This is a genomic window from Streptomyces sp. NPDC057543, assembly GCF_042801895.1.
GTDB lineage: Bacteria > Actinomycetota > Actinomycetes > Streptomycetales > Streptomycetaceae > Streptomyces.
Genome location: NZ_JBHVFF010000038.1, coordinates 1 through 40,963, shown reverse-complemented (window position 1 = coordinate 40,963; position 40,963 = coordinate 1). Strand labels below are relative to the sequence as shown.

The window sequence follows — 40,963 nt, the reverse complement described above, 5'->3', positions numbered from 1 at the left end:
GCCATGCCCGCCCCCGGCCGAAACCGACAGCGGCAGGTTGTTTCCAGAGAGACAAGCAACCGCTTAGTATGCGCCGGAGCAGTGGTAATGCCGACAATGTTGTGGAGGCCCCCTCATGCAGGCATGGCGAGTGCACCGGAACGGCGAGCCGAACGAGGTGATGCGGCTCGAAGAGACCGACCGGCCCGCGCCGGGCGACGGGCAGGTGCTCATCGAAGTGCTCGCGGCGGACATCAACTTCCCCGACGCACTGCTCTGCCGGGGCCAGTACCAGGTGCGGCCCCCGCTGCCGTTCACTCCCGGGGTGGAGATCTGCGGCCGGACGCCGGACGGCCGCAGGGTGCTCGCCACGCCCGCCCTGCCGAACGGCGGATTCGCCGAGTACGTCGTCGCGGACGAGGCGTCCCTGCTGCCCGCCCCGGAATCCCTGGACGACGCCGAGGCCGCCGCCCTCCACATCGGCTACCAGACCGGCTGGTTCGGTCTGCACCGCAGGGCGCGTCTCCGGGCGGGCGAGACGCTCCTGGTCCATGCGGCGGCCGGTGGGGTCGGCAGCGCGGCCGTCCAGCTCGGCAAGGCCGCCGGAGCGACCGTCATCGGCGTCGTGGGAGGCCCCGAGAAGGCGAAGACCGCCGGCGAGCTCGGCTGCGACCTGGTCATCGACCGCCGGAGCGAGGACATCGTCACCGCCGTGAAGGAAGCCACCGGCGGGCGCGGCGCCGACGTGGTGTACGACCCGGTCGGCGGCGACGCGTACGCCAAGTCCGTGAAGTGCGTCGCCTTCGAGGGCCGGGTGATCGTCGTCGGCTTCGCGAGCGGAGTCATCCCCACCCCCGCGCTGAATCACGCCCTCGTCAAGAACTACTCGATCGTCGGACTCCACTGGGGTCTGTACAACACCCAGGATCCGGCCGCCGTCCGCGCCTGCCACGACGAACTCACCCGTCTCGCGGCCGAGGGGGTCATCAAGCCGCTGATCAGCGAGCGCGTCGGGCTCGACCAGGCCGCGGCCGCTGTCCAGCGGGTCGCGGACGGTGCCGGCACCGGCCGGATCGTCGTCCTCCCGTCAGGAGCCGCCCGATGACCGCACCCGACGCGGCCGAACTCCGCCGCCGTACCCAGGAGCTGCTCGCCGCATACCCTCCGGCCACCACCGACCGCACCGACTTCCTCAAGGCCCGCTTCGACGCCGGACTCGCCTGGGTGCACTACCCGGCCGGCTTCGGCGGCCTTGACGCGCCGCGCTCCCTGCAGTCCGTCGTCGACGCCGAACTCGCCGCCGCGGGCGCCCCCGACAACGACCCACGCCGGATCGGTATCGGCCTCGGCATGGCCGCGCCCACCATCCTCGGCTACGGCACCGACGAGCAGAAGCAGCGCTTCCTGCGACCGCTGTGGGTCGGCGAGGAGGTCTGGTGCCAGCTCTTCAGCGAACCGGGCGCCGGCTCCGACCTCGCCGCGCTCGGCACCCGCGCCGTCCGTGACGGTGAGGACTGGGTGGTCGACGGACAGAAGGTCTGGACGTCCAGCGCCCATCTGGCCCGCTGGGCGATCCTCATCGCCCGCACCGACCCGGACCGGCCCAAGCACCGCGGCATCAGCTACTTCATCTGCGACATGACGGACCCCGGCGTCGAGGTGCGGCCGCTGCGCCAGATCACCGGCGAAGCCGAGTTCAACGAGGTCTTCCTGACCGGCGTACGCATCCCGGACAGCAGGCGCCTCGGCCCGGTCGGCGAGGGCTGGAAGGTCGCGCAGACCACGCTGATGAACGAGCGGGTCTCCATCGGCGGGGCACGCATCCCCCGCGAGGGCGGCATGATCGGCCCGGTCGCCCGCACCTGGCGCGCCCGCCCCGAACTGCGCACCCACGACCTGCACCAGCGCCTGCTGAGCCTCTGGGTCGAGGCCGAGGTCGCCAGGCTCACCGGCACCCGGCTGCGCCAGCAGCTCGTCGCCGGGCAGCCCGGCCCCGAGGGCTCCGGCATGAAGCTCGCCTTCGCCCGGCTCAACCAGGAGATCAGCGGACTGGAAGTCGAACTCCTCGGCGAGGAAGGCCTGTTGTACAGCGGCTGGACCATGCGCCGCCCGGAACTCGTCGACTTCACCGGACGCGACGCCGGATACCGCTATCTCCGCTCCAAGGGCAACTCCATCGAGGGCGGCACCAGCGAAGTACTGCTCAACATCATTGCCGAACGCCTCCTCGGCCTGCCGGCCGAACCGCGCAACGACAAGGACGTCCCCTGGAAGGACCTGGCTCGATGACCGCACCGACCGAAGAGACCCGGGCGCCCGATCTGCTGTACTCGCAGGCCGAGGACGATCTGCGGGCAGCGGTGCGTTCGCTGCTCGCCGACCGGTGCGACGCGCCGGCGGTGCTCGCCCGCATCGAGTCCGACACGCCCTACGACCAGCGGCTCTGGAAGGCCCTCGCCGCCGGCATCGGCGCCGCCGGACTGCTGGTGCCGGAGGAGCTGGGCGGGCAGGGTGCCGGCCACCGCGAGGCCGCGGTGGTGCTGGAGGAGCTGGGGCGCGCTGTCGCCCCCGTGCCGTATCTGACCAGCGCGGTCGTCGCCACCGAGATCCTTCTCGCGCTGGGGGCGCTGGACGGCCCCGTCACCCAACTGCTCCGCGACCTCGCCGCCGGGCGCAAGGTCGCGGTCCTCGCCGTACCGTTCTCCGCCCCGTCGCCCGGCGCCGCGCAGCCGGCCGGTGTCGTCGCCGACGCGCTGGAGGGGACCGTGACCGGCGTCGCCGACGCGCCCGCGGCCGATGTGCTGCTGGTCCCCACGACCGACGGTCTGTACGCGGTGGAGACCGGCGCCGCAGGCGTCACCGTCGAGCCCCTCGTCCCGCTCGACCTGACCCGCCCGCTCGCCACCGTCACCCTCGCCAAGGCCCCCGGAACCCGCCTGGCCAACGGCGCGTCCGCGGTCTTCGCCGTGCGCCGTGGCCTGCTGGCGGGCGCCGGACTGCTCGCCTCCGAGCAGCTCGGACTCGCCGAGTGGTGCCTGACCGAGACCGTCCGCCATACCCGCGAACGGCACCAGTTCAACCGGCCCGTCGGCTCTTTCCAGGCCCTCAAGCACCGTATGGCGCAGCTCTGGCTGGAGGTCGTGTCGGCCCGCGCCGCCGCGCGGAACGCCGCGGACGCCCTTGCGACCGGCAGCCCCGACACGCCGTTGGCGGTGGCCGTCGCGCAGGCGTACTGCGCGAAGGTCGCGGTGCACGCGGCGGAGGAGTGCATTCAGCTGCACGGCGGCATCGGCATGACCTGGGAGCACCCGGCGCACCTGTATCTCAAGCGCGCCAAGGCCGACTCGATCGCGTACGGCACGGCCGGACACCATCGCGAGGCCATTGCCGAGCTGGTCAATCTGCCCGCGCCGTAAGGAACACCTCGCGGTGCGGGGGCAGTTGGGAGCGGAGGTGCGTGTCGGCGCACCTCCGCTCCGTCGTTCCGGCATCCGGTGGGGTACCGCGCATCCCTTTACCTGTTGTTTAATTGCGACCGAGTCGCAATAACAGTCGATCTTCAATAAGGGATGTGCAGAGTATGACGGGCCGATCGATACGGGGAGCGGTCGCCGCGACACTGGCGACCGTACTGTCGTTGACCGCGGCAGCCTGCTCACAACCGGGCGGCTCGGACGGCAGCCGATCCGGTTCGGGTGCGGGGGAGTCGGCGGTGGTCGGAATCGCCTACGAGCCCGACAGTCTCAGCCCGCTGCTGGGCTACGGCAAGGACGGCAACTCCAAGATCTTCGACGGGCTGCTCGCGCTCGACGCGCACATGAAGCTGCGGCCCGCTCTCGCCGCCGCGCTGCCCGAGGTGAGCGACGACGGACTGACGTACACGTACAAGCTCCGCCAAGGCGTGAAGTTCAGTGACGGGAAGCCGTTCGGCGCCAAGGACGTCGTCTTCACCTACCGCACCATCCTGGACGAGAAGACCAACAACGCGTCCCGGACCGAACTCGACGCGGTGAAGAGCGTCGCGGCGACCGGCGACGAAACCGTGGTCTTCACACTCAAGTACCCCTACGCGCCCTTCGCCCAGCGCACCGTCCTGCCCATCGCCCCCGAACACGTCGCGGGCAGGCAGGACGTCAACACCGGCGCCTTCACCACCCACCCCATCGGCACCGGACCGTACGTCCTCACCAAGTGGTCCAAGGGCGAGAAGCTGAGCTTCAGGGCCAACCCCGATTACTGGGGCGGCGCACCGAAGGTGAAGCAGTTCACCATGGCGATCATCAAGGACGACGACATACGCGCCACCCGGCTGCGCTCCGGTGAGCTCGACGGCGCGGTCCTGCCGCCCAATCTGGCCAAGGGCTTCGCCCGTGGCAACGGCATGCGGACGTACGCCGCCACGACGTACGACTACCGCACAGTGACCCTGCCCACCCACAACAAGGTCGCGGGCGACACCGCGATCCGGCGCGCCCTCGATGTCGCCGTCGACCGCAAGGCCATGGTCGACTCCATCCTCAACGGCGAGGGCAGGCCCGCCTACGGCCCCGTCCCCACGGACAGCGAGTGGTTCGCCAAGGGCACCGAACGTACCCACGACCTGCCCGCCGCGAAGAAGATCCTCGACGACGCCGGGTGGAAGCCCGGCGAGGACGGCATCCGCACCAAGGACGGCGTACGCGCCGCGTTCCCGCTCTGGTACCTCACCGGCGACAAGCTCCGCCAGGACCACGCACTGGCCTACGCCTCCGACGCCAAGAAGGCCGGCATCGACATCACCACCGAGGCCGGCACCTGGGAGGTCATCGAGCCCCGGATGAAGCAGGACGCGGTCCTCGCGGGGGGCGGATCGCCCGCCGACCCCGACTTCGACCAGTACACCCTGCTGAAGTCCTCGCTCGCGGGCGACGGCTTCAACAACATGGCCTGGTACGACAACGACGCCGTCGACCAGGCCCTCGAAGCGGGCCGCAGGAGCGGCGACACGGCCGCACGCAAGGCCGCCTACGACACCGTCCAGCGCGAACTGGTGAAGAACCCCGGCTACACCTTCCTCACCCACATCGACCACCTCTACGTCGTGAAGGACCGTTTCGGCGCCCTCACCACCCAGGTCGAACCGCACGACCACGGCCTGGCTTCCGGCCCGTGGTGGAACGTCGAGGACTGGACGCCGAAGAAGTGAACCACCGCCTCCCGTGGGGGCAGATGGGCAGGATGGCGGGACGACGGGTGCTGCTCGCCGTCCCCGTCCTGGCCGCCGTGACGTTCGGCGTCTTCGCCGTCGCCGCCGCCTCCCCCTTCGACCCCGTCAAGGCGTACGCGGGCACCGCCGGTCTCACCGCCTCGCAGGAGAACCTCGATCAACTGCGGGCCAACCTCGGCGTCGACCAGCCCCTCGTGACCCGCTGGTGGGACTGGCTGACCTCCGCGCTCAGCGGTGACCTCGGCGACTCCAGCGTGATGCGCCAACCCGTCGCCGACGTCATCGGCGAGCGCCTGGGCTGGTCCGTGCTGCTCGCCGCGACCGCCTTCCTCGTCGCCGTCGTCCTGGGCACGGGCCTCGGCGTACTGGCCGCGCGCCGACCGGGCGGCCTCCTCGACCGGTGCGTCAGCTCCGCCGCGTACACGCTCGAAGCCGCCCCGGCCTTCTGGCTCGGCCTGCTCGCCATCTGGTTCTTCGCCCTGAAACTCGATGTGCTCCCGGCCGGCGGCCTCACCGACGCGGCCAGCGATACCGTCACCTTCGGCCAGGTCGCCACCCATCTGGTACTCCCCGCGGCCGTGCTCGGGATCTCCCAGCTCCCGTGGTTCTTCCTCTACGTACGCCAGGGTGTCGCCGACGCGCTCGACGAGGATCCGGTCCGCGGCGCCCGCGCCCGCGGACTGCGCGAACGCACTGTGCTGCTCGGCCACGCACTGCGCTCCGGCATGCTGCCGATGCTCACCCTCATCGGCTCCCGCGTCCCCGAACTCATCACCGGCGCCCTGCTCGTCGAGACTGTCTTCAGCTGGCCCGGCATCGCCGCCGCCACCGTCCAGGCCGCCACCTCCGTCGACTTCCCGTTGCTCGCGGCGCTCACCGTGCTCGCCACCGCGGCGGTCGTCCTCGGTAATCTCCTCTCCGATCTGCTGTACGCGATCGCCGACCCGAGAGTGGGCTTCGATGGCTGAACTCGTCCTCGGATCCGCCCGCCGCACGTCCCGCCGCATCCGGCTGGCCGGCTCCGCCGGGATCGTCGCCGCGGTGCTGCTCGCGGTCCTGTTCGTACCGCCGCTGGTCCAGCTCGACCAGCAGGCCGTCGACCTCGCGGCCAGACTCCGACCACCGTCCTGGGAGCACCCGTTCGGCACCGACGACGTCGGCCGCGATCTGCTGCTGCGCTGCGTGTACGGGCTCCGCGTGTCGCTGCTCGTCGGCATCGTCGCCGGGCTCACCGCCACCGTCATCGGGACCGCCGTCGGTGCGCTCGCCGCCGCGTTCGGGGGCTGGACCGACCGGATCGTCATGCGGCTCGTGGACACCTTCTCGTCCGTACCGCACCTGCTGCTCGGCATCTTCGTCGTCGCCATGTTCCGACCCGGCGTCGGCCCGGTGATCGTGTCCGTCGCCCTCACCCACTGGCTCTCGACGGCGCGGATCGTCCGCTCCGAAGTGCTGTCGCTGCGCTCGCGCCCGTTCATCGACGCGGCGATCTCCGGCGGGGCCTCACGAGGCCGGGTCATCGTCCGGCATCTGCTGCCCGCGGTGCTCCCGCAGGCGGGCCTCGCCGCGGTGCTCATGGTGCCGCACGCCATGTGGCACGAGTCCGCACTCTCCTTCCTGGGGCTCGGACTCCCCACCCACCAGGCCAGCCTCGGCAACCTCGTGCAGACGGCGCGAGGTTCGCTGCTCGCCGGCGCCTGGTGGCCGACGCTCTTCCCCGGCCTGTTCCTGATCATTCCGACCCTCGCCCTGGCGGGCCTCGCGGGTGCCTGGCGAGAACGGATCAACCCGCGCCGCCGATCGGAGCTGATGCTGTGAACACCGTCCCGGAAGCGCAGAACCCGGAAGCGCGGAACCCGGAAGCGCGGAACCTGGAAGCGCGGAACCCGGACGCGCGGAACCCGGACCCGCAGACGCAGGCACCTCGGACCCCGGTCCTTTCCGTACGCGGGCTCTCCGTCCGCTTCAGGATGCGCGGCGGGCGGCACATCGCGGCCGTCAGCGACGCGCGCTTCGACCTCGCGGCGGGGGAGTGCCTCGCCCTGGTCGGCGAGAGCGGCTGCGGCAAGTCCGTGCTCGCCTCCGCGCTGCTGGGCCTGCTCCCCGGCAACGCGCGGACCGCGGGCTCGGCGCTGCTCCACGACGGCACCGATCTCCTCACCGCCGATGAACGGACCCTCGCCCGCACGGTACGGGGCCGCCGCATCGGACTCGTACCGCAGAGCCCCGCGGCCCATCTCACCCCGGTCCGCACGGTGCGCGCCCAGCTGGAGGAGACCCTCCGCGAACTGGCCGGCACCCGAAGGCCCGCACTGCGCGCCGCCGCTGAACAGGCCGCCGCGCGCGCCGCGTTCCCGGCCGACCACCTGGACCGGTACCCGCACGAACTCTCCGGCGGCCTCGCCCAGCGCGCCGCCACCGCGCTGGCCCTGATCGGCGACGCACCCCTGCTCCTGGCCGACGAACCGACCACCGGACTCGACCGCGACCTGGTCGAGCGGACCGTCGACGAACTGCGCCGCCACACCGACGGCGGCAGGGCGCTCCTGATCATCACCCACGACCTGGCGGCGGCCGAGCGGATCGCCGACCGGGTCGCCGTGATGTACGCGGGTCGCATCGTCGAACTCGCCGACGCCGAAAGGTTCTTCGGGGAGCCGGGACCGCGCCACCCGTACGCCCGCGGTCTGCTCGACGCCCTCCCGGAGCGCGCCTTCGCCCCCATCCCCGGAATGCCGCCGGAACTCGGCGCGCTCCCCGACGGCTGCGCGTTCGCAGCCCGCTGCGGCCGCGCCGACGACCGGTGCTCCGTCCCGCCCCCGTTCGACGGCCGTCTCGCCTGCCACCACGGTGTGCGGACAGCCGCGGAGGAGTCCGCCCATGCTTGAACTCACCCGTATCACCGCCGGATACGACCCCCGCGACCCCGTGGTCCGCGACGCCTCACTGACGGTTGGACCCGGCGAGTCCATCGGACTGCTGGGCCCGAGCGGTTGCGGCAAGTCGACCCTGGCCAGAGTCGCAGCGCTGCTGCACCGCCCGGATTCGGGCACGGTCGCACTGGACGGCCGACCGGTACGGGGCTGGCGGCACCGCGCCCCGAGGGTGCAGCGCACCGCTGTGGGCGTCGTCTTCCAACAGCCCCGGCTCTCGGCCGACCCCCGGCTCAGCCTCCGCGAACTCATCGCCCAGCCCCTGCGCGCGACCGGCCGGCGCTCGGCGGTGACGGACCGGGTGGCCGAACTGGCACCGGTTGTCGGTCTCACCGCCGAACTGCTGAACCGGCGCCCGCACGAGGTGAGCGACGGCCAGTTGCAGCGTGCCTGCCTCGCCAGGGCACTGGTCCTGCGGCCGCGCTGGCTGATCTGCGACGAGATGACGGCGATGCTCGACGCGTCGACGACCGCCGCGCTGGTCGCGGTCGTCGAGTCCTACCGACGCGAGACCGGGGCCGGTCTGCTGGCCGTCGGCCACGACCGGGTGCTGCTGGAACGCTGGTGCGACCGCACGGTCGGCTGGCAGGAAATCGCCGGGCACGGCGCACCGGAGGAGGCCATGAGCCCGGCCCGATGAGGGTGTGGCCCTCGCGCATACGACAAGGAAGATGCCGGACGGGGTCGTATCCGGCAGACTCCGGTCGAGCGGAAGCACAGCGGCAGCCCCCACCGCCGCCGGACGGCCCCGGCCGGGGGGAACGACAGTCGACGAGCGGGCGACGGCCCGGTCAACTTCCGTGCATCGCTTGCCATTTACAGGGATCCCGGTCGCATACTCGGTCGCGTCCGACCATCCGATCCATCCCTCGCCCCCGGGAGAATCCATGGCGTTCCCTACCCGTCGAAGCGTCGTCACCACCGCGCTCGCCACCGTCGCCGCAGGCGCGGTGCTGTCCCCGCGGACAGCCGCCGCGTCCGAGGCCTCCGCCGCGAGCCCGGCCGCAGGCCGGCCCCGCCGGCGCCCGCTGCGCCGGGCCCACGCACACAACGACTACCTGCACACGCGCCCCCTCCACGATGCGCTGGACCACGGATTCACCAGCGTCGAGGCGGACATCTTCCTCGTAGACGGTGAACTGCTCGTCGCCCACGAGGCCACCGACCTCGACCCCGGCCGGACCCTCGCCTCGCTCTACCTGGACCCGCTGCTGGCCAGGGTCCGGACCAACCACGGAACGGTCCACCCCGGCTATCGCGAACCCGTCCAGCTGCTGATCGACATCAAGACCGACGGGGCGGCCGCCTACCTCGAACTCGACAGGCAGCTCCGGCGGTACCGGCAGATGTTGACGGTGTACCAGCACGGCGGGGTCCGGCCCGGCGCGATCACGCCCGTCATCTCCGGAGACCGCGCCGCCCGCGTCCCGATGGAGGCCCAGCGCACCCGCTATGCCTTCTACGACGGTCGGCCCGACGACCTCGGGACCGCGGCCACCGCGTCGTTCATTCCACTCATCAGCAGCAGCTGGAGCGACAACTTCGGCTGGCTGGGTGCGGGTGCCTTCCCCGTGGCCGAACGGGACAAACTGCGCTCGCTCGTCACCACCGCCCACCGAAGCGGCCAACGCGTCCGCTTCTGGGCCACTCCCGACGTCGCCGGACCGGAGCGGGACGCCGTATGGACCGAGCTGCTGGCTGCCGGTGTCGACCACCTCAACACCGACGACCTGGCGGGGCTCGAACACTTCCTGCGTACCCATGACAGGGACGCCGGAGCCGAGGCCGCCGCACTCGGCGGCTGACCGAACACGGGCGCGCCGTCGGCAGCGTGACAGCCAGTCAACACCCGTATGGCGGACACGCCAGTCCGCCGGATGGCCTCCCCGCTACGCCACACTGGCGGCCGAATGCCGCATTCCGGCGCGGCGGAGGAGGTTGGCCATGGCCATTTCGATCTCACTGGTGCTGCTTCTGCTGATCCTTGCGGTGATCTTTCTCCGCAACGGGGGGCTGAAGATCTCGCATGCGCTGGTCTGCGCCATGCTCGGGTTCTTCCTCGCGGGTACGAGCATGGGGCCGACCATTCAGAACGGCCTGACGGCCACGGCCGACGTCGTCAGCAGCCTCAAGCCCTGACTTCGGCGGCCCGTTCGGTGACCGGGGCCCCGAGGGCACGGTCACCGGACACCGCGTGCAGTGCCGCCGCCGGCGGTCCCCCGGCGCCACATCTGGACCGGCTCGACGGCGGTCTCTGTCTCGACTGCCTCGGCCTGTGCGGCCGTTGCCGCGAACAGCTGCCGCCCGAGGGCGACTGTCCGTGCCGGAAGACGCGGGAGAGGGCGGGGAGCGACCCGGTCGGCGCGATCGGGGATGCCTTGCCGGAACGGTCTCGGCAGCGTGCGACACCGGTGCTCGTCGATGTGCTCTGCCGCTACCCGCCCGCGACAGGCGGCAGCAGTCGTGTCGCCCGGCTGATGAGCACTCTGGACAATTTCCTGCGCCAGCCGGCTTGCTGTTTCCCACCGCGCCGGTGTGAGGCCGCGATCGGCCGAAGTCCCACGGACGACTCATGCCTCATGGGCGAGCGCCCGCTGTAGATGGAAGTCCGCGACGCCGAGCATCCACTCCCGGTTCGGGAAGTCGCCCTCGGCGATGCGAAGCGGGCCGCCGACCAGGTCCAGGTGCATGACGTACTGGTAGTACTTGACGCGTTGCGGGTCGAGGTCCGGGTTGCGGAGTGCCTCGTAGTGCGGGCCGAAGCGCATCCGCATCCAGCAGTGCTCCACTTCGATGTCGCTGTACATCAGGCCCTCGATGTCGATGATGACGGGCTCCCCGTCCGGCCCGACGAGCGTGTGTTCCGCGCAGAGCTCGCCGTGGACCACGCCGAGCTCTGCGCGCGGTTCGAGTGCGGCGTGCAGGGTGCGGAGCTTCTCCTCCAGCATGGCCTCGCCTTCGGCCGCGCGGGCGTCGCGGGGCACGGCGGTGGCGATGTTCACCAGTGCGCGCTCCAGGTATGCCTGCTCGCAGGTCGTGTCCGGCGGCGCGCCCCCGCCGTCGATCCACGCCACCCGCCCGAACGTCGGCGCGCGGTAGGCATGCATGCGCCGAAGCATGTCCGAGAGCTGCGCGAGCGTTTGCCGGCCGGCGTCCGGATCGCGTTCCAGCAGCGCCTCCAGCGTTCCGCCGCGGACGTCCTCCGCGACGGCGATGTCGGCCGGGTACATATTCTTGCTGCGGTCAGCGAGTAACAGCCGCGGCGAACGAGCTCCGACCGCTTCCAGCCGACGGGTGGCGGCCTCGAAGAATTCGATACCGGAGGCGTGGGCGAACGGGTTCGACGGGTCGTCGTGGCCATCCGGAAGCAGCCCGTCCCAGTAGTCCTCGTCGGCGTTCCAGACATAGACGATCGTGCTCGTGGCGTCGTCCAGCGTGACGCGGTAGACGCCCTTCTTGGTGCCGTTGAGCAGGCGGTCGACGGCGGCGATGCGGCGGTCGGTGCCAAAGGCCTCCCGCATCACCGGGGTCAGGGTTTCGGCGTCGGCGAATTTTCGTTCAGTGGTCATTTCTGGTGCCCCTCTGGAGCGCCTGCGTCGATCCGCCGCGAGCGGTTGCCAGCCTCCGCAGACATAGACGCACCAGCATAGATGTCAGCCTGATGACGCGATCGGAGCAAGCGGAAGGGGGCCTCGTGGCGGCGTCGCTCTCCGCGCGATCAGTAGGGGGACCGGGGCGGACACGATGGTGTCCTGTCCCCCTGGAGTTTCACACGCAGCTCAGCGTCGGCTGTCGCCAGGGGCGAGCAGGCTGGTGAGTTCGGCGATCGCCTCGGGGGGACGGCTTGAAGCAGCGGCGGACGTTCTCCGGCTTCTTGTGCCGGGACTTCGCCATCAGCATCATCAGCAAGGCGCCCTGTTCGCCGAGATGGGTCAGGGAGGAGTGGCGGTATTCGTGCAGGTCCCAGCCCGTGCCCGGTCCGCGCAGGGCGGTGTCCTCGTCGAGCAGGGTGCGGGCCTGACCGTACGACAGCCGGGCCAGCCCGGTGTCTGGGCACAGGTCACGGGAGCTGACAACCTTGCCCGGCCCCGGACGGCGGTGGGTGACGAAAACCGGCCCGCGGGCGCGTCCCTTGAGCAGCGGGGGCAGAAGCCGGGAGGTGCCGGCATCCCCGTACACGGGCTCCAGCACGTGGTCCTCGCGCGCCTGGCCCCGGGGGCGGGCCCTGGTCCGGGCACCCTTCGCCTCGACCGGGCAACGGCGCCCCGCGAAGTCCAGCTCCTCGACGAGCGATGGACGGCATGTGCTTCTCCTCGCTGACGTGACCGGCTGCGCTCCGGTGGCCGTCGGTCGGCGCGGGCTCACCCCGTCGGGAGAGCCCCGCCCGCCGCTACCACCGGTGCCACGATCATTGGGCCGTCGCCACCGCACCCTCACGGAATCCTGCCGTTCGGCAAACCGCGGCTTTGCGACACCTCCGTGACGATCGGCAAACCGCGGCTTTGCGACACCTCCGTGACGATCGGCAAACCGCGGCTTTGCGACGCCTCCGTCACGTTCGGCAAATCGCGGCTTTGCGACGCCCCCGTCACGAGCCGACGAGCCGGGACCGGATCAGGAACCGCACCCCCTCCGGCGCCTCCAGGGAGAATCCGCTGCCCCGCCCCGCCACCACGTCGACGATCAGCCGGGTGTGCGCCCACGCCCCGTACTGACTCCTCGACATCCAGAACGGGACGCTCTCCGCCACCCCGTCGACATCGAGTGAGGCCAGCAGCACGTCCGAGCCGCCGGTACGGAATTCACCGGCCTGGTAACACATGGGCGCGCTGCCGTCGCAGCAGCCGCCCGACTGGTGGAACATCAGCGGACCGTGGGCCGCGCGCAGCCGGCGCACCAGATCGGCGGCTGCGTCGGTGAGCTCCACGGCCGCGGCCCCGGACGGGCTCATCGCCGCCGTCCGGAACGGGAGTTCTCCGCCGTGCGGCGGACCTGCGCCCGGGTCTTCGTACCGAGTCGGTTCATGGATCGGTCCCTTCGGCCTGGTGCGTGAGATTGTGTGCCGGCGCTGCGGCCGGGCCTGTACGGCACCGTACGCCGCTCAGTTCGCCTTCGCCCACGCGTAACGGTGTTCGGGCCGGCCGGTGTCGCCGTACTTGAGACTGAGGCTGATCCGGCCCGCCCCCTCCAGATACTTGAGGTATCGCTGGGCGGTGGAGCGGCTCAGCCCGGCCCGGGTGGCGACCTCATGCGCGGACAACGGCTCGTCGGCCGCCGACAGGACATGGCGTATCACATCGGCCGTGGGCGCCGAGTGGCCCTTGGGCAGGGCCGCCGCAGGGCCGGACTCCGCGGTGCGAAGCGCGGCGAAGATCTGGTCGACCTGCTCCTGTCCCGCCTCGCCCCGACTGCCACCCACGCCTTCGAGGGTGCGGCGCAGGGCCGCGTAACTCTCCAGCTTCGACCGCAGACCGGTGAAACTGAACGGCTTGACCAGGTACTGCAGGGCGCCGTACCGCATCGCGGTCCGGACGGTCGACACATCACGGGCCGCGGTCACCATGATCACATCGGCCGGGTGACCGAGCTGGCGCAGCCGCCGTACCAGGGTCAGCCCCGTCTCGTCCGGAAGATAGTGGTCGAGCAGGACCAGATCGACACGTTCGCGCTCCAGGAAGGCCAGCGCCTGCGCGGCGGTGTGCGCACGCGAGACGACGCGGAAGCCGGGAACCCTGGCCACATACTCGGCGTTGATCTCGGCGACACGGAAATCGTCGTCCACCACCAGGACATCGATCATCGCAACTCTCCCACTTCGGTCGGCGGCCGGACGCCGAGTGCCTCGGGCAGAACGACGGTGAACACCGCGCCACCGCCGGCCCTGGCCGTGACGCGAGCCGCGCCACCGTAGCGCTCGGCCAGCCGACGCACCAGTGCCAGGCCCAGACCGCGGCCGCGGTGCGCGGGGGACTCCTTGGTGGACCAGCCTTCGGTGAAGATGTGCTCGCGCATGCCGGGAGGTATTCCGGGACCGTTGTCGCTGACCCGCAGGACCGCGGTCGTCCCCTCGGCGAGCAGCTCGACCTCGATGAGCGAGGCGACGTCCAGCGCGTTGTCGATGAGGTTGCCGAGGACCGTCACCAGATCGCGCGGGTCCACCACCACGTCCGGGAGCCGGGTGCCCGGCGAGACGCGCAGGGACGCGCCCCGCTCCGCCGCGATGGCCGACTTGCCCACCAACAGCGCCGACAACAGCGGATCGTTGACGCGCTCGGAGACCTGTTCCGCCGACGCCCGGTGACCGCTGGTCACCTCCGCGACGAACTCCACCGCGGCTTCGTGCCTCCCGAGTTCAAGGAGCCCGAGCAGGGTGTGCAGCCGGTTGGCGTGCTCGTGGTCCTGGGCGCGCAGCGCGTCCAGCAGGCCGTGCGTGGAGTCCAGTTCACGGCCGAGGAGTTCCAGCTCGGTGCGGTCGCGCAGGGTGACGACGGCTCCGCCGTCACCGGTGGGCATGCGGTTGGCGATCAGCACGCGCCCGTTGCAGACGGTGATCAGGTTGGCTCCCTCGACCCGTCCCGCCAGCACCTCCGTCGTACGGCCGGGCGGCAGCACCTCGCCGAGCGCCCGGCCGACGGCGTCCTGGCCCAGCTCCAGCAGGCGCCGCGCCTCGTCGTTGAGCAACCGGATCCGGCCCCGGGCGTCGAGGGCGAGAACGGCCTCGCGGATGCTGTGCAGCATGGCCTCCCGCTCGTCCAGCAACGCGGAGATGTCGGCGAACGCGAGCCCGTGCGTGCTGCGCTGCAGCCGCCGCGAGACGGCCAGGGCGGCCAGTACACCCACGGCGAGCGCCGCTCCGGAATAGAGCAGCAGACCGGGAATGGCCCCGAGAAGCCGCTCATGGACGCTGTCGTAGGCGATGCCGACCGAGACGGCGCCCACGATGGTCCCGTTCCCGTCGCGCAGGGGGACTTTCGCGCGTGCCGAGCGGCCCAGGGTTCCGTTGTCGATCTGCATGATCTCCTGGCCGCCCAGAGCCGTGCTGGGGTCGGTCGAGACGTGCCGGCTGATCTGCGCGGTGTCGGTGTGCGACCAGCGCACTCCGCGGGTGTCCATGACCACGATGTAGAGCGCCCCGGTGGCCCGCCGGATCCGTTCCGCCTCGGCCTGCACGGGTCCGGAGGGGCTGGGGTCGGTGCTCGTCAGGTTGCGCACCAGACCGGGTTCGGCGGCGGTGGTCTGGGCGATGGACAGCGCCTGGTGCATCGCCTGGTTGTCGAGCTGGTTGCTGAGGGGCGCGAGGAAGAGTCCGGTGACGAGCATGATCACGCCGGTGGTGATGGCCACCTGGGTGAGCAGGACCTGGGCGAAGACACGGCGGGGCCAGTGAATCCGCATGTGCTTCGACCTCTGCCTTCCGCCGGCCAGGAACCTGATGCTCCGTTTCGTCCTTGTGTGAACGCAACGTAAACGTCGCCGACGCCGATGACCAGTCTTCGTGTCGCATTCGTTGTCGCAGCGCGAGCAAAACGAGCAGAACCGCGGGTTATGAGCAGAAGCAGGAGTTGTGAGCGCAAGGGTGCCCAGGTCCGCGCGGCGCACTTAGCGTCCCGCTCCATGAACAGCGATACGAGCCCCGCCATCGAGCTGCGGGGGGCGAGCAAAGCGTTCCGGACTCCGTCGGGGACGCTCCACACCGCCGTACGGGATCTGGACCTCACGATCGGACGCGGCGAATTCGTCGCCGTGGTCGGCCCCACCGGATGCGGCAAGTCGACCACGCTGACCCTGGTCAGCGGTCTGGAAGAGCCCACCGAGGGGGAGGTGCTGGTCGGCGGCGAGCCGGTGCGCGGCATCGGCGACAAGGTCGGCTTCGTCTTCCAGCAGGACGCGGTCTTCCCCTGGCGGACCGTGCTTTCCAACGTGATGGCTGGGCCCCGCTTCCGTGGCGTGCCGAAGCCCGAGGCGAAGGAGCGGGCCAGGGAATGGCTCGCCCGGGTCGGTCTTTCCTCCTTCGAGGACCGTTATCCCCACCAGTTGTCCGGCGGTCAGCGCAAGCGGGTCGCCCTCGCGGCCACCTTCGTCAACGACCCCGAGATCCTGCTCATGGACGAACCCTTCTCCGCGCTCGACGTGCAGACCAGGGCCCTGATGTCGGACGAACTGCTGGAGCTGTGGGCCGGTACCGGCGCCTCCGTCGTCTTCGTCACCCATGACCTGGAGGAGTCCATCGCGCTGGCCGACAAGGTCGTGGTCATGACCGCGGGACCGGCCACGATCAAGGAGGTCTTCGAGATCGACCTGCCCCGCCCCCGCAAGGTCGAGCAGGTGCGTCTGGAACCCCGGTTCGTCGAGATCTACCGGGAGATCTGGTCCTCACTCGGTGAAGAGGTCCGCATCACCCGCGAGAGGGGTGCCTTCAATGTCGCCTGAAACCATCACCGCGAGCGCCCCCGTCACCAAGACCGAGCGGACCCAAGCCAGGGCGCGGGCCGCCCGGAACCGTAAGTTCCTCGTGCTCGGGAGCCGGGTCGCGGTGCTCATCGCGGTCATCGGACTCTGGGAGTGGCTGGCCCGGACCGCGGTCATCGACCCGTTCAACTTCTCCATGCCGTCGAAGATCTGGGACCAGATCGGCACCTGGGTCGTCGACGGCACCGCCCAGGGCTCCCTGTGGGAGCAGATCTGGTACACGCTCTACGAGGCGCTGCTCGGCTGGGTCATCGGTGTGATCGCCGGTGTGCTGCTCGGAATCGCGCTGGGCCGCGTCCGGTTCGCCGCCGATGTGCTCGGTCCGTACATCAAGGTGCTCAACGCCCTGCCGCGTATCGTGCTCGCACCGATCTTCCTCATCTGGTTCGGTCTCGGACCGGCCTCGAAGGTCGCCTCCGCGGTCGTCCTCGTGTTCTTCCCCGTCTTCTTCAACGCCTTCCAGGGAGCCAGGGAGGTCGACCGCAACCTCGTCGCCAACTCCCGCATCCTGGGCGCCAGCAACCGGCAGGTCACCCTTCAGGTGGTCATCCCCTCGGCCACGTCATGGATCTTCACCAGCCTGCACGTGAGCTTCGGCTTCGCGCTCATCGGCGCCATCGTCGGTGAGTACATCGGTGCCACCAAGGGGCTCGGACTGCTGGTCGCCGCCTCCCAGGGCACGTTCAACGCCGCCGGTGTCTACGCCGCGATGGTCATCCTCGCGATCGTCGCGCTGCTGGCCGAAGGCCTGCTGACCTTCCTCGAAAAACGGCTCTTCCGCTGGAAGCCGGCCGAGGCCGACACCGCCCGCTGACGCCCGCCGCACACCCGTACACCCGATTTCTTTCTTCACAAGGACGTGAATCAGATGCGCACATCCACCCGGATCTCGGCCGTCGCTGTCGCAGGGGCGCTCGCCCTGACCACCCTGACCGCCTGTGGCGGCGACTCCACCTCGGCCTCCGGTGGCAAGGACGACAAGGTCAAGATCATGGTCGGGGGCCTGGACAAGGTCATCTACCTGCCCGCGATGCTGACCGAGCGGCTCGGCTACTTCAAGGAGGAGGGAGTGTCGGTCCAGCTCCTGACCGAGCCCGCGGGAGTCCAGGCCGAGACGGCCCTGGTCTCCGGCGATGTCCAGGGCACGGTGGGCTTCTACGACCACACCCTCGACCTTCAGGTGAAGGGCAAGCAGGTCGAGTCGGTCGTCCAGTTCTCCCATGCTCCCGGCGAGGTCGAGATCGTCTCGAACCAGGCGGCGGGTGACATCAAGTCGGCGAAGGACTTCAAGGGCAAGAAGCTCGGAGTGACGGGTCTCGGCTCCTCGACCGACTTCCTGACGAAGTACCTCGCCGTGAGCAACGACGTGAAGACCAGCGAATTCACGCCCGTGGCCGTCGGAGCGGGGCAGACGTTCATCTCCGCACTTCAGCAGGGTTCCATCCAGGGCGGCATGACCACCGACCCGACCGTCGCCACCATCCTGGACAAGAAGCTCGGCAAGGTCCTCATCGACATGCGGACCCCCGAGGGCTCCCAGCAGGCGCTCGGCGGCCCTTACCCGTCCTCCAGCCTCTACATGCAGACCGAGTGGGTCAACAGCCACAAGGAAACCGTCCAGAAGCTGGCCAACGCCTTCGTCAAGACGCTGAAGTGGATGTCCACGCACAGCGCCGACGAGATCGCCGCGAAGATGCCCGCCGACTACGCGCAGGGCGGTGGAAAGGCGCTCTACGCAGAGGCCATCAAGAGCACCCTGCCCATGTTCACCACGGACGGCGTCATGCCCGCGGACGGCCCCGCAACCGTGGAGCGTGTGCTGAAGGCCTTCAACCCGAACCTGAAGAACGCGAAGGTGGACCTCTCCAAGACGTACACCACGGAGTTCGTCAAGAAGGCGAACTGACCCAGGGCGTCGACGACGCCCGCGAATTCCCGACCGCGGAGCCCCGGCCCTGAACGACTCCTCACTCCTGCGAGTTGTTCCAGGCCAGGGCTTCGCGGTCCGCGTTCATCGGCCTATTGCTTCCAGTTCGGCGGCTGGGCGGGGTCGAGCGTCCGCCACTGGGCGAGGACCTCGGGGTCCTGCGCGTCGAGCCAGTCGGTCAGTTCGCGGAAGGACACACAGCGCACCTCCTTGCGCGGGCAGACCTCGCGCATGGTCTCCTCCGCGGCATCCATGTAGATCCCGCCGTTCCAGTCCTCGAAGTGATTCCCGATGAACAGCGGCGCGCGGCTGCCGTGGAACTCCCGCTCGAACCCGGCGACGTATGCGTTCCGTGCCTCCTTGCGCCACTTCTCGTACTGCGCGGGTCGCCCTCGCTGCTGCCTTCCGCTTGTGATGCGGCTTCGGTTTGGGAAACGTGGTGGTCGATCCGCCCCGGGTCTCCCCGTCGCTGACCGTGCGCCACAGCGCGCGGTGATTCCCTGCGTCGATATGCCGTGGTCCGAGTAGAAGTCGGCGTTCTCGGCCGCCAGCACGGCCCATCGGACGTCGTCGGGGATCTTCGACAGGGGCATTTCCTGGCGGCTCACCCAGCCCGTACGGGCCATGGGAGTGCCGTCCGCCCAGTAGTAGACGGTGTCCTGCTGCGTGGCGAAGGCGTTGAGGTTCTCGGGGATGTCCGTACGCGCGTAGGCGATGCCCACCACGGCCACGAGCGTTGCGGTGACCATCAGGAACGAGCCCGTGACCAGCCATAACGAGGGCACCCATCTTCGCCAGCCGCGTCGGCCCGTGCGCGGATGGTCCGGCTTGCGAGGCAGACGCAGACACCGTCGGTCCGCCGGTCTCCTGCTCCTCTTCCCGGGGGCTAACACGGCCCGAGCGGCATGTGCCGTTCTGCTGAATATCTTGTGCTGTGTCATTCCGTCCAGCCATGACAGGCCGGTCCGGCCGCAGACTACGACCGTGCCCGTACACGTGTAGTGGTCATTGCTCGTGCGCCGCCACGCGCCCTTTCGGCCGGCCCTCCCGTGGTCCCGCGGACGCCTGCCGGCGCTCCGCGAGCGGCAGGGTCATGCGTTCCGGCCGGTGTATGGCATGTGCATCCCCAAGTTCAGTTCAGGCCGTGCGGCTGCTGATCGGTCCGAAACGCCCAGAGGGCGGCCACACGCTCCCCCTTGCCGACTCCGCCACAGCAAAGGCCAAAGCGTGACCGAGAGTTGCGTCGCGAAGTCACGTAAAGATGACAGGCCGCCCGGGCGGGCCATGCAGGCCGGCGTCGACCGGCCGCGGCGGGTGCGTAGTTGGGCTCGGAGTGAACGCTCGGTCCCGTGTCATGCCGTCGTCCGGTTCATTCCGATCCGCTGAGCGCGGGGCTCGGTTTACGGGTTCCACTGAGCGGTCGCCGAAACGTTCGCTTTCGGGTGACTTCGCGGCCGGTTGCCGCTGGAGCCCCGACCGCGGTACCCCACCATCGCTACCAGCCGGATCTGCCCGGCGTTGGGAGATTGCCATGCACATTCTGATCGTGGCGAGCGCGTTCAACAGTCTCACTCAGCGTGTCCATGCCGAGCTGAGGGATCGCGGTCACGCCGTGGCCGTGGAACTCGCAACTCCGGACGCGTCCGCTCGCGACGCGTCGCTGCGGCGAGCCGTCCAGGAGTTCGCGCCCGACCTCATTCTGGCCCCGTTGCTGAAGACCGCCATCCCTCGGGACGTGTGGGCGGCGCACACCTGCCTCGTCGTCCACCCCGGCCCGCCCGGCGATCGCGGGCCGTCGTCCCTCGACTGGGCCATCCACGAGGACGCGGACACCTGGGGTGTGACGGTCCTGCAGGCCGACGAGGAGATGGATGCCGGAGACATCTGGGCATCGGCTCCCTTCGCGGTGCCTTTGGTGGGCAAGAGCGACCTGTACCGCAACGAAGTCTCCGACGCCGCGTTGCGGGCCGTGCACCTCGCCGTCGAGCGCTTCGCGTCCGGTACGTACGTCCCTCGCCCGCAGACCGGCGGGGACGAGGAGCCGCGCATCCGCACGCGGCCGTACTTCCGCCAGGAGCACCGTCGCATCGACTGGGAGTCGGACTCCACGGAAGCGGTCCTGCGCAAGCTGCGGGCCGCCGACTCGTTCCCCGGAGTGCTCGACGAACTGCTCGGGGACGAATGGTTTCTGCACGGGGGGCACCCGGAGCACGAACTGCGCGGCAGGCCGGGCGAGCTGGTGGCCGTACGGGCAGGGGCCGTCTGCCGGGCGACGACCGACGGCGCGGTGTGGATCCCCGAACTCCGCCCCCGGCGCACGCCGGGCGGGCCCGCCACGTTCAAACTGCCCGCTGTGACGGCGCTCGCCGGGCGTCTGCCCGCACTGCCCGAGCATCCCGCGCCGCTGTACGAGCAAGGGGGCCGGCCCGGCTGGAGCGACATCCGCTACCGGGAGGTGGGGCAGGCCGGATTCCTCTCGTTCTCCTTCCCCGGCGGTGCGATGAGCACGGCGCAGTGCCGACGCCTGCACGACGCCTACCTGGTGGCGTGCCGGCGGCCCACCTCGGTGCTGGTGCTGGGAGGCGACCGGGACTTCTTCTCCAACGGCATCCACCTCAACGTCATCGAGGCCGCCGCCGACCCGGGCGAGGAGTCCTGGGCCAACATCAACGCCATGGACGACCTCGTGGAGGCCGTACTGACCACCACCGACCGGCTGGTGGTCTCCGCCGTGGGCGGCAACGCGGCCGCGGGCGGGGTGATGCTCGCCCTGGCCGCCGACGAGATCTGGTGCAGGTCGGGCGCGGTGCTGAACCCGCACTACCGACTGATGGGGCTGTACGGCTCCGAGTACTGGACGTACACGCTGCCGCGCCGGGTGGGGTCCGCCGTCGCGGATCGCCTCACCGGCGATGCACTACCGGTGAGCGCCGAAGCCGCGGTGCGGCTCGGACTGGCCGACCGGACGGTCGACTGCGCTGCGCAGTCGTTCGCCGAGGAGGTCACCCGGCTGGCGGCCCGCCTGGCCGCGTCGCCCGCGGTACAGGCGCGGATCGCGGCGAAGAAGACCGAACGGGACCGGGACGAGGCGCACAGACCCCTGGCCGACTACCGCGAGCAGGAGCTGGCGGCGATGCGGCGGACCTTCTTCGACCCACGCTCGTCCTACCACGCGCTGCGGCGCGCGTTCGTCCACAAGGATCCCCCCTCGGCCCGCCCCTCGCACCTCGCCGCGGCCGCCGGATCCGCAGGGGAACGGCCTGCTTTTGAGCCCGGCGTCACCGCACTGGCGGCGCACGATGGTGTACCCGCGCCGAAGGCCTGTTACCAACGACAGTGAAGGCCGATATGTCGGCCTTCACTGTTGTCTCTTTCCAGGGAGGCATCCTCATGGATGCAACAACGTCGAACACCGTGGACGCACCCGCTGCGGCCACCGGAGAAGAGTCCCCGATCCATATCCTCTGGATCAACGCGGGGCTGAGCTGTGACGGCGACTCAGTGGCCCTGACCGCCGCGATGCAGCCCAGCATCGAAGAAATCGTGACCGGTGCGCTGCCCGGTCTGCCCAAGATCCAGGTCCACTGGCCGCTGATCGACTTCGAAAGCGGCCCCGTGGGCGGTGCGGACACGTTCATCGAGTGGTTCTTCAAGGGCGAGCGCGGCGAGATCGATCCCTTCGTCCTGGTCGTGGAGGGTTCCATCCCGAACGAGACGATCAAGCCGGAGGGCTACTGGTGCGGATTCGGTGACGACCCGGAGACCGGCCAGCCGGTCACCACCAGCGAATGGATCGATCGCCTGGCGCCCAAGGCCCTGGCCGTCGTCGCCATCGGGACCTGCGCCACGTACGGCGGAATCCACGCGATGGCCGGCAACCCGACCGGTGCCATGGGCCTGCCCGACTATCTCGGCTGGGGCTGGAAGTCGAAGGCCGGGATCCCGATCGTGTGCGTGCCCGGCTGCCCGATCCAGCCGGACAACTTCTCGGAGACCCTGACCTACCTGCTGTACCAGGCGGCGGGATCCGCTCCGATGATTCCGCTGGACGACAAGCTCCGACCGACCTGGCTGTTCGGCGCCACCGTGCACGAGGGGTGCGACCGGGCCGGGTACTACGAACAGGGTGAGTTCGCCGAGACCTACGACTCGCCCAAGTGCCTGGTCAAGCTCGGCTGCTGGGGCCCCGTCGTCAAGTGCAACGTACCCAAACGCGGCTGGATGAACGGCATCGGAGGCTGCCCGAACGTGGGCGGCATCTGCATCGCCTGCACCATGCCGGGCTTCCCCGACAAGTTCATGCCGTTCATGGACGAACCGCCCGGCGCCAAGGCCTCCGTCACCGCCAGCGGCGCGTACGGCGCGGTCATCCGCAGGCTCCGGTCGATCACCGCGAAAACGGTGGACAAGGAGCCGAAGTGGCGGCACAAGAGGGACCGGCTGACCACGGGCTACCGGCCTCCGTGGTGATCCCGTCCAGGACACCGACAGAACTGCGCACCTTCCGGTGACGACCCCACCTCACGCTTCTCAGAAGGGCTACGGCACACACGATGGCACCGACAACGAAGGCGGCCGGCGACGGCAGCGGCCTGGTGGAGATGGCCTGGGATCCGATCACCCGGATCGTGGGCAGTCTCGGCATCCACACGAAGATCGACTTCAAGCAGAAGCGGGTCGCGGAGTGCTACAGCACGTCGTCGGTCTTCCGTGGCTACAGCGTCTTCATGCGGGGCAAGGACCCCAGGGACGCGCACTTCATCACCAGCCGCATCTGCGGGATCTGCGGCGACAACCACGCCACGTGTTCCGTGTACACGCAGAACATGGCGTACGGGGTGAAGCCGCCGCACCTCGGTGAGTGGATCATCAATCTCGGCGAGTCCGCGGAGTACATGTTCGACCACAACATCTTCCAGGAGAACCTGGTCGGGGTCGACTACTGCGAAAAGATGGTCCGCGAGACCAATCCCGGGGTCCTGGAACTGGCCGAGCGCACCGAGGCGCCGCACGCCGGGGAGCACGGATACCGCACGATCGCCGACATCATGCGGTCGCTGAACCCCATCGAGGGCGAGTTCTACCGCGAGGCCCTCCAGGTGAGCCGCTACACGCGGGAGATGTTCTGCCTGATGGAGGGGCGTCATGTGCACCCCTCCACGCTCTACCCGGGCGGTGTGGGCACCGTTGCCTCCGTCCAGCTCTTCACGGACTACCTCACCCGCCTCATGCGCTATGTGGAGTTCATGAAGCGGGTCGTGCCCCTGCACGACGACTTGTTCGACTTCTTCTACGAGGCCCTGCCCGGGTACGAAGAGGTCGGGCGCCGACGGGTGCTGCTCGGCTGCTGGGGAGCACTCAACGACCCCGAGCACTGCGACTTCACCTACGCCAACATGAGCGACTGGGGACGGAGGATGTTCGTCACCCCGGGTGTGATCGTGGACGGCAAGCTGGTCACCAACGACCTGACCGAGATCAACCTCGGCATCCGGATCCTGCTGGGCAGTTCGTACTACGACGACTGGCAGGGCAAGGAGCAGTTCGTCACCCACGACCCGCTCGGCAACCCGGTCGACCCACGCCACCCGTGGAACCAGCACACGATCCCCGCGCCGCAGAAACGGAACTTCGACGACAAGTACAGCTGGGTGATGTCGCCGCGCTGGTTCGACGGCAAGGACCACCTGGCCCTGGACACCGGCGGCGGTCCCATCGCCAGGTTGTGGTCCACCGCCCTGTCCGGGCTCGTCGACGTCGGCTACGTCAAGGCCACCGGACACAGCGTCGTCATCAACCTGCCCCGCACCATGACCAAGCCCGAGACCACCTTCGAGTGGCAGATCCCGAAGTGGAGCAACGCGCTGGAGCGCAACCGGGCCCGCACGTACTTCCAGGCTTATGCGGCCGCGATCGCGCTGCACTGCGCCGAAAAGGGGCTTGAGGAGGTCCGCGCCGGACGCACCCAGACCTGGGAGAAGTTCGACGTCCCCGACGAGAGCATCGGCGTCGGATTCACCGAGGCCGTGCGGGGGGTGCTGTCCCACCACATGGTGATCAGGGACGGCAAGATCGCCAACTACCACCCCTACCCTCCGACGCCGTGGAACGCCAGCACCAGGGACACCTACGGAACTCCCGGGCCTTACGAGGACGCCGTGCAGAACACTCCGATCTTCGAGGAGAACGCGCCGGAGAACTTCAAGGGCATCGACATCATGCGCACCGTGCGCAGCTTCGACCCGTGCCTCCCGTGCGGCGTCCACATGTACGTCGGCGGAGGCCGAACCGTGCAGAAGATGCATGTGCCCACCGGTCTGAGCGGACTCGGCGGATGAGCGCGACCACACATACCGCGGCAGCGAAGATGCCCGACGCGGAGCAGGCCGGGCGCCGCATCGAAGAGGTGCTCGAACAACTGACGGCAGCAGGCGACCGGCAGACCTCCGCGACGGCCGAGGAACTGGTGCGGGCCCTGATGGACTTCTACGGGGCAGGGCTGGCCCGGATCATCGACGGGCTCCTGGCCGCACCGGGCCGCGATACCGGCGAAACCCTGGACGCGCTCCTGGGCGACGGCCTCGTGTCGAGCCTGCTGGTCCTGCACGACCTGCACCCCGAGGACACCGGCATGCGCATCGGACGGGCCCTCGAAGCCGTCCGTGATCCCGTCGAGGTGGTGAGCTTCGACGACAGTACGGGGACTCTGCGCCTGCGGACCGCCGGCACGGGCGGCTGCGGCTGCGGCGGTGCGCCCGCCGCACCGCTGTCCGTCGAGAATTCCCTGGCCTGCTTCGCACCGGAAGTCACCACGGTCGAGATGGAGCCCGCCTCCACCGGCCGGGAGCCGGCACTCCTTCAGATCGGAACTCGCTCGCCACAAGGCGCGCCGACCGCCCGCCCGGCCCCGGCCGGGACGTCATGAGCGCGCCTGGGACGTGGACCGGGCGGTCCGCGCCCGCATCGGGCGTACACACCCTGCGGCGGTTCGCGGTACCACGCGAGCCGCGGCAGGAGCGGTGCGAACTGTGCGGAGTACTGGTCACCGAGGACGACCACCGGCATCTGGTGGACACCGAACAACGGTCGCTGGCGTGCGCCTGCACTCCGTGCGCCCTGCTCTTCGAGCGGCCCGGCGCCGCCCACGGCCGGTTCCTGAGCGTCCCGGACCGCTACCTCGCCGACCCCGACCACCGCCTCGACGACAACGCGTGGGAACTCCTGCAGATCCCGGTCAGCGTCGCCTTCTTCTTCCGCAATGCCGCACTGGACCGGCTGGTGGCGCTCTACCCGAGCCCTGCCGGGGCCACCGAGAGCGAACTGGATCCTTCGACCTGGCAGACGGTCCTCGGCGGCAGCCGTCTCTCCGAGCTGCTCGAACCCGACGTGGAAGCCCTGCTGTTGCGCCGCTCCGAGGGCCGGGCCCAGTGCTATCTGGTACCGATCGACATCTGCTACGAGTTGGTGGGACGCATGCGCCTGCTGTGGCAGGGATTCGACGGCGGAGCCGAGGCCCGGGCCGATCTGCAGGCCTTCTTCGAACGCGTCGAACGCCGAGCCGGGGCAATGGTGGGGGAGTGTCGGCCATGACGGACTTCACCTTCACCTGCACCGGCGTACGCGCCGACCCGTACGCCGCCGGCCCCACCCTCGTCTTCCGGCTGCGCATCACCGCGTCCGAGGAAGCGCGGGTCCACGCGCTCGCGCTGCGCTGCCAGATCCGCATCGAACCGGCCCGGCGCGGCTACGAAAAGACGGAGGCCGAAGGTCTGACGGACCTGTTCGGAGAGCGTTCACGCTGGGGCAGCACACTCCAGCCCGTGCAGTTCGCCCAGGTCCCGGTCATGGTTCCCGCGTTCACCGGGGAATCCGAGACGGACGTCGTCGTGCCCTGCACGTACGACCTGGAGATCGCCGCGACGCGGTACATGAACGCGCTGACGGATGGTGAGGCGCCGCTCCTGATGCTCTTCTCCGGCACCGCCTTCACCGGTTCCGGCGGCTTCCGGGTCGAGCCGGTGCCATGGGACCTGGAGGCGCCGTTCCGGATGCCGGTGGCGGTGTGGCAGGAGATGGTCGATCAGCACTTTCCAGGGTGCGGCTGGATCCGTCTTCCCCGCGACGCCATGGACGCGCTGCTCGAATTCCGTTCCCGGCACGCACTGCCGTCCTGGGAGGCGACCGTCCGGGCGCTTCTGGACGCGGCCGGAACCACGACCATCCCGCCGGACGGAAGACTTGCCGACGCCGGACTCGCCGAGAGGACGGCGCAATGACCACATCCGCGTTCACCCCCGCGCTCGAAGCCCGTTTCGCCGCTGCCCGGGGCGTGGCCGACGCGGTCCTCTTCGAGGGCTACGTCCTGTACCCGTACCGCGCGTCCGCGGCCAAGAACCGGCTCCGCTGGCAGTTCGGGGTGCTTGTGCCACCGGCCTGGGCGGCCACCGCCGAGGAGCACGACTTCCAGCACACCGAATGCCTGATGGAACCGAAGGCGGACGCGACGCTGGCGGCCGAGGTGCGCTTCCTGCACGCCCAGCGCCGCACCGTGGAGCAGATCCGCGAGGACGGCACCTTCCGGACCGTCCCCGAACTCCACCTCACCGACCGGGTCCTGGTTCCCTGGGACGAGGGCGCGGAGGAACGGGTCGAAGTGCTCACCACCGTGGCCGAGCTCACCGGCGACGGCGTCGTCGTCCACTTCACGCGCCCGGCACGCGAGGAGTACGAAACGGTCCGCGACGAGGAGGGCCGGACCGTCGGTCGCCTGGTGCGCCGCTGCGCGGAGGTCAACGGCGCGGTGAGGCTGTCCGCCGCCGAACTCGACGGCCCCTACCGGGCGATGCGGCTCACCGCCGTGGTGGAGAACACCAGCACCTGGACGCCGGACACCGCTGACGCGGACCGGGATGCCGCGCTGCCCAGATCACTGGTGGCCGCGCACCTCCTCCTGGGCCTCGACGCAGGATCGTTCCTGTCGATGACGGACCCTCCCCAGTGGGCCAAGGGCGCGGTCGCGGGCTGCCGGAACCTGCACACCTGGCCCGTACTGGCCGGGGAGCCCGGCCGCGCGGACCTGATGCTCTCGTCCCCGATCATCCTTGAGGACCACCCGGCCATCGCCCCTGAGAGCCCCGGAGCGCTGTACGACTCCACGGAGATCGACGAGATCCTCGCCCTGCGGACGGCCGCCCTGACCGACCAGGAGAAGCGTGAGGCCCGGGGGACGGACGACCGGGCGGCCGCAGTGATCGACCTGGCCGACTCCATGCCCCCAGAGGTCCTGGAGCGGCTGCACGGCGCGGTGCGGGCCCTGCGGGAAGTCACCGGGCCGGGTGCACCCGCGACCGTCGCGTCCGACGGATTTCCACAAGTGCCGGAAGGGGCCGACGAGTACGACCTGATCAGGCCGGAGCAGCCGTGGTGGGACCCGGCGGGCGACGGCGGCGCCGACCCGCAGCACGACCGGATTCTGGTGGCAGGCCGGCCGGTGGGGGCGGGCAGCCGCGTACTGCTGCGGCCGGGCCTGCGCCGTACCGACGCCCAGGACCTCTTTCTCAAGGACCGCAGCGCACTGGTCGAAGCGGTACTCCACGACGTGGACGGGGGAGTGCACCTCGCGGTCACCGTGGAGGGCGACCCCGGTGCGGACATCCGACGCGAGCAGGGCCGGTTCCTCTACTTCCAGCCCGACGAGGTCGCACCCCTGGAGGACGCATGACGGCGCCCTCGGAGCAGAGAGCGACGACTCTGGTCGCGGGTGTCGGGAACATCTTCCTCGGCGACGACGGCTTCGGTGTCGAGACCGTACGACGACTGGTGTCGGGCCCCCTTCCCGGCCACGTCGAAGCGGTGGACATCGGGGTGCGCGGAGTCCATCTCGCGTACCAGCTCCTCGACGGGTACGACACGCTGGTCCTGATCGATGCCACGCAACGCGGTGGCGAGCCCGGAACGCTGTATCTGATCGAGGCCGACCGGGCGGGCAGTATCGAGCCGCAGGAAGCGCTGCTCGACGGCCACCGCATGTCCCCCGACGCGGTCCTGACCCTGCTGGAAACCCTGTGCGCCGGAACGGGCTGCACGCCCCCGGGGCGCACGCTGGTCGTCGGATGCGAACCCGCCCGTGTCGACGAGGGCATCGGCCTGAGCGAGCCTGTCGCGGCTGCCGTACCGGAGGCCGTGAACATGGTCCTGCGCCTTGTGCGGGACGACGAACGGACCGCGCCGACCGCACAGCCGGCGGCCGGCCCGGCCATGGACTGAGGAGATGAACACCATCGTGAAGAAGATCATCCTTGGCGGCGCGGCCGCCGCCGCCGTTGCCGTACTCGTGGCCCAGGTCATGCCCGACATCAAGCGCTACCTGAGGATTCGCGGCATGTGACGCCGGAGCACCCGTCACGTCCCGGGCTGCACCGAATGACGTACGCGGCGTGCGGCGTCGGCGAGCCAGCCCGGCCGCGACCGCAACCCCCGGTGTAATGACGCGGGCAGGACGGAGACCCATGCACGAGATGTCCATCGCCATGGCCGTCGTCGGCCAGGTGGAAGAAGCAGCCCGGGCCGACGGCGCCGTAGCCGTCACATCGGTCCGGCTCCAGGTCGGTGAGCTCGCCGGGGTGGTCCCCGACGCACTGACCTTCTGCTTCGAACTGGCCTGTGCCGGGACCGTGTTGGAAGGCGCCGAACTGGTGGTCGACTCCGTACGGGCGAGAGCACGCTGCGAGCCCTGCTCGGACGAATGGGCGGTCGGAATGCCACCGCAGCTGTGCTGTCCCGTGTGCGGCGAGGCAACCGCGGAACTGCTCTCGGGCCGTGAACTCCGCATCGCCGACGTCCACTGGGACGAGGGGCCTGCGCAGAGACCTATCCGTGAACCGATTTCCGAGGAGCGCTGAACCATGTGCCGTGTGGTCGATCTCCAGCAGGCGGTACTCGCGAAGAACGACACGGCAGCGCACCGCCTGCGCACCGAACTCGCCGCCCGCGGCACCGCGGTCGTCAATCTGCTCTCCAGCCCGGGCAGTGGCAAGACGGCACTGCTCGAACGTGAATTGGTACTGGCCAGGGAGACGGGCGTCCCCGTGGCGGCGCTGACCGCCGACCTGGCCACCGAGAACGACGCCACTCGCCTGGCCCGCTCGGGCGCCCCGGTCAAGCAGGTGCTCACCGACGGACTCTGCCACCTGGAGGCCCGGATGCTGGGCGGGCACCTCGACGGGTGGCTGCCCGAGGACACCCGGCTCCTGTTCGTCGAGAACGTCGGCAACCTGGTCTGCCCGGCCTCGTACGACCTCGGCGAAACACTGAGGGTCGTCCTCGCCTCGGTCACCGAGGGCGAGGACAAGCCGCTGAAGTACCCCACCGCCTTCGGGCTGGCGCACCTGGTGCTCGTCACCAAGACGGACATCGCCGAGGCGGTGGAGTTCGACGAGGACGCGTTCCGCGCCCATGTCGAGCAGGTCAATCCCGGTGTGGAGGTGCTCCTCACTTCCGCCCGGCGCGGTGCCGGTGTCGGGGCGCTCCTCGAACGGGCACTGGGCGCCGCGAACGGCGCCCCGGTCCACCGGCCCGTCATGGCCCAGCAGCACCGGTCCACGCACACCCATACCCACCTGGAACACGACGAGGCCTCTCACGACAGGCCCCACACGCATCCCGGCGAAGACGAGCCGGGCGGCGCGACGGATGCGTCCGGCGCCACGGCGCACACCCGCCCGTGACGACGCAGCGGCCCCACCCGGCCACGGGCGACCCGGTGCAGCGCCGCCGGATCACCGTCCGTGGCATCGTCCAGGGCGTCGGATTCCGGCCCTACCTGTACACGCGCGCCCTCGGCATGGGCCTGGCCGGACACGTCACCAACACCCCCGAGGGCGTCGTCGCGGAAGTCGAGGGCTCACCGGCTGCGGTGGCCCTGTTCTGCGAAGGGATCGCCGCCGACGCACCGCCCATGGCCGTCCTCGACTCCGTCGAGCACAGCGACGTTCCCGCAGCCGGCGGTGCGGGCTTCACCATCGTCGCCTCCCGCGCCGGCGGGCCTTCCCGCACGCTGGTCCCGCCGGACGTGGCCACCTGCGCCGACTGCCTTGCCGAGCTGGCCGATCCCGCGGACCGGCGCCACCGGCACCCCTTCATCACCTGCACCAACTGCGGGCCGCGGTTCACGATCGTCACGGAACTGCCGTACGACCGCGCGCACACCACCATGGCCCGATTCCCCATGTGCCCCGACTGCGCCCGCGAGTACGCGGACCCGGCGGACCGCCGCTTCCATGCCCAGCCGGTGGCCTGCCACCGATGCGGGCCCCGCCTCGATCTGTTGGTGGCACACCCGGAACCGGACAAGCCCCCGCGACGCGCGAACACTACGGACCCCGTCGCAGAGGCTCGCCGGCTCCTGGCCGGCGGCGCGATCCTCGCAGTCAAGGGACTCGGCGGCTACCACCTCGCCTGCGATGCGGCCAGCTCCCGGGCGGTGGCCGCACTGCGCCGCCGCAAGGCCCGTGGCGACAAGCCGTTCGCCCTGATGGCCCGCGACATCACCGACATCGAACACCTCGTCCATGTCGGCGCCGAGGAGCGGACCCTGCTCACCGGTGTCGCCCGGCCGATTGTTCTGCTGAGGCGCCGCAGTCACGCCGCTCCCGGACCGGGCGCTCCGGTGCTGTCGGACGACGTCGCACCGGGCAGCCCCGACCTCGGCGTCATGCTCGCCTACACGCCCCTGCACCACCTGCTCCTCGGGCTGCCCGGCGACCCGGCCGGGCCGCGCCTGCTCGTCATGACCAGCGGCAACGTGGCCGGGGAGCCGATCGTCACGGACGACGCCGAGGCGCTGGAGCGGCTCGCCCCCCTGGCCGACGTCTGGCTGACCCACGACCGCCCGATCCACGTACCGTGCGACGACTCCGTCGTACGCGTCTGTGACGGGGAACCGCTGACCGTACGCCGCTCACGCGGCTACGCCCCCCGGCCCGTCGAACTGCCCCTTCCGGTGCCGGCGATCCTCGCCGCGGGCGGTGACCTCAAGAACACCCTGTGCCTGGCGGAAGGGCGCCGGGCCTGGCTGTCCGCCCACATCGGTGACATGGACGACCTCGCCACCCAACACGCCTTCGAGCACGCCGGACAGCAGTTGGAGACCATCACCGGGGTGCGGCCCGGCATCCTGGCCGTCGACGCGCACCCCGGATACCGCTCGGGACGGCTGACCCGCCGTCTCGCCGGTGAACGGCAGGTCGTACGCGTACAGCACCATCACGCGCACATCGCCTCGGCGATGACCGAACACGGCCTGGACGGCACACGGCGCGTGATCGGCGTCGCGTTCGACGGCACCGGCTACGGTGACGACGGAGCCGTGTGGGGCGGCGAGTTCCTGCTGGCGGACTACGACGGATACCACCGGTTCGGGCATCTCGCGTACGTCCCCCTGCCCGGTGGCGACGCCGCCGTACACCGTCCGTACCGCATGGCCCTGGCACATCTGCACGCGGCGGGAATCGAATGGGCGCGCGACCTGCCGTGCACGACGGCCTGTGAAGTAGATGAACTACACGTACTCTCACGACAGTTGGAGCGGAACCTTCATTGCGTGCCCACCTCCAGCATGGGTCGGCTGTTCGACGCGGTCTCCTCCCTCACCGGCATCTGCCACCGGGTCGGATACGAGGCCCAGGCCGCCGTCGAACTCGAAGCCGCCGCGCTCGGCACGACGGGGGGCGACTGCGGGGGATACGGGTTCGCACTGCGTCCACCCGCACCGGACAGCGCGAGCGCACTGATCGCCGACCCCGCGCCGGTACTTTCGGCGGTGATCGATGATGTGCGCGCGGGTACCGCGCCGGGTGTCGTCGCGGCACGCTTCCACGACGCGGTGGCCGCCCTCGTGCGCAGCACCTGCGTCCTGGCACGTCAGCAGCACGGCCTGGACACCGTGGCCCTGACCGGCGGAGTCTTCGCCAACACGCTGCTCTCCTCGGCCTGTGCCCGGATGCTGCGCGAACTCGACTTCACAGTTCTGAGACACCGACAAGTCCCCCCGAGCGACGGGGGGCTGGCGCTGGGGCAAGTCATGGTCGCCGCCCGGGCCCACGCCCCCGGAGCACCAGAAGGCCGCATCGGCGCGGTGCGGGGGAGCGCCGCCACCCACTGACAGCGCGCCCGGCAGGACCGGGCGGGCGAGAGCAACCACAGCGAGGAGAAGCCATGTGCCTGGCGGTGCCCGGCAGAGTACTGGAAATCGAGGAGCGGGACGGCACACGCATGGCCACCGTCGATTTCGGCGGAGTGGTCAAGGAAGCGTGTCTGGAGTATCTGCCGGACCTTCAGGTCGGTGAGTACGCCATCGTCCACGTGGGGTTCGCCCTACAGAAACTGGACGAGGAGTCGGCCAGGCAGACGCTGGAGCTGTTCACCCAACTCGGCATGCTGCAGGAGGAGTTCGGCGACCCATGGGAAATGGCGGCAGAGGCCGGCGGGCTGCCGCTGCCCGGCACCGCCGAGGCATCGCAGGAGGCGCGGCAGTGAAGTACATCGACGAATTCCAGGACCCCGAGCTGGCCCGCGGGCTGCTCGACGAGATCCGCTCCATCGTGACCAGGCCGTGGGCGCTGATGGAGGTCTGCGGTGGGCAGACCCACACCATTATCCGGCACGGCATCGACCAACTCCTGCCGGACCAGGTGGAACTGATCCACGGACCGGGCTGCCCCGTCTGCGTCACCCCGCTGGAAGTCATCGACAAGGCGCTGGAGATCGCCTCCCGTCCCGAAGTGATCTTCTGTTCCTTCGGCGACATGCTCCGCGTCCCCGGCACCGGACGGGATCTCTTCCGGGTCCGCAGCGAGGGCGGCGACGTGCGCGTCGTCTACTCCCCGCTCGACGCGCTGAAGATCGCCCAGCAGAACCCGGACCGGGAGGTCGTGTTCTTCGGAATCGGCTTCGAAACCACCGCCCCTCCCAACGCCATGACGGTTTATCAGGCGCGCAGGCTCGGCATCCGCAACTTCAGTCTGCTCGTGTCCCATGTCCGGGTACCACCCGCGATCGAGGCGATCATGCGGTCGCCGAACTGCCGGGTTCAGGCATTCCTCGCCGCAGGGCATGTGTGCAGTGTGATGGGCCTGGGCGAATATCCCGAGCTGGCCGAACGGTTCGGCGTCCCGATCGTGGTAACAGGATTCGAACCGCTGGACATCCTGGAAGGTGTACGGCGCACCGTGGCCCAGTTGGAACGCGGCGAACACACCGTGGACAACGCCTACCCGCGCGCGGTGCGCTCCGAGGGTAACCCTGCCGCACTGGCCATGCTGGAGGACGTCTTCGAGGTGACGGACCGGGCCTGGCGCGGCATCGGCGTCATTCCCGGCAGTGGCTGGCGGCTCGCCCCGCGCTATCGGGACTACGACGCCGAATACCGCTTCCAGGTGTCCGGTATCGACACCCGTGAACCCGCCCAATGTCGCAGCGGAGAGGTATTGCAGGGCCTGCTGAAGCCCCACGAATGCGAGGCGTTCGGCACCGTCTGCACCCCTCGCACCCCACTCGGAGCCACCATGGTCTCCAGCGAGGGCGCCTGCGCCGCGTACTACCTCTACCGGCGGCTGGACATGAACAAGACCGCACCTCGGGAGGCGAGCCCCGTTGGCTGAGACCGTCGACACCCCCACGCGCGGCGACCGAGCCGTTTCGGCAACGCCTCCCTCCGGCATCCCGCCGCTCGATCCCACAGCATGGACGTGCCCGGCCCCGCTGCGGGACCACCCGCGCATCGTCATGGGCCACGGCGGTGGCGGCGCGCTCTCCGCCGAACTGGTCCAGCACATCTTCGCTCCCGCCTTCGGAGGCGAGACGCTCGCGCAACTGGGCGATTCGGCGTCCGTGCCGCTGGGGGGCGCCCGCCTGGCCTTCTCCACCGACTCCTTCGTGGTGCGGCCGCTGTTCTTCCCCGGTGGCAGCATCGGCGACCTCGCGGTCAACGGCACCGTCAACGACCTGGCCATGAGCGGTGCGCGTGCCGCCTACCTGTCCTGCGGATTCATTCTGGAGGAGGGCGTCGAGCTCTCCGTCGTCGCGCGTGTCGCCGAGGCATTCGGCGCCGCCGCGCGCGACGCGGGCGTCGAGGTGGTGACGGGGGACACCAAGGTGGTCGAAACCGGTCATGGAGACGGCATCTTCATCAACACCGCCGGTATCGGCCTCATCCCGGTCGGCGTGGATCTGCGGCCGCAGCGGGTCGTCCCGGGTGACGCCGTGATCGTGAGCGGGGAGATCGGTGTCCATGGCGTGGCAATCATGAGCGTGCGCGAGGGGCTGGAGTTCGGAGTCGAGATCGCGAGCGACTGTGCCGCCCTGGGCGGACTCGTGGAGGCCATGCTCGCGGTCACCCCGGACCTGCACGTACTGCGCGACCCCACCCGTGGGGGGCTCGCCGCGTCCCTCAACGAGATCGCGGCCGCGTCCGGCACCGGCGTCCTGATCCAGGAGCGAAACGTCCCCGTTCCCGCGCCGGTGGCCAATGCCTGTGCCATCCTCGGGCTCGACCCGATGTACGTTGCCAACGAGGGGAAGCTGGTGGCGTTCGTACCGCGCGAACACGCCGACGCGGTCCTGGACGCCATGCGGGCACACCCGCTGGGCCGGGACGCGGCAGTGATCGGTGAGGCGGTGGACGCCCACCCGGGCATGGTGGTGGCCCGCACGGGGCTCGGCGGGACGCGCGTCGTCGACCTGCCGGTCGGGGAGCAGTTGCCGCGGATCTGCTGACGTCATCGTTGCGTCGTGCGGGTCCGGTTGCATCGAACCGGCCAATTCGAAGTAGCGGCCGGACCCGGCACGCGGCGCGGCCACCGAGCCTCACCCGGCCCGGTACTGGGAGCGACGGCGGGGGAGAGAAGGGTGCGAGGAGGCGTCACGCGCTGTTCCGGCCAACAGCGAAACGGGCGCAGGGCAGTGACGTGGTGGCACCGGGGGGTTCATGCCTAAGGTTTGAGTGCGCCAGGAGGGCAGACCGGCCGAGCCATGGAAAAGGTCAACGACGCATCGCACAGGGGGAAGCAGTGCCGCGTGTCGAACTCGTCCTGGCACAGGCCCTCCGCAGGACTCCCTTGCTTCATCCCGACGTCGCCCACCGGGGCCGGGTGCGACGTCCGGGACTCGAACAGCACGGCCCTACCGGATCGGTGAAGGACCGCAGGTCCGTAGGGCTGTTGCAGGCGCTGCACGACGCACCGCCGCTCACCCCGGGCATGGTGGTGGAATCCACCTCCGGCGATCTCGGCCCGGCCCCGGCCCGTCTGCTGCGCCTCCGGGGCAGGCGGACCCCGGCGTTCCCGAAGGAGCCGCACAGATACGACCGTGCTGTGCGGGGTGCAGACGTCGAGGCGATCGCCGTCTGCCGGATCCCCACCGAGGACGTCGGACTCGTACTCGAGAGGTCCAACGGCCGCGTCGTACGCGCCCTGCTCACCGACCACAGGAACGGCCGCGCGGACGACCGGCTCGCGGTCCGCCCGGTCGCCGACGGCAGTGGCGAACACCGCGACACCCTCTCCTCCGACGACCGGACGGCCGAGCAGGGCGTCGTCAAGGAGACCAGCGCCGCCGTGGAACAGCTGCGCCGCGAAGGCCTCTTCTTGGACCGGAAGCATCAGGAGCACTGACCATGGGCACAAGCACCGCCCTTGACCGGCGGCGGACGGCAACCGGCCACCGGCAGTTCCTGCCGCTGGTCCAGGGCGCCACGCTGATCGAGTGGACCGGAACAGGACTGTTCCTCGCCGTCTCGACCATCTACTTCGTCAAGGTCGCCCATCTCAGCACCTCGTCCGTCGGCACCGGCCTGACGATCGGCGGAGCCGTCGCCCTCGCCGCCGCCGTGCCCCTCGCCCGGCTGGCCGGACGCTTCGGGCCGAAACCCGTCCTGATCGGTGTGATGCTGCTGCGCGCGCTGGCCACCGCCGGCTATCTGTGGGTGGACGGCTGGTGGAGCTTCCTCGTCGTGGTCGCCGTCATCGCCGTCACCGAGCAGTCCTCGCCCGCGCTCGTGCAGTCGTACGTCGGTGCGCGAACCCCCGAGAGCCTGCGCGCGAGGGTGATGGCCGTCCAGCGCACCGTCGTGAACCTCGGCATCAGTCTGGGCGGACTGATCGCCGGAGTCGCCCTGGGCTCCGGAGCACCAGGAGCCTTCCGGCCACTTCTGATCGGCGGCGCACTCGCCTACGTGGCGGTGGCCGTGGTGTACGCCACCGCCCGGGGCGAGGGAGCCGCGACCGCTGTCGAAAGCGTCCGCGTCGGGGATCTGCTCAAGGACCGCCGGCTCCTGGGCTTCACCGCGTACAACGCGCTGGTGTCGCTCTGGATGCCGGTGCTCAACGTGGCCTTCCCCCTGTGGCTCGTCACCGAGACGGACGTACCGGAGCGCTATGTCGGCATCCTTTACGCCGTCAACACCGTGCTGTGCATCGCGCTTCAGTACCCGCTCAACCGCTGCTACAGCACCACGCGCCGCGCGTGGTACTCGTATGCGACCGCGGCACTGCTGCTCAGCCTGGGGGCCCTGGCCTTCGCCGCCGCGCCCGGATTCGGAGCGCGGGAAGCACTCCTGGTGCTCGGCGCCGCCGTCGTCCTTCTGACGTTCGCCGAACTGCTCCAGGTCGGCGCCTCGTGGACCCTCTCCTTCGACCTGGCACCGGAGCGGTCACGCAGCGCCTACCTGGTGCTGTTCAACACCAGCCGCACCGTCGCCAACCGGGTAGCGGGCCCGGTGCTGATGACCGGCGTGGTCCTCGCCCTCGGAACGGCCGGCTGGATCGCCCTCGCCTGCGTCCTGCTCCTCGGCGCGCTCGTCCCCTTGACGGTGCTGCGCGGACCGGCGGGCGGCACCGGCGGGCGCCACGTCCTCGACACACCCACCGTCACCGCTCCCGCCGCACCGTGCGGCGGGAGCCAGCAGGAGGAGCGGGCATGAACGTGCCATGGTTGAGCGTGCCGGACCCGGACCCGCAAGCCGGCACTCTCGCCGCCTGTTTCACGCCCACCGGCGCGCACGGTTCGGCATTCGCGAACCGGCGGGGCCTGCTGCCCAGGACCGGCCGCTCGCCGAGGCCCTCCGCGCGATGCTCGACGCCCGTACGGGGCGCGGTCGCAGGACCCCGACGTCACTCCACCCGCACCCAGTTCAGGGTGCGCTCGACCGCTCGCTTCCAGTCGGCGTACCCCGCGGCGCGCCGCTCCTCGCTCCACTGCGGTTCCCAGCGCTTCGACTCCTGCCAGTGCTCCCGCAACTCGCCCTGGTCGCGCCAGAATCCCGTGGCGAGACCCGCCGCGTACGCGGCGCCCAGCGCGGTGGTCTCGGCGACGACGGGGCGGCTGACGGGTACCCCGAGGACATCCGCCTGGATCTGCATGCACAGGTCGTTGGCCGTGACCCCGCCGTCGACCTTGAGCACATCGAGATGGACGCCGGAGTCCTGTTCCATCGCGTCCACCACATCCCGGCTCTGGTAGCAGATGGCCTCCAGAGTGGCCCGGGCCAGATGGGCGTTGGTGTTGTAGCGGGCGAGGCCGACGATGGCGCCGCGGGCATCCGAGCGCCAGTACGGGGCGAAGAGGCCCGAGAACGCCGGCACGAAGTACATCCCGCCGTTGTCCTCGACGGTCCGCGCGAGCCATTCGCTCTCGGCGGCCTCGGTGATGATCTTCATCTGGTCCCGGAGCCACTGCACGGCGGACCCCGTGACCGCGATGGAGCCCTCCAGGGCGTAGACCGCCGGACTCTTGCCGAACCGGTAGGCGACGGTGGTGAGCAGGCCGTGCCGCGACCGGATCAGCTTCGTACCGGTGTTGAGCACGAGGAAGTTGCCGGTGCCGTACGTGTTTTTCGCCTCGCCCGGCTCGAAGCACACCTGCCCCACGGTGGCGGCCTGCTGGTCACCGAGCACCCCGGTGACCGGAATCGCGGCCCGCAGGGGCCGGGACGTGCGTGTGAGGCCGTAGGCCTCGGGGTCGGAGGACGGGTTGATGACCGGCAGCATCGCCCTCGGAATACCGAAGATGTCCAGCAGTTCGTCGTCCCAGTCGAGCGTCTCAAGGTTCATCAGCATCGTTCGGCTGGCATTGGTCACGTCGGTGGCGTGGATGCCGCCATCGGGGCCGCCGGTGAGATTCCACAACACCCAGCAGTCGGTGTTCCCGAACACCGCGTGGCCCCGCTCCGCGGCCGCGCGGACCCCCTCGACGTGATCGAGGATCCACTTGATCTTCCCGCCGGAGAAGTAGGTGGCCGGAGGCAGCCCCGACTTGCGCCGGATGACCTCGCCGTGCCCCTCGTTCTCCAGGGCCCGGGCGATCGAGTCGGTACGGGTGTCCTGCCACACGATGGCATTGCAGTACGGACGGCCGGTGCGGGGATCCCAGACGACGGTGGTCTCACGCTGGTTGGTGATCCCGATGGCATCGAGATCGGTGGCGCCGAGACCACTGGTGCGCAGGGCGTTCTGCATGACCGAGTTGGTGCGCTCCCAGATCTCCACCGGGTCGTGTTCCACCCAGCCGGGCCGCGGCAGAATCTGCTCGTGTTCCAACTGGTGCTTGGCCACTTCGTTTCCGTCGTGGTCGAAGACCATGAAACGGCTGCTGGTGGTGCCTTGATCCACCGCGCCGATGAAGTCCGCCATGGCATGCCGCCTTTCCGCGGTCCGCCCTCGATGAAGGAACCGGGCGTCAATTCTCCGGAGGCAGGGGAAGGGTGCCCTCCGGCTCCGCTTCCGCTGCGGGCAGGAAGCGGCCGATCAAGGTCTGGTAGAGGAACGCGCCGACCGGGCCGCCCACGAGCGGGCCCACGATCGGCACCCAGAAGTAGAGATTCCCGTACTGGTCCCGCCACGCCCCTTCGTAACCGGTGAGGAAACTCGCGAGCCGGGGCCCGAGGTCACGAGCCGGATTGATGGCGTACCCGGCGTTCGTGCCGAACGCCATACCGATGGCCACAATGATGAGACCCACGATGAACGGGCCGAGATTGGCACCCGGTGGCGTATTGAGAAGATCGGTGACGGCGAGGATCAGCAGCATGAGAATGGCGGTGCCGATGACCTGGTCCCGCAGCGCGCCCCACTCGTGGACAGGAAGTGCGGGGTTCCCGTTGGCGGGCAGCGTGGAGAAGACGAATTGCGTTTTGATGGTGTGTCCGGGATCCACCGCGGCCAAGGCCTCCGTGTAATTCCAACGCACCAGTAATGCACCGGTGAATGCCCCGGCGAGTTGTGCGACGGTGTAGGGAGCCACCTTGTTCCAGGGGAAATCCTTGAAAGCGGCGAGCGACACGGTCACCGCGGGGTTGAGGTGGGCTCCGCTCAGTCTGCCCGCCACATAGATACCCAGAGTGACTCCGAGTCCCCATGCCCAGGCGATGCTGTCGTGATTCCCGAGGCCGCCCGGCGGTTCGGTGAGTGCTCCGCCCGCCACGACCTGGGCCACCACGCCGCAGCCGAACAGGATGAGAATCATCGTGCCGAGGAATTCCGCCGAGAGTTCCCCGGCGAATCCCGACGCCTTGAGCCGCTCCATGGGCATCTCGCTTCCTGACCGGGTGCACGACCGTTGGCGGCATGGATCCACGTGTGAGCGTAGACGCGGAGAATCGCTCCCGCATTCGGTGGCACGGACCCCGGCGCCGACGCCCGGCACACGCCGGGAACGGGGGTGACCGGCGTTGCCTGCCTTCAGCGGACGGCGGCGGCCACCGCGTCACCGGCTCCCATCGCTTCCTCCGCGGGGGTGTCGTGCAGGCCGAGACGCAGATGCTCGACGTGGAAGAGGGCCTGGTCGAGGAGTTCGGCGACGTGGTTGTCGTACAGCGCGTAGATCACCGAGCGGCCCCGGCGCTCGCCGGTGACCAGGCCGAGGTTGCGCAGCAGCCGCAGCTGATGGGAGCAGGCGGACTGTTCCATGCCGACCGCGTCGGCGAGCTCGGTCGCCGGGCACGGCCCCTCCTGGAGGCGGGCGAGGATGCGGAGCCGGGACGGGGTGGCAAGAGCCTGCAGGGTGGCCGCCACATCGGCGGCCCCCACGGCGTCGAGGCGCTCGCGCGCGGTGGCAGCAGTGTTCGCGTCAGCTCCGTGGCCCATGCCCTACATCCTACGGAGATGAACACATGAATGCGTGTTCATGTGATCCTGTATGGTGCGGGGGTCGAAACACTCCGCCTTCTCGTGTGAAGGATCACCGCCCATGTCTTTCACCCTCACCCGGCCGCCTTCGCCGGCCGACCCGGTCCGGGACGCGGTCGCCACCGGACGGCGCACCCGGATCCTGGCTCTCCCCGAGGCCCGCTGGGCCGCGGCCGCCCTGGGGCTGTTCCTGTCGGCGCTGTCCCTGCAGTTGCTCGGCGCCCCGTGGTGGGCATGGGGTCCGCTGTACGCGCTGACGTACGTGGCGGGC

Annotated in this window: 38 protein-coding genes and 2 pseudogenes; 31 read left to right on the top strand and 9 right to left on the bottom strand. The window is 70.0% G+C overall.

Going from position 1 to position 40,963, the window contains the following annotated elements; genetic code table 11:
- Positions 1-115 precede the first annotated feature (115 nt).
- From ACFU8Q_RS09755 to ACFU8Q_RS09710, 10 genes are all read left to right on the top strand, one after another.
- Positions 116-1,084 (top strand): NADPH:quinone oxidoreductase family protein, encoded by a 969-nt coding sequence (locus ACFU8Q_RS09755; protein ID WP_384450341.1) that lies wholly within the window; start codon positions 116-118, stop codon positions 1,082-1,084.
- The gene (locus ACFU8Q_RS09750) at positions 1,081-2,268 is read left to right on the top strand and encodes an acyl-CoA dehydrogenase family protein (protein ID WP_384450338.1); all 1,188 of its coding nucleotides are present in this window, start codon (positions 1,081-1,083) and stop codon (positions 2,266-2,268) included. Before ACFU8Q_RS09755 ends, ACFU8Q_RS09750 begins: the two co-directional genes overlap by 4 nt.
- The gene (locus ACFU8Q_RS09745; protein WP_384450335.1) at positions 2,265-3,395 is read left to right on the top strand and encodes an acyl-CoA dehydrogenase family protein; all 1,131 of its coding nucleotides are present in this window, start codon (positions 2,265-2,267) and stop codon (positions 3,393-3,395) included. The genes ACFU8Q_RS09750 and ACFU8Q_RS09745 overlap by 4 nt, the downstream gene beginning before the upstream one ends.
- A gap of 164 nt (positions 3,396-3,559) precedes the next feature.
- Positions 3,560-5,164, top strand: a complete 1,605-nt coding sequence (locus tag ACFU8Q_RS09740) for an ABC transporter substrate-binding protein (protein ID WP_384450332.1) — start codon at positions 3,560-3,562, stop codon at positions 5,162-5,164.
- 23 nt (positions 5,165-5,187) lie between these two features.
- Entirely contained in the window at positions 5,188-6,153 is a 966-nt protein-coding gene (locus tag ACFU8Q_RS09735) for an ABC transporter permease (RefSeq protein WP_384450352.1), read from the top strand.
- Positions 6,146-7,003 (top strand): ABC transporter permease, encoded by an 858-nt coding sequence (locus ACFU8Q_RS09730; RefSeq protein ID WP_384450330.1) that lies wholly within the window; start codon positions 6,146-6,148, stop codon positions 7,001-7,003. The genes ACFU8Q_RS09735 and ACFU8Q_RS09730 overlap by 8 nt, the downstream gene beginning before the upstream one ends.
- Before the next feature lie 53 nt (positions 7,004-7,056).
- On the top strand, positions 7,057-8,073 hold the full coding sequence (locus ACFU8Q_RS09725) for an ABC transporter ATP-binding protein (protein ID WP_384450350.1): 1,017 nt from the start codon (positions 7,057-7,059) through the stop codon (positions 8,071-8,073).
- Entirely contained in the window at positions 8,066-8,758 is a 693-nt protein-coding gene (locus ACFU8Q_RS09720) for an ABC transporter ATP-binding protein (RefSeq protein ID WP_384450327.1), read from the top strand. The genes ACFU8Q_RS09725 and ACFU8Q_RS09720 overlap by 8 nt, the downstream gene beginning before the upstream one ends.
- 247 nt (positions 8,759-9,005) lie before the next feature.
- Positions 9,006-9,923 carry a phosphatidylinositol-specific phospholipase C/glycerophosphodiester phosphodiesterase family protein gene (locus tag ACFU8Q_RS09715; RefSeq protein WP_384450325.1) on the top strand — a complete coding sequence of 306 codons (918 nt, stop codon included), beginning with the start codon at positions 9,006-9,008 and terminating at the stop codon, positions 9,921-9,923.
- A 139-nt stretch (positions 9,924-10,062) separates the two neighbouring features.
- Entirely contained in the window at positions 10,063-10,257 is a 195-nt protein-coding gene (locus ACFU8Q_RS09710; RefSeq protein ID WP_383755045.1) for a hypothetical protein, read from the top strand.
- Positions 10,258-10,688: 431 nt separating this feature from the next.
- Here ACFU8Q_RS09710 and ACFU8Q_RS09705 read toward each other — a convergent pair whose 3' ends face one another.
- The 5 genes and pseudogenes from ACFU8Q_RS09705 to ACFU8Q_RS09685 all read right to left on the bottom strand — a co-directional run bounded on the left by ACFU8Q_RS09705 (position 10,689) and on the right by ACFU8Q_RS09685 (position 15,513).
- Entirely contained in the window at positions 10,689-11,687 is a 999-nt protein-coding gene (locus tag ACFU8Q_RS09705; protein ID WP_384450323.1) for a phosphotransferase, read from the bottom strand.
- 210 nt (positions 11,688-11,897) lie between these two features.
- Positions 11,898-12,402: pseudogene (locus ACFU8Q_RS09700) on the bottom strand (site-specific integrase); the annotation flags it as partial.
- Positions 12,403-12,706: 304 nt separating this feature from the next.
- The gene (locus ACFU8Q_RS09695; protein WP_384450321.1) at positions 12,707-13,069 is read right to left on the bottom strand and encodes a DUF779 domain-containing protein; all 363 of its coding nucleotides are present in this window, start codon (positions 13,067-13,069) and stop codon (positions 12,707-12,709) included.
- Positions 13,070-13,219: 150 nt separating this feature from the next.
- The gene (locus tag ACFU8Q_RS09690) at positions 13,220-13,918 is read right to left on the bottom strand and encodes a response regulator (protein WP_384450319.1); all 699 of its coding nucleotides are present in this window, start codon (positions 13,916-13,918) and stop codon (positions 13,220-13,222) included.
- Positions 13,915-15,513, bottom strand: coding sequence for an ATP-binding protein (locus tag ACFU8Q_RS09685; protein WP_384450316.1), 1,599 nt, complete (start codon positions 15,511-15,513; stop codon positions 13,915-13,917). Before ACFU8Q_RS09685 ends, ACFU8Q_RS09690 begins: the two co-directional genes overlap by 4 nt.
- Before the next feature lie 219 nt (positions 15,514-15,732).
- Between ACFU8Q_RS09685 and ACFU8Q_RS09680 the strand changes: the two genes are divergently transcribed.
- From ACFU8Q_RS09680 to ACFU8Q_RS09670, 3 genes are read left to right on the top strand one after another with little or no spacing between them, the layout of a single operon-like run.
- Positions 15,733-16,548: an ABC transporter ATP-binding protein gene (locus ACFU8Q_RS09680; RefSeq protein ID WP_384450313.1), complete on the top strand. Its 816-nt coding sequence runs from the start codon at positions 15,733-15,735 to the stop codon at positions 16,546-16,548.
- Positions 16,538-17,401 carry an ABC transporter permease gene (locus ACFU8Q_RS09675; RefSeq protein ID WP_384450310.1) on the top strand — a complete coding sequence of 288 codons (864 nt, stop codon included), beginning with the start codon at positions 16,538-16,540 and terminating at the stop codon, positions 17,399-17,401. The genes ACFU8Q_RS09680 and ACFU8Q_RS09675 overlap by 11 nt, the downstream gene beginning before the upstream one ends.
- Positions 17,402-17,455: 54 nt before the next feature.
- Positions 17,456-18,493 carry an ABC transporter substrate-binding protein gene (locus ACFU8Q_RS09670; RefSeq protein ID WP_384450308.1) on the top strand — a complete coding sequence of 346 codons (1,038 nt, stop codon included), beginning with the start codon at positions 17,456-17,458 and terminating at the stop codon, positions 18,491-18,493.
- Positions 18,494-18,606: 113 nt separating this feature from the next.
- On the opposite strand, the gene ACFU8Q_RS09665 is transcribed toward ACFU8Q_RS09670, so the two are convergent.
- Positions 18,607-19,299 (bottom strand): transglycosylase domain-containing protein, encoded by a 693-nt coding sequence (locus ACFU8Q_RS09665; protein ID WP_384450306.1) that lies wholly within the window; start codon positions 19,297-19,299, stop codon positions 18,607-18,609.
- Between the two features lie 746 nt (positions 19,300-20,045).
- Between ACFU8Q_RS09665 and ACFU8Q_RS09660 the strand changes: the two genes are divergently transcribed.
- The 17 genes from ACFU8Q_RS09660 to ACFU8Q_RS09580 all read left to right on the top strand — a co-directional run bounded on the left by ACFU8Q_RS09660 (position 20,046) and on the right by ACFU8Q_RS09580 (position 37,490).
- A complete protein-coding gene (locus ACFU8Q_RS09660; protein WP_384450303.1) occupies positions 20,046-21,854 on the top strand; it encodes a hydrogenase maturation protein in 1,809 nt (602 codons plus the stop codon).
- 50 nt (positions 21,855-21,904) lie between these two features.
- Complete coding sequence (locus ACFU8Q_RS09655; protein ID WP_384450300.1) at positions 21,905-22,984, top strand: hydrogenase expression protein HypE; 1,080 nt, start codon at positions 21,905-21,907, stop codon at positions 22,982-22,984.
- Between the two features lie 83 nt (positions 22,985-23,067).
- Positions 23,068-24,852, top strand: a complete 1,785-nt coding sequence (locus ACFU8Q_RS09650; protein ID WP_384450297.1) for a nickel-dependent hydrogenase large subunit — start codon at positions 23,068-23,070, stop codon at positions 24,850-24,852.
- Positions 24,849-25,439, top strand: coding sequence for a hypothetical protein (locus ACFU8Q_RS09645; RefSeq protein ID WP_384450294.1), 591 nt, complete (start codon positions 24,849-24,851; stop codon positions 25,437-25,439). Before ACFU8Q_RS09650 ends, ACFU8Q_RS09645 begins: the two co-directional genes overlap by 4 nt.
- The gene (locus tag ACFU8Q_RS09640; protein ID WP_384450291.1) at positions 25,436-26,104 is read left to right on the top strand and encodes a DUF5947 family protein; all 669 of its coding nucleotides are present in this window, start codon (positions 25,436-25,438) and stop codon (positions 26,102-26,104) included. Before ACFU8Q_RS09645 ends, ACFU8Q_RS09640 begins: the two co-directional genes overlap by 4 nt.
- Positions 26,101-26,790 carry a DUF6084 family protein gene (locus tag ACFU8Q_RS09635; protein WP_384450288.1) on the top strand — a complete coding sequence of 230 codons (690 nt, stop codon included), beginning with the start codon at positions 26,101-26,103 and terminating at the stop codon, positions 26,788-26,790. Before ACFU8Q_RS09640 ends, ACFU8Q_RS09635 begins: the two co-directional genes overlap by 4 nt.
- Positions 26,787-28,235, top strand: a complete 1,449-nt coding sequence (locus tag ACFU8Q_RS09630) for a hypothetical protein (protein WP_384450285.1) — start codon at positions 26,787-26,789, stop codon at positions 28,233-28,235. The genes ACFU8Q_RS09635 and ACFU8Q_RS09630 overlap by 4 nt, the downstream gene beginning before the upstream one ends.
- Entirely contained in the window at positions 28,232-28,780 is a 549-nt protein-coding gene (locus ACFU8Q_RS09625) for a hydrogenase maturation protease (protein ID WP_384450282.1), read from the top strand. The genes ACFU8Q_RS09630 and ACFU8Q_RS09625 overlap by 4 nt, the downstream gene beginning before the upstream one ends.
- Positions 28,781-28,784: 4 nt before the next feature.
- Entirely contained in the window at positions 28,785-28,901 is a 117-nt protein-coding gene (locus ACFU8Q_RS09620; protein ID WP_384450279.1) for a DUF6893 family small protein, read from the top strand.
- 121 nt (positions 28,902-29,022) lie between these two features.
- Positions 29,023-29,415, top strand: a complete 393-nt coding sequence (gene hypA, locus ACFU8Q_RS09615; RefSeq protein ID WP_384450276.1) for a hydrogenase maturation nickel metallochaperone HypA — start codon at positions 29,023-29,025, stop codon at positions 29,413-29,415.
- A 3-nt stretch (positions 29,416-29,418) separates the two neighbouring features.
- Positions 29,419-30,240, top strand: coding sequence for a hydrogenase nickel incorporation protein HypB (gene hypB / locus ACFU8Q_RS09610; protein WP_384450273.1), 822 nt, complete (start codon positions 29,419-29,421; stop codon positions 30,238-30,240).
- The gene (gene hypF / locus ACFU8Q_RS09605; protein WP_384450270.1) at positions 30,237-32,675 is read left to right on the top strand and encodes a carbamoyltransferase HypF; all 2,439 of its coding nucleotides are present in this window, start codon (positions 30,237-30,239) and stop codon (positions 32,673-32,675) included. Before hypB ends, hypF begins: the two co-directional genes overlap by 4 nt.
- A 53-nt stretch (positions 32,676-32,728) precedes the next feature.
- Complete coding sequence (locus ACFU8Q_RS09600) at positions 32,729-33,049, top strand: HypC/HybG/HupF family hydrogenase formation chaperone (protein ID WP_384450267.1); 321 nt, start codon at positions 32,729-32,731, stop codon at positions 33,047-33,049.
- Positions 33,046-34,173 carry a hydrogenase formation protein HypD gene (gene hypD, locus ACFU8Q_RS09595; protein ID WP_384450265.1) on the top strand — a complete coding sequence of 376 codons (1,128 nt, stop codon included), beginning with the start codon at positions 33,046-33,048 and terminating at the stop codon, positions 34,171-34,173. Before ACFU8Q_RS09600 ends, hypD begins: the two co-directional genes overlap by 4 nt.
- 58 nt (positions 34,174-34,231) lie before the next feature.
- Positions 34,232-35,287 (top strand): hydrogenase expression/formation protein HypE, encoded by a 1,056-nt coding sequence (gene hypE, locus ACFU8Q_RS09590; RefSeq protein ID WP_384450347.1) that lies wholly within the window; start codon positions 34,232-34,234, stop codon positions 35,285-35,287.
- Positions 35,288-35,580: 293 nt separating this feature from the next.
- Positions 35,581-36,183 (top strand): hypothetical protein, encoded by a 603-nt coding sequence (locus ACFU8Q_RS09585; protein WP_384450262.1) that lies wholly within the window; start codon positions 35,581-35,583, stop codon positions 36,181-36,183.
- Between the two features lie 2 nt (positions 36,184-36,185).
- Entirely contained in the window at positions 36,186-37,490 is a 1,305-nt protein-coding gene (locus tag ACFU8Q_RS09580) for an MFS transporter (protein ID WP_384450260.1), read from the top strand.
- Positions 37,491-37,680: 190 nt separating this feature from the next.
- Here ACFU8Q_RS09580 and glpK read toward each other — a convergent pair whose 3' ends face one another.
- From glpK to ACFU8Q_RS09565, 3 genes are all read right to left on the bottom strand, one after another.
- Positions 37,681-39,198, bottom strand: coding sequence for a glycerol kinase GlpK (glpK, locus tag ACFU8Q_RS09575; protein WP_384450258.1), 1,518 nt, complete (start codon positions 39,196-39,198; stop codon positions 37,681-37,683).
- Between the two features lie 46 nt (positions 39,199-39,244).
- Positions 39,245-40,090, bottom strand: coding sequence for an MIP/aquaporin family protein (locus tag ACFU8Q_RS09570; protein ID WP_384450344.1), 846 nt, complete (start codon positions 40,088-40,090; stop codon positions 39,245-39,247).
- A 155-nt stretch (positions 40,091-40,245) separates the two neighbouring features.
- Entirely contained in the window at positions 40,246-40,650 is a 405-nt protein-coding gene (locus ACFU8Q_RS09565) for an ArsR/SmtB family transcription factor (RefSeq protein ID WP_384450255.1), read from the bottom strand.
- Positions 40,651-40,753: 103 nt separating this feature from the next.
- Here ACFU8Q_RS09565 and ACFU8Q_RS09560 point away from each other — a divergent pair.
- Positions 40,754-40,963 (top strand): annotated as a pseudogene (locus tag ACFU8Q_RS09560) (heavy metal translocating P-type ATPase); the annotation flags it as partial.

Excerpts from the sequence above, each read along its gene's own strand:
- hypB (WP_384450273.1), top strand. The coding sequence starts at position 29,419 with ATGTGCCGTGTGGTCGATCTCCAGCAGGCGGTACTCGCGAAGAACGAC.
- ACFU8Q_RS09755 (WP_384450341.1), top strand. The coding sequence starts at position 116 with ATGCAGGCATGGCGAGTGCACCGGAACGGCGAGCCGAACGAGGTGATG.
- ACFU8Q_RS09570 (WP_384450344.1), bottom strand. The coding sequence starts at position 40,090 with ATGGAGCGGCTCAAGGCGTCGGGATTCGCCGGGGAACTCTCGGCGGAA.
- ACFU8Q_RS09695 (WP_384450321.1), bottom strand. The coding sequence starts at position 13,069 with ATGAGCCCGTCCGGGGCCGCGGCCGTGGAGCTCACCGACGCAGCCGCC.
- ACFU8Q_RS09565 (WP_384450255.1), bottom strand. The coding sequence starts at position 40,650 with ATGGGCCACGGAGCTGACGCGAACACTGCTGCCACCGCGCGCGAGCGC.
- ACFU8Q_RS09655 (WP_384450300.1), top strand. The coding sequence starts at position 21,905 with ATGGATGCAACAACGTCGAACACCGTGGACGCACCCGCTGCGGCCACC.
- ACFU8Q_RS09730 (WP_384450330.1), top strand. The coding sequence starts at position 6,146 with ATGGCTGAACTCGTCCTCGGATCCGCCCGCCGCACGTCCCGCCGCATC.
- glpK (WP_384450258.1), bottom strand. The coding sequence starts at position 39,198 with ATGGCGGACTTCATCGGCGCGGTGGATCAAGGCACCACCAGCAGCCGT.
- ACFU8Q_RS09620 (WP_384450279.1), top strand. The coding sequence starts at position 28,785 with ATGAACACCATCGTGAAGAAGATCATCCTTGGCGGCGCGGCCGCCGCC.
- ACFU8Q_RS09625 (WP_384450282.1), top strand. The coding sequence starts at position 28,232 with ATGACGGCGCCCTCGGAGCAGAGAGCGACGACTCTGGTCGCGGGTGTC.
- ACFU8Q_RS09650 (WP_384450297.1), top strand. The coding sequence starts at position 23,068 with ATGGCACCGACAACGAAGGCGGCCGGCGACGGCAGCGGCCTGGTGGAG.
- ACFU8Q_RS09720 (WP_384450327.1), top strand. The coding sequence starts at position 8,066 with ATGCTTGAACTCACCCGTATCACCGCCGGATACGACCCCCGCGACCCC.
- ACFU8Q_RS09745 (WP_384450335.1), top strand. The coding sequence starts at position 2,265 with ATGACCGCACCGACCGAAGAGACCCGGGCGCCCGATCTGCTGTACTCG.
- ACFU8Q_RS09635 (WP_384450288.1), top strand. The coding sequence starts at position 26,101 with ATGACGGACTTCACCTTCACCTGCACCGGCGTACGCGCCGACCCGTAC.
- ACFU8Q_RS09705 (WP_384450323.1), bottom strand. The coding sequence starts at position 11,687 with ATGACCACTGAACGAAAATTCGCCGACGCCGAAACCCTGACCCCGGTG.
- ACFU8Q_RS09750 (WP_384450338.1), top strand. The coding sequence starts at position 1,081 with ATGACCGCACCCGACGCGGCCGAACTCCGCCGCCGTACCCAGGAGCTG.
- ACFU8Q_RS09580 (WP_384450260.1), top strand. The coding sequence starts at position 36,186 with ATGGGCACAAGCACCGCCCTTGACCGGCGGCGGACGGCAACCGGCCAC.
- ACFU8Q_RS09640 (WP_384450291.1), top strand. The coding sequence starts at position 25,436 with ATGAGCGCGCCTGGGACGTGGACCGGGCGGTCCGCGCCCGCATCGGGC.
- hypA (WP_384450276.1), top strand. The coding sequence starts at position 29,023 with ATGCACGAGATGTCCATCGCCATGGCCGTCGTCGGCCAGGTGGAAGAA.
- ACFU8Q_RS09600 (WP_384450267.1), top strand. The coding sequence starts at position 32,729 with ATGTGCCTGGCGGTGCCCGGCAGAGTACTGGAAATCGAGGAGCGGGAC.
- ACFU8Q_RS09690 (WP_384450319.1), bottom strand. The coding sequence starts at position 13,918 with ATGATCGATGTCCTGGTGGTGGACGACGATTTCCGTGTCGCCGAGATC.
- ACFU8Q_RS09710 (WP_383755045.1), top strand. The coding sequence starts at position 10,063 with ATGGCCATTTCGATCTCACTGGTGCTGCTTCTGCTGATCCTTGCGGTG.
- ACFU8Q_RS09680 (WP_384450313.1), top strand. The coding sequence starts at position 15,733 with ATGAACAGCGATACGAGCCCCGCCATCGAGCTGCGGGGGGCGAGCAAA.
- ACFU8Q_RS09740 (WP_384450332.1), top strand. The coding sequence starts at position 3,560 with ATGACGGGCCGATCGATACGGGGAGCGGTCGCCGCGACACTGGCGACC.
- ACFU8Q_RS09735 (WP_384450352.1), top strand. The coding sequence starts at position 5,188 with ATGGGCAGGATGGCGGGACGACGGGTGCTGCTCGCCGTCCCCGTCCTG.
- ACFU8Q_RS09715 (WP_384450325.1), top strand. The coding sequence starts at position 9,006 with ATGGCGTTCCCTACCCGTCGAAGCGTCGTCACCACCGCGCTCGCCACC.
- ACFU8Q_RS09645 (WP_384450294.1), top strand. The coding sequence starts at position 24,849 with ATGAGCGCGACCACACATACCGCGGCAGCGAAGATGCCCGACGCGGAG.
- ACFU8Q_RS09675 (WP_384450310.1), top strand. The coding sequence starts at position 16,538 with ATGTCGCCTGAAACCATCACCGCGAGCGCCCCCGTCACCAAGACCGAG.
- ACFU8Q_RS09660 (WP_384450303.1), top strand. The coding sequence starts at position 20,046 with ATGCACATTCTGATCGTGGCGAGCGCGTTCAACAGTCTCACTCAGCGT.
- ACFU8Q_RS09685 (WP_384450316.1), bottom strand. The coding sequence starts at position 15,513 with ATGCGGATTCACTGGCCCCGCCGTGTCTTCGCCCAGGTCCTGCTCACC.
- ACFU8Q_RS09670 (WP_384450308.1), top strand. The coding sequence starts at position 17,456 with ATGCGCACATCCACCCGGATCTCGGCCGTCGCTGTCGCAGGGGCGCTC.
- ACFU8Q_RS09630 (WP_384450285.1), top strand. The coding sequence starts at position 26,787 with ATGACCACATCCGCGTTCACCCCCGCGCTCGAAGCCCGTTTCGCCGCT.